The organism is Streptomyces sp. NBC_01549, assembly GCF_026339955.1.
GTDB lineage: Bacteria > Actinomycetota > Actinomycetes > Streptomycetales > Streptomycetaceae > Streptomyces.
Genome location: NZ_JAPEPW010000004.1, coordinates 735,840 through 793,510, shown reverse-complemented (window position 1 = coordinate 793,510; position 57,671 = coordinate 735,840). Strand labels below are relative to the sequence as shown.

Annotated in this window: 51 protein-coding genes and 8 pseudogenes (2 of these 59 cut by a window edge); 32 read left to right on the top strand and 27 right to left on the bottom strand. The window is 70.0% G+C overall.

Annotated elements, in window-relative coordinates:
* From OG819_RS54590 to OG819_RS54555, 8 genes and pseudogenes are all read left to right on the top strand, one after another.
* Positions 1–732 carry the end of a GDSL-type esterase/lipase family protein gene (locus tag OG819_RS54590; RefSeq protein WP_266657373.1) on the top strand. 1,425 nt of this gene lie to the left of the window's left edge, so the window shows 732 of its 2,157 coding nt (coding positions 1,426–2,157); its start codon lies off the left edge, out of view; it ends in the stop codon at positions 730–732.
* A 10-nt stretch (positions 733–742) separates the two neighbouring features.
* On the top strand, positions 743–2,173 hold the full coding sequence (locus OG819_RS54585; protein WP_266657371.1) for an alpha-L-fucosidase: 1,431 nt from the start codon (positions 743–745) through the stop codon (positions 2,171–2,173).
* 5 nt (positions 2,174–2,178) lie between these two features.
* Positions 2,179–3,108, top strand: a complete 930-nt coding sequence (locus OG819_RS54580; RefSeq protein ID WP_266657369.1) for a hypothetical protein — start codon at positions 2,179–2,181, stop codon at positions 3,106–3,108.
* Positions 3,105–4,001, top strand: coding sequence for a beta-glucosidase (locus tag OG819_RS54575; RefSeq protein WP_266657367.1), 897 nt, complete (start codon positions 3,105–3,107; stop codon positions 3,999–4,001). Before OG819_RS54580 ends, OG819_RS54575 begins: the two co-directional genes overlap by 4 nt.
* A 20-nt stretch (positions 4,002–4,021) precedes the next feature.
* Positions 4,022–7,120 carry an alpha-N-acetylglucosaminidase gene (locus tag OG819_RS54570; protein ID WP_266657365.1) on the top strand — a complete coding sequence of 1,033 codons (3,099 nt, stop codon included), beginning with the start codon at positions 4,022–4,024 and terminating at the stop codon, positions 7,118–7,120.
* Between the two features lie 462 nt (positions 7,121–7,582).
* A pseudogene (locus tag OG819_RS54565) lies at positions 7,583–8,123 on the top strand (IS6 family transposase); the annotation flags it as partial.
* A gap of 247 nt (positions 8,124–8,370) precedes the next feature.
* Positions 8,371–9,903 carry a TIGR02677 family protein gene (locus OG819_RS54560; RefSeq protein WP_266635594.1) on the top strand — a complete coding sequence of 511 codons (1,533 nt, stop codon included), beginning with the start codon at positions 8,371–8,373 and terminating at the stop codon, positions 9,901–9,903.
* 73 nt (positions 9,904–9,976) lie between these two features.
* On the top strand, positions 9,977–11,434 hold the full coding sequence (locus OG819_RS54555; RefSeq protein WP_266657363.1) for a TIGR02678 family protein: 1,458 nt from the start codon (positions 9,977–9,979) through the stop codon (positions 11,432–11,434).
* Here OG819_RS54555 and OG819_RS54550 read toward each other — a convergent pair.
* Positions 11,359–12,222, bottom strand: a complete 864-nt coding sequence (locus OG819_RS54550; RefSeq protein ID WP_266657361.1) for a hypothetical protein — start codon at positions 12,220–12,222, stop codon at positions 11,359–11,361. The genes OG819_RS54555 and OG819_RS54550 overlap by 76 nt on opposite strands.
* A complete protein-coding gene (locus OG819_RS54545) occupies positions 12,207–12,437 on the bottom strand; it encodes a hypothetical protein (protein WP_266657360.1) in 231 nt (76 codons plus the stop codon). The genes OG819_RS54550 and OG819_RS54545 overlap by 16 nt, the downstream gene beginning before the upstream one ends.
* A gap of 21 nt (positions 12,438–12,458) precedes the next feature.
* On the opposite strand from OG819_RS54545, the gene OG819_RS54540 reads away from it, so the two are divergent.
* The 3 genes and pseudogenes from OG819_RS54540 to OG819_RS54530 all read left to right on the top strand — a co-directional run.
* The gene (locus OG819_RS54540; protein ID WP_266657359.1) at positions 12,459–15,578 is read left to right on the top strand and encodes an SbcC/MukB-like Walker B domain-containing protein; all 3,120 of its coding nucleotides are present in this window, start codon (positions 12,459–12,461) and stop codon (positions 15,576–15,578) included.
* Positions 15,568–16,860: a TIGR02679 family protein gene (locus OG819_RS54535; RefSeq protein WP_266657358.1), complete on the top strand. Its 1,293-nt coding sequence runs from the start codon at positions 15,568–15,570 to the stop codon at positions 16,858–16,860. The genes OG819_RS54540 and OG819_RS54535 overlap by 11 nt, the downstream gene beginning before the upstream one ends.
* Before the next feature lie 51 nt (positions 16,861–16,911).
* Positions 16,912–17,343: pseudogene (locus OG819_RS54530) on the top strand (SDR family NAD(P)-dependent oxidoreductase); the annotation flags it as partial.
* On the opposite strand, the gene OG819_RS54525 reads toward OG819_RS54530, so the two are convergent.
* Together OG819_RS54525 and OG819_RS54520 are read right to left on the bottom strand one after the other, a co-directional pair.
* Positions 17,343–17,726: an FAD-dependent monooxygenase gene (locus tag OG819_RS54525; protein ID WP_266657356.1), complete on the bottom strand. Its 384-nt coding sequence runs from the start codon at positions 17,724–17,726 to the stop codon at positions 17,343–17,345. The pseudogene OG819_RS54530 and the gene OG819_RS54525 overlap by 1 nt on opposite strands.
* A gap of 55 nt (positions 17,727–17,781) precedes the next feature.
* The gene (locus tag OG819_RS54520; RefSeq protein WP_266635606.1) at positions 17,782–18,747 is read right to left on the bottom strand and encodes a zinc-binding alcohol dehydrogenase family protein; all 966 of its coding nucleotides are present in this window, start codon (positions 18,745–18,747) and stop codon (positions 17,782–17,784) included.
* 99 nt (positions 18,748–18,846) lie between these two features.
* Here OG819_RS54520 and OG819_RS54515 point away from each other — a divergent pair, with 99 nt between their 5' ends.
* Positions 18,847–19,344, top strand: coding sequence for a MarR family winged helix-turn-helix transcriptional regulator (locus tag OG819_RS54515; protein ID WP_266635608.1), 498 nt, complete (start codon positions 18,847–18,849; stop codon positions 19,342–19,344).
* Between the two features lie 11 nt (positions 19,345–19,355).
* On the opposite strand, the gene OG819_RS54510 is transcribed toward OG819_RS54515, so the two are convergent.
* Positions 19,356–20,315, bottom strand: a complete 960-nt coding sequence (locus tag OG819_RS54510) for an NADP-dependent oxidoreductase (RefSeq protein WP_266657354.1) — start codon at positions 20,313–20,315, stop codon at positions 19,356–19,358.
* Positions 20,316–20,466: 151 nt separating this feature from the next.
* On the opposite strand from OG819_RS54510, the gene OG819_RS54505 reads away from it, so the two are divergent.
* From OG819_RS54505 to OG819_RS54475, 7 genes are all read left to right on the top strand, one after another.
* Complete coding sequence (locus OG819_RS54505; RefSeq protein WP_266637285.1) at positions 20,467–21,309, top strand: helix-turn-helix transcriptional regulator; 843 nt, start codon at positions 20,467–20,469, stop codon at positions 21,307–21,309.
* Positions 21,310–22,022: 713 nt separating this feature from the next.
* Positions 22,023–22,784, top strand: coding sequence for an SDR family oxidoreductase (locus OG819_RS54500; RefSeq protein WP_266635612.1), 762 nt, complete (start codon positions 22,023–22,025; stop codon positions 22,782–22,784).
* 22 nt (positions 22,785–22,806) lie between these two features.
* Positions 22,807–23,217 carry a VOC family protein gene (locus OG819_RS54495; protein ID WP_266635614.1) on the top strand — a complete coding sequence of 137 codons (411 nt, stop codon included), beginning with the start codon at positions 22,807–22,809 and terminating at the stop codon, positions 23,215–23,217.
* A gap of 194 nt (positions 23,218–23,411) precedes the next feature.
* Positions 23,412–24,176, top strand: coding sequence for an SDR family NAD(P)-dependent oxidoreductase (locus tag OG819_RS54490; RefSeq protein WP_266635616.1), 765 nt, complete (start codon positions 23,412–23,414; stop codon positions 24,174–24,176).
* A gap of 185 nt (positions 24,177–24,361) precedes the next feature.
* On the top strand, positions 24,362–25,342 hold the full coding sequence (locus OG819_RS54485) for an aldo/keto reductase (RefSeq protein ID WP_266635618.1): 981 nt from the start codon (positions 24,362–24,364) through the stop codon (positions 25,340–25,342).
* Positions 25,343–25,808: 466 nt separating this feature from the next.
* Entirely contained in the window at positions 25,809–26,072 is a 264-nt protein-coding gene (locus OG819_RS54480; RefSeq protein WP_266657352.1) for an antibiotic biosynthesis monooxygenase family protein, read from the top strand.
* Positions 26,073–26,418: 346 nt separating this feature from the next.
* Entirely contained in the window at positions 26,419–27,003 is a 585-nt protein-coding gene (locus tag OG819_RS54475) for a TetR/AcrR family transcriptional regulator (RefSeq protein ID WP_266635622.1), read from the top strand.
* Positions 27,004–27,094: 91 nt separating this feature from the next.
* Here OG819_RS54475 and OG819_RS54470 read toward each other — a convergent pair.
* From OG819_RS54470 to OG819_RS54440, 7 genes and pseudogenes are all read right to left on the bottom strand, one after another.
* Positions 27,095–27,286 (bottom strand): annotated as a pseudogene (locus OG819_RS54470) (IS6 family transposase); the annotation flags it as partial.
* 85 nt (positions 27,287–27,371) lie between these two features.
* Complete coding sequence (locus OG819_RS54465; RefSeq protein ID WP_266635624.1) at positions 27,372–28,013, bottom strand: TetR/AcrR family transcriptional regulator; 642 nt, start codon at positions 28,011–28,013, stop codon at positions 27,372–27,374.
* The gene (locus OG819_RS54460) at positions 28,010–30,016 is read right to left on the bottom strand and encodes a CocE/NonD family hydrolase (RefSeq protein ID WP_266657350.1); all 2,007 of its coding nucleotides are present in this window, start codon (positions 30,014–30,016) and stop codon (positions 28,010–28,012) included. The genes OG819_RS54465 and OG819_RS54460 overlap by 4 nt, the downstream gene beginning before the upstream one ends.
* Positions 30,017–30,260: 244 nt before the next feature.
* Entirely contained in the window at positions 30,261–31,988 is a 1,728-nt protein-coding gene (locus OG819_RS54455; RefSeq protein ID WP_266657348.1) for an ABC transporter ATP-binding protein, read from the bottom strand.
* Positions 31,988–32,881 carry an ABC transporter permease gene (locus OG819_RS54450; protein ID WP_266657346.1) on the bottom strand — a complete coding sequence of 298 codons (894 nt, stop codon included), beginning with the start codon at positions 32,879–32,881 and terminating at the stop codon, positions 31,988–31,990. The genes OG819_RS54455 and OG819_RS54450 overlap by 1 nt, the downstream gene beginning before the upstream one ends.
* On the bottom strand, positions 32,878–33,834 hold the full coding sequence (locus tag OG819_RS54445) for an ABC transporter permease (protein WP_266593461.1): 957 nt from the start codon (positions 33,832–33,834) through the stop codon (positions 32,878–32,880). Before OG819_RS54445 ends, OG819_RS54450 begins: the two co-directional genes overlap by 4 nt.
* 3 nt (positions 33,835–33,837) lie before the next feature.
* Positions 33,838–35,412 carry an ABC transporter substrate-binding protein gene (locus OG819_RS54440; RefSeq protein WP_266635635.1) on the bottom strand — a complete coding sequence of 525 codons (1,575 nt, stop codon included), beginning with the start codon at positions 35,410–35,412 and terminating at the stop codon, positions 33,838–33,840.
* 205 nt (positions 35,413–35,617) lie between these two features.
* Between OG819_RS54440 and OG819_RS54435 the strand changes: the two genes are divergently transcribed.
* The gene (locus OG819_RS54435; RefSeq protein WP_266657344.1) at positions 35,618–35,926 is read left to right on the top strand and encodes a transposase family protein; all 309 of its coding nucleotides are present in this window, start codon (positions 35,618–35,620) and stop codon (positions 35,924–35,926) included.
* A gap of 49 nt (positions 35,927–35,975) precedes the next feature.
* Here the strand turns inward: OG819_RS54435 and OG819_RS54430 are convergent, their stop codons facing one another.
* From OG819_RS54430 to OG819_RS54420, 3 genes are all read right to left on the bottom strand, one after another.
* Positions 35,976–37,454 carry an FGGY-family carbohydrate kinase gene (locus OG819_RS54430; RefSeq protein WP_266657343.1) on the bottom strand — a complete coding sequence of 493 codons (1,479 nt, stop codon included), beginning with the start codon at positions 37,452–37,454 and terminating at the stop codon, positions 35,976–35,978.
* Positions 37,451–37,687 carry a hypothetical protein gene (locus OG819_RS54425; protein ID WP_266657341.1) on the bottom strand — a complete coding sequence of 79 codons (237 nt, stop codon included), beginning with the start codon at positions 37,685–37,687 and terminating at the stop codon, positions 37,451–37,453. The genes OG819_RS54430 and OG819_RS54425 overlap by 4 nt, the downstream gene beginning before the upstream one ends.
* Before the next feature lie 100 nt (positions 37,688–37,787).
* Positions 37,788–38,183, bottom strand: a complete 396-nt coding sequence (locus tag OG819_RS54420) for a hypothetical protein (protein WP_266657340.1) — start codon at positions 38,181–38,183, stop codon at positions 37,788–37,790.
* 147 nt (positions 38,184–38,330) lie between these two features.
* Between OG819_RS54420 and OG819_RS54415 the strand changes: the two are divergent.
* A pseudogene (locus tag OG819_RS54415) lies at positions 38,331–38,618 on the top strand (SWIM zinc finger family protein); the annotation flags it as partial.
* A 108-nt stretch (positions 38,619–38,726) separates the two neighbouring features.
* Complete coding sequence (locus OG819_RS54410; protein WP_266657338.1) at positions 38,727–38,879, top strand: hypothetical protein; 153 nt, start codon at positions 38,727–38,729, stop codon at positions 38,877–38,879.
* 7 nt (positions 38,880–38,886) lie between these two features.
* On the opposite strand, the gene OG819_RS54405 is transcribed toward OG819_RS54410, so the two are convergent.
* Entirely contained in the window at positions 38,887–39,339 is a 453-nt protein-coding gene (locus OG819_RS54405; protein WP_266657337.1) for a hypothetical protein, read from the bottom strand.
* Positions 39,340–39,546: 207 nt separating this feature from the next.
* Between OG819_RS54405 and OG819_RS54400 the strand changes: the two genes are divergently transcribed.
* Positions 39,547–40,446, top strand: coding sequence for a transposase (locus OG819_RS54400; RefSeq protein ID WP_266657335.1), 900 nt, complete (start codon positions 39,547–39,549; stop codon positions 40,444–40,446).
* On the opposite strand, the gene OG819_RS54395 is transcribed toward OG819_RS54400, so the two are convergent.
* The 4 genes and pseudogenes from OG819_RS54395 to OG819_RS54385 form a co-directional block, all read right to left on the bottom strand.
* Positions 40,331–42,733 (bottom strand): Orn/Lys/Arg decarboxylase N-terminal domain-containing protein, encoded by a 2,403-nt coding sequence (locus OG819_RS54395; RefSeq protein WP_266657333.1) that lies wholly within the window; start codon positions 42,731–42,733, stop codon positions 40,331–40,333. The genes OG819_RS54400 and OG819_RS54395 overlap by 116 nt on opposite strands.
* Before the next feature lie 152 nt (positions 42,734–42,885).
* Positions 42,886–43,290, bottom strand: a pseudogene (locus tag OG819_RS54390) (transposase); the annotation flags it as partial.
* Between the two features lie 23 nt (positions 43,291–43,313).
* Positions 43,314–43,457: a hypothetical protein gene (locus tag OG819_RS59450; RefSeq protein WP_353963278.1), complete on the bottom strand. Its 144-nt coding sequence runs from the start codon at positions 43,455–43,457 to the stop codon at positions 43,314–43,316.
* A gap of 706 nt (positions 43,458–44,163) precedes the next feature.
* Positions 44,164–44,484 (bottom strand): annotated as a pseudogene (locus OG819_RS54385) (PAS domain-containing protein); the annotation flags it as partial.
* 395 nt (positions 44,485–44,879) lie between these two features.
* Here OG819_RS54385 and OG819_RS54380 point away from each other — a divergent pair.
* Positions 44,880–45,029 carry a hypothetical protein gene (locus OG819_RS54380; RefSeq protein ID WP_323139481.1) on the top strand — a complete coding sequence of 50 codons (150 nt, stop codon included), beginning with the start codon at positions 44,880–44,882 and terminating at the stop codon, positions 45,027–45,029.
* A gap of 82 nt (positions 45,030–45,111) precedes the next feature.
* On the opposite strand, the pseudogene OG819_RS54375 reads toward OG819_RS54380, so the two are convergent.
* The 4 genes and pseudogenes from OG819_RS54375 to OG819_RS54360 all read right to left on the bottom strand — a co-directional run.
* Positions 45,112–45,480, bottom strand: a pseudogene (locus OG819_RS54375) (transposase); the annotation flags it as partial.
* 39 nt (positions 45,481–45,519) lie between these two features.
* On the bottom strand, positions 45,520–46,146 hold the full coding sequence (locus OG819_RS54370; protein ID WP_266657331.1) for a pentapeptide repeat-containing protein: 627 nt from the start codon (positions 46,144–46,146) through the stop codon (positions 45,520–45,522).
* A 37-nt stretch (positions 46,147–46,183) separates the two neighbouring features.
* Positions 46,184–47,551: an IS701 family transposase gene (locus tag OG819_RS54365; RefSeq protein ID WP_266647750.1), complete on the bottom strand. Its 1,368-nt coding sequence runs from the start codon at positions 47,549–47,551 to the stop codon at positions 46,184–46,186.
* Between the two features lie 705 nt (positions 47,552–48,256).
* A complete protein-coding gene (locus tag OG819_RS54360; protein WP_266657329.1) occupies positions 48,257–49,267 on the bottom strand; it encodes a hypothetical protein in 1,011 nt (336 codons plus the stop codon).
* Between the two features lie 137 nt (positions 49,268–49,404).
* Between OG819_RS54360 and OG819_RS54355 the strand changes: the two are divergent.
* Positions 49,405–49,977, top strand: a pseudogene (locus OG819_RS54355) (transposase); the annotation flags it as partial.
* 235 nt (positions 49,978–50,212) lie between these two features.
* Here OG819_RS54355 and OG819_RS54350 read toward each other — a convergent pair.
* Positions 50,213–50,569: a hypothetical protein gene (locus OG819_RS54350; RefSeq protein WP_323139480.1), complete on the bottom strand. Its 357-nt coding sequence runs from the start codon at positions 50,567–50,569 to the stop codon at positions 50,213–50,215.
* A gap of 225 nt (positions 50,570–50,794) precedes the next feature.
* Between OG819_RS54350 and OG819_RS54345 the strand changes: the two genes are divergently transcribed.
* The 4 genes from OG819_RS54345 (at position 50,795) to OG819_RS54330 (ending at position 53,861) form a co-directional block, all read left to right on the top strand.
* Complete coding sequence (locus tag OG819_RS54345) at positions 50,795–51,256, top strand: DUF6193 family natural product biosynthesis protein (RefSeq protein ID WP_266657327.1); 462 nt, start codon at positions 50,795–50,797, stop codon at positions 51,254–51,256.
* 1,078 nt (positions 51,257–52,334) lie between these two features.
* Complete coding sequence (locus OG819_RS54340; RefSeq protein WP_266657320.1) at positions 52,335–52,634, top strand: DUF1778 domain-containing protein; 300 nt, start codon at positions 52,335–52,337, stop codon at positions 52,632–52,634.
* Positions 52,635–52,782: 148 nt separating this feature from the next.
* Entirely contained in the window at positions 52,783–52,932 is a 150-nt protein-coding gene (locus tag OG819_RS54335) for a hypothetical protein (protein ID WP_266635648.1), read from the top strand.
* A gap of 35 nt (positions 52,933–52,967) precedes the next feature.
* Complete coding sequence (locus OG819_RS54330; RefSeq protein WP_266635650.1) at positions 52,968–53,861, top strand: dihydrodipicolinate synthase family protein; 894 nt, start codon at positions 52,968–52,970, stop codon at positions 53,859–53,861.
* Positions 53,862–54,006: 145 nt separating this feature from the next.
* Here the strand turns inward: OG819_RS54330 and OG819_RS54325 are convergent, their stop codons facing one another.
* Positions 54,007–54,186, bottom strand: a complete 180-nt coding sequence (locus tag OG819_RS54325; RefSeq protein WP_266657318.1) for a hypothetical protein — start codon at positions 54,184–54,186, stop codon at positions 54,007–54,009.
* Between the two features lie 52 nt (positions 54,187–54,238).
* Between OG819_RS54325 and OG819_RS54320 the strand changes: the two genes are divergently transcribed.
* A complete protein-coding gene (locus OG819_RS54320; RefSeq protein WP_266657316.1) occupies positions 54,239–54,415 on the top strand; it encodes a hypothetical protein in 177 nt (58 codons plus the stop codon).
* Between the two features lie 431 nt (positions 54,416–54,846).
* Here OG819_RS54320 and OG819_RS54315 read toward each other — a convergent pair whose 3' ends face one another.
* Positions 54,847–55,404, bottom strand: a complete 558-nt coding sequence (locus OG819_RS54315) for a helix-turn-helix domain-containing protein (RefSeq protein WP_266657314.1) — start codon at positions 55,402–55,404, stop codon at positions 54,847–54,849.
* Between the two features lie 53 nt (positions 55,405–55,457).
* Between OG819_RS54315 and OG819_RS54310 the strand changes: the two genes are divergently transcribed.
* A complete protein-coding gene (locus OG819_RS54310) occupies positions 55,458–56,765 on the top strand; it encodes an alpha/beta fold hydrolase (protein WP_266657312.1) in 1,308 nt (435 codons plus the stop codon).
* A 789-nt stretch (positions 56,766–57,554) separates the two neighbouring features.
* On the top strand, positions 57,555–57,671 hold the 5' portion of the coding sequence (locus OG819_RS54305) for a hypothetical protein (RefSeq protein ID WP_266635662.1). 114 nt of this gene lie beyond the right edge of the window; the window shows 117 of its 231 coding nt (coding positions 1–117); its start codon is at positions 57,555–57,557; its stop codon lies beyond the right edge, outside the window.

Below are 57,671 nucleotides of genomic sequence, written 5' to 3'. Positions count from 1 at the left end.
CTTGCCCCCGGCGGGAGTTCCACCGTCACCTGGCGCGTCACCCCGTCTGTCGGCGCGGCATGGGAGGCGTACGACGTCGGCGTACGCACCTCCTACCGGCAGGGCGGCCGGACGCGCCACGACAGCGACAGCGTGGATGCCGACGTCACCCCCGTCCCGTCCACGGTCCAGCCCCCGTACCGGATGTTCGCCACCACCGACGACGCCCAATACGCCCAGAACGACGCCCAGTTCGCGATCTGGGCGGGCGGCGAGGACCTGTCCGGCTGGAAGGACGAGAAGGCCGCCGTCCATGTGCCGGACGCCGTACCCGCCTCCGGCGCCGTCACCGCACGCGTCGTCTCCCAGACCGGCAGCGGACCCTCCGCCAAGGCCGGGATCGCCGTCGCGAACGACCTGACCGCCCCGGAGAACGGCGGCTACGCGGTGCTGACCATGTCCAAGAACTACGGCGTGGAGTTCATGACCGACAGCGACGGCGACGGCCGGCTCGACACCTGGGCGGGCGGCGGCTCCTCCTACCACCCGGCCTGGCTCAGACTCACCCGCGACGGCACCGCCTACACCGCGTACGCCAGTACCGACGGCACCGCCTGGCAGCAGATCGGGACCGCGACCGTGCCGTCCGCCGGCGGCGGCCTCGACGCCGGGATGGTCGCGAGCGCCGTCAACCTCGACTACCCCGGCCAGACCACCACAGCCGTCTTCGACTCCTTCTCGACCACCGACTGAGAGGCCTCCCGTGAACGTCAGCCGTAGACGCTTCCTGACCACGGCCACTGCTCTGGGCTCAGCAGTGCTCCTGGCCCCACCCGGTGCCGCCCACGCGATCAGCGGCGGCATCCCCGACTACAAGCCCACAAAGGAATCCCTCGACACCCACCCCGTACCGCGCTGGTACAAGGACGCCAAGTTCGGCATCTTCGTCCACTGGGGCGTCTACTCGGTCCCCGCCGGCTCCGCCCGGCAGATGGCCGCCGAGTGGTACCTCTGGTACCAGAGCTTCGACACCGATCCCACCTGGAAGTACCACCGCGACACCTACGGCCAGGACTTCCTCTATGACGACTTCATCCCGCAGTTCACGGCCGAGAACTACGACCCGGATGCCTGGGTGCGGCTGTTCGAGCAGGCGGGTGCCGAGTACTTCACGCTGACCAGCAAGCACCACGACGGATTCGCCCTGTGGCCGAGCAAGGTGACGGACCGTCATGCCGGGAAGTACGGCCCGAAGCGCGACCTGGTCGGCGAGCTGATGACGGCCGCCCGCAGGCGCGGCACCGTGCGGCCCGGCCTCTACTACTCGCTCGGCGAGTTCTTCAATCCCGCGATCGGCCGGCCCATGAAGAACTTCTACACCGGCCAGGAAGTCCCGATGCTCGGCTACAAACCGGTCGACGACTACGTCGGGGACTACGAGCTGAAGCAGCTGTACGAGATCATCGACCGGTACGACCCGGACCTGCTGTGGGCGGACGGCCAGTGGTTCCGGCCGACAGGCGAACCGCCGTGGCGCAGCGAAGAGGCGCTGGCCCGCTTCTACAACCGGGCCAAGGACCGCAGGACGCCCAAGGGTGTCGTGGTCAACGACCGTTTCGACACGCACTACGACTTCGCCACCTACGAGCAGCGCACCAACCCGACCATGGACCCGCAGAAGTGGGAGTGCTGCATCACGATGGGCTACTCCTGGGGCTACAACAAGTTCGAGGTCGAGGAGGACTACAAGACCTCCGAGTTCCTCGTCCATCTGCTTGCCGACGTCACCAGCAAGAACGGCAACCTGCTGCTGAACATCGGGCCGAAGCCGGACGGCACCATCCCGGACGTCATGCAGCGGCGGCTGCGGGACATCGGCGCCTGGCTGGACGTCAACGGGCCCGCGATCTACGGCTCGACGCCGTGGGTGCGGGCCGAGGAAGAGGGCAGCGCCCTCGGCATCCGGTACACCGTCACCCCGGGCAAGTTCAACATCATCGTGCTGGGCGCCCCCAGCGGCACCCTCTCCGTGCCCGCGGACATACCCCTCTCCGCAACCTCGCGGATCCGGCTGCTCGGCCACAACAAGCCGCTGAAATGGACTCGTTCCGACGGCAAGGTCCACATCAGCGTCCCGCAGACGCTGCCCAGCGAACTCGCCAACGCCTTCACCATCGACTGGGAGCGACGGTGAACAGCGTGAGCACCCGTACGGACACCCTCTGCCCCACCCTCACCGTCACCACCGAACCCGCCGAACCGGCCGGCGGCGACGCCGTCACCGCCACCGCCGTCCTCGTCAACGACTGCCCGTTCCCGCTGCGCGGCGCCGTCCTGTACCTGGTGGACCCGGGAGCGACGATCGCCGCACGCACCATCCCGCTCGGTGATCTGCGCCGCGGCGCGAAGGTCACCCGCAGCTGGCGCACGTCGATGCCGGCCGACGTCGCCGGGGACGTCGCGTTCACCGCGCACGTCCTCTTCGACGTGGACGGGCGCAGCGCCGACTGCGCGCGGGCCGCGAAGACCGTCAGCGTGCCCTACGAGCCGAACGGGGTGCGGGACCCGTACAAGACGTTCGCCACCACCGACGACGCCCAGTTCGGCCAGTACGGCAGCCAGCTGGTGATCTGGGCGGGCGGCGGTGACCTGTCCGGCGGCCGTGACGAGAAGGGCGGCATCCTCCTTCCCGGCTCCGCCGCCGCATCGAGCGTGGCGCAGGTCAAGACGGTCAGCCTCACCGGGAGCGACAATCCCACCGCCAAGTACGGGATCGCCGTCGCGAACGACCTGACCGCCCCGGAGAACGGCGGCTACGCGGTGCTCACCATGTCGAAGTCGTACGGCGTGGAGTTCATGACCGACAGTGATGGCGACGGACACCTCGACACCTGGGCCGGCGGCGGAGCTTCCACCCACCCGGCCTGGCTGCGCCTGGTCCGCTCCGGCACCACCTACACCGCGTACTCCACCACCAACGGCCTCGCCTGGACCGAGATCGCCAGCGCGACCGTGCGCTCCGCGAACGGCGCCCTGGACGTCGGCGTGGTGGCGAGCGCCGTGAACCTCAACTACCCCGGCACGACGGTCCGGGCCGTGTTCGACCACTTGACCGTGGAGGAGTCGTGAACGCCTACCGCCCCGAGGAGGACTTCCTCCCGCCGCCCGTCTCGCTCACCGTCACCCCGCCCACACCCGAGCCGGGCAAGGCCGTGACCCTGACGGCCACCCTCACCAACACCACCAGGATCACGCTGCGCGGCACCGTGCTCCATCTCGCCGTCGACGACACCGAGGAACCGGACAGCCTGGGCAGCCTCGCGCCCGGACGGTCGGTGACCCGCGCCTGGCGGACCCGGCTCGCCGACGACGCCGAGGGCCGGATCGTGTTCACCGCGCACGCCCTCTTCGACGTGCACCGCCACGGCTCCGACTGCACCCGCGCCACCTCCTCGATCCTGCTGCCGTACCGCTCACTGCCCGGGGCCTTCGACAACGCGGGGATCGCCTCCGACGCCGCCCTCACCGTCGCCAACATCGACGGATCGAACTCCAGTCTGTCCGCCGAGGCACTGGCGTCGGCGGGACTGACCCCGGGCGCCACTGTCACGTACGGCGGGGTGACCTTCACCTGGCCGGACACCCGGCCCGGAAACAGGGACAACGTCGTCTCCGCCGGCCAGAGCGTGCTGCTGTCCGGCTCCGGCTCCCGGCTGGCCTTCCTCGGCACCAGCACCTGGGGCGAGGGCAGGGGCGACGGCAAGGTCGTCTACGCCGACGGCACCGAACAGGCGTTCTCCATCGCCGTCCCCGACTGGTACGGGACGAACCCCTCCGCCGCGGTGGTGCTGCCCTACCGCCACATCACCACCGGCCGGGACGACACCCCCGTCAGCCTGTTCACCTTCGGCGTCGACCTGACGCCCGGCAAGGAACTGCGCTCTCTGGTCCTGCCCCACGTCAGCGACGGCCTCCAGTCGGGCGTACCCGCCCTGCACATCTTTGCCATGACGATCAACTGAGCTCTGCCGGAAGGACGTTCATGCACGACAACCGAGGCGACCTCGGCATCACAGGTGTCACCCGCAGACGGATCCTCACGGGTGCGGTCGCGCTGGGCGGCGCCGCGCTGCTGGCCCGCCCGCAGGGCGCCCACGCGGCCGTCGGCGCCCTGTTCGACACCGCCCCCGCCGCAGCCGCGCTGAAGCGTCTGCTTCCCGACCACCACCGGCAGATCACCCTGCGGGCCGTCGACGACGACACCGACCGCTTCCGGGTCACCGGCCGGGCCGGGCACATCACGGTGGAGGGCACCAGCCCCGCCGTGCTGCTCGCAGGCCTCCACACCTACTTGCGGCGCACCGCGCACGCCTCCGTCTCCTGGACCGGCGAGCAGCTGAACCTGCCGCGCACCCTCCCCGCGCCCGCCGAGGAGATCACGGGAACGGCCAACGTGCCGCACCGCTTCGCCTTCAACGACACCAACGAGGGCTACACCGGCGCCTACCGCAACTGGGACGCCTGGCAGCACGAGCTGGATGTGCTGGCCGTGCACGGAGTCAACCGGGTCCTCGTCTACATCGGCGGCGACGCGGTGTACTACGACACCTTCCGCCGCTTCGGCTACTCCGACGCCGCGCTGCGCGCCTGGATCCCGACCCCCGCCCACCAGCCCTGGTGGCTGCTGCAGAACATGTCGGGCTTCGGCGGACCGGTCTCCCGGCAGCTCATCGAGAGACGTGCCGCGCTCGCCGAGAAGATCGTCGACCGGATACGTGACCTGGGCATGACGCCGGTCCTGCCTGGCTACTACGGCACCGTCCCGGACGACTTCGTGGCGCAGCACGGCGGGGACGCGGCGGTGGTGGCGCAGGGCACCTGGGGCGCCTTCAAACGCCCCGACTGGCTCGACCCGCGCACCACGGCCTTCGACGACGTGGCCGCCGCTTTCTACCGGGCCCAGACGGAGCGGTTCGGCGCGAGCACGATGTACAAGATGGACCTGCTGCACGAGGGCGGCAACCCCGGTGACGTGCCGGTGGGCGAGGCCGCTAAGGCCGTCGAGGCGGCGCTGCAGAAGGCCCACCCGGGGGCCGTCTGGGCGATCCTCGGCTGGCAGACCAACCCGTCCAAGGCGCTGCTCGACGGCGTCGACAAAAGCCGGATGCTGATCGTGGACGGTCTGTCGGACCGCTACACCACCGTCACCGACCGGGAGAGCGACTGGGGCGGCACCCCGTACGCCTTCGGCAGCATCTGGAACTTCGGCGGCCACACCCCGATCGGCGCCAACGCCCCGGACTGGGTGGAGCAGTACCCGAAGTGGCGTGACAGGGAGGGCAGTTCACTCGCCGGTATCGCGGCGATGCCGGAGGCCGCCGACAACAACGCACCCGCCCTCGCCCTCCTCACCGACCTGGCCTGGACGCCCGGCACCGTCGACCTGGACGACTGGTTCGCCGCGTACGCCCTCTCCCGCTACGGCGGCCCCGACCGGCACGCCGCCGCGGCCTGGCAGACGATCCGCGACACCGCGTACAACATGTCCCGCGCGGACTCCTGGAGCGAGGCACCCGACGGCCTGTTCGGCGCCCGTCCGAGCCTGACGGCGAACAAAGCCGCCGCCTGGGGCCCGGAGAAGGATCGCTACGACACCACGGCCTTCGACGCGGCACTCACCGAACTCCTCGCCATACGCGCGGAGTTGACGGACAGCTCGGCCTACCGGTACGACGTCGTCGACGTGGCGCGGCAGGTCCTGTCCAACCGCAGCCGTATCCTGCTGCCGCAGATCAAGGGCGCGTACGAGGCCGGGGAGAAAGCCCTGTTCGGCAAGCTGACCGAGACCTGGCTTGACTGGATGAACCTCCTCGACGACCTGCTGGCGGCCTCCGGCCCGCACCTGCTCGGGCGGTGGCTCGCCGACGCGCGCGCCTGGGGCGCCGACCGGACCGAGAAGGACCGCCTGGAATACGACGCCCGCTCCCTCCTCACCACCTGGGGTGGCCGCGCCAGCAGCGACGAGGGCCTGCACGACTACGCGAACCGGGAGTGGGCCGGGCTGGTCGGCGGCCTGTACCGCACCCGCTGGAAGACGTACTTCGACACGCTCGCCACTGGAAAGGACCCGGCGACGATCGACTGGTTCGCCCTGGAGGACCGCTGGGCGAACGCGCACGAGACGCACCCGAGCGAGCCCCACGGCTCCCCGTACGCCCTGGCCCGCCGCGTGCGCGACCTGCTCGCTGCCACTGCCCATCAGGCGGCCCTCACCGCGGAAACCGACCGGGGAGCGGTGGCCGAGGACACGCCCGCGACGGTGACGGTCACCTTCACCAACAGGAACGGGTTCGCGGCGGCACGCGGCGTGACCCTCTCCGTCACCGCCCCCGAGGGCATGGCGGTGAAGCCGCTCGACCTGGTGCGCACGACGGCGGTGGCGTCCGGCGAAACGTTCGCCGCTCGCTTCGAGGTCTCTCTGGCAGGTGAGCCGACGGAACTGGTCGGCCAGGTCGTCGCAGCGGCGGCGTACGCGGGCGGCGGGAAGGCGGTCACGCCGGTACGGCTGGTGGCCGCGGCCGGGGTCAGCGACCCGTACCGCACGGTCTCCTACAACGACGCCGTGTTCGGCCAGGCCGGCAACGAGATCGCCGTCGAGGGCGCCGGGGCCGACCTGTGGGGCGGCACCAACGAGTTCGGGGCGGTGTACCGGGCGGGCGCGTACGACGACGGAACCGTGGCCGAGGTCACGGTCACGTCCCAGGACGCGACCGGGGGCTGGGCACGGGCGGGCCTCGTCGTCCGCAACGACCTGGACACTCAGGGGAGCGCGGGCTATGTGAACCTGGCGGTCACGCCGTCCAACGGCTGCGCGCTGAGCTGGGACGCCGACGGTGACGGCCGTTTCGACTCGATCGCGCTGTCGGGCTCCTTCACCGCGCCGGTGCGGCTGCGGCTGACCCGGTCCGGCGCCTCGTACACCGGGGAGGCCAGCACGGACGGCGTCACCTGGACGACGGTGGGCACGGCCACGCCGGGAGGCGCGGCCGCCGCACAGGACGTCGGGGTCTTCATGACCGCGGCCAACGGCTGGAACGGCGCACGGGGCATCGCCACGTTCGACGGATTCACGGTGGCCTGATCTCTGTGACCGCGACGCCGGCAGTCAGCACGCCCAGGCGGAAGCTCGGCCACAAGACGACGGCCCGGCCCTGTCGGACGACACCGGCCTCGGCATGGTCGTCCACAGCCCGCCGCCTGGGACTGCGGCCGCTGGCATAGCACGACCACGCCTCTGACGGCCTCTGCCAAGCGGGGTCTTGCTACCAGTGGTCGCAAGACCCCGTGCCCCACGCTGGTTTAGCCTCGATCCACCGACTGGTGCCTTGTGGGCAAGGCCCGGGGTCAAGGCCCGGCAGGGAGTCACCCCCCTTGGTGAACTGAGCGGTGGACGGCCAGCTCTGGGGTATGGAGGCGTTCGTGGTGACGCCCAGGTCTCGGGCATCGGTGCCGCCCTCGACAGTGAGGTCGGTGACACGCAGCCCCGCCGTAAGGCTTGTCCAACAACAACTCGACCGAGCGCGCCTTGGGGACGCGCAGCCAGGCCTACGCGAACGGACTGCGCCGCCGCCGACCCCGACCCGGGGACAAATGGCACTTGGACGAGGTCTTCATCAAAGTCAACCGGGAGCGGAAGTACCTGTGGCGGGCTGTCGACCAGGACGGCAACGTGCTCGACATCCTGGTGCAGAACCGGCGGGACAAGGCCGCCGCCAGGCGTTTCGTCCGCAGGCTGATGAAGAAGACGCGTGCGGTGCCGAGAGTAGTCGTCACGGACAAGCTCCGCTCCTACGGCGCGGCCCACCGCGAGGTCATGCCCTCTGTGGAGCACCGCTCGCACAAGGGACTGAACAACCGGGCCGAGAACAGCCACCAGCCCACCAGGCAGCGTGAACGCGCGATGAAGGGCTTTCCGCAGCGTCGGCGTGGCCCAGCGGTTCCTGTCCGCGTTCAGCGGCATCTCACCCCACTTCCGACCCCACCGCCACCTGATGACAGCCTTCGACCACCGCGCCGAGATGACCATCCGCTTCGCCATCTGGGACCAGATCACCGGCGCTGCCAACCTGCCCACCACGACTTGACCACAGGGCCGGACCGAGGGCCCACCGCGCCCCGACGCACCATCAGGCAGTCACGTACCCAACAATGTGACAACGCCGCGCGAGCGGCCGCCGCGACGCGAAGAGGTGAGAACCCGGCAGGCTACCACAGGTGGGGTGGGGTCGGAGGGCGTCTTACCGGCACCGGTCGGGGTGCGGCAGAATGGTTGGGATCCGGTGGTGTCCAGCCGGACGTGCAGCAGCCGAAGCAAGGGAAGCCGCCAGATCCGTGAGTGACGAGCCCGACGTCCCGGAGCCCGTTGACGAGGGCGCGTTCGGCATCGACGCGTTCTCCCTCGACGATCGGCTGCGGCTTTTCCACTTCGCCGCCGCCGAGAAGCGCCACGAATACCTGTGGTTGCTGCGCTCCTTCGACCGCGGACGCGCCAACTACCAGGTGCTGCTGCACGCTTCGGATGCGGTGGGACTGCTTGAGCGGCTCGCAGTCGACCATCCCGCCGCGGGCGCCGTCGGCGGGTTGGCCGGTGTTCAGCCGTTGCTCGACGCGCTCGCGGAGTGGCAGGTCCTGGACCGGTCGTACGACGGGACGCGCGCCGCGAACCTGGCCGAGTACCGCAACCGCCACTACGTGTACCAGTTCACCCAGGCCGGATATCGCGCGTACCGGGCTGTGGAGGACGTACTCGGCGCGCGCCTGGAGGACGCCCAGCTCTCCCGCCTCGTCTTCCCCGACATCCTCGGCGACCTGCGCGCGCTGGCCGAGGCCAACGCCGCGGGCGACGGGGAGGAGGTGTACCGCAAGCTCGGCCGTCTCGACTCCGTGCTGAACGAGATGGCGCAGCGCGCCGCCCGTTTCTATCTCATGCTGGGCGACCTGGCGCGCACCAACGACACCCGGCCCGAGGTGTTCCTCGCCCACAAGGACACGCTCCTCGCCCACATGCGGGAGTTCACCGCCGAACTCGGGCGCTATGCCCCGCTGCTCGCCGAGGCAGTCGAGAAGGCCGCGGCCACCGGTGTGGACCGCATGATCGAGTACGCGGCCGAGGCCGACGAGCGGCTCTTCCGCAGCCCCGCCGAGCGCCTGGCGGACTGGCGGCACCGGTGGGAAGGCATCGTCCACTGGTTCGCGGAGCGCGAGCACAGCGAGACCGAGCGGCTGCAGGACGCCACCGTCACCGCGATCCGCTCCGTCCTCGCCCTGCTGCGCCGAGTCACCGAGGCGCGCCGGGGCGGGGTGAGCCGGGAGAGCCAACTGCGCCACCTCGCCCAGTGGTTCACCTCCTGTGAGAGTGACGAGGACGCGCACGCCCTGTTCCAGGCGGTCTTCGGACTCGGCGCGCCCCGCCACATCGCCGTCCCGTACGCCGATCCCGAGCAGATCCCTGGGCGTACGTCCTGGTGGGAGGCCGAACCGGTCGAGCTGGCCCGCACCCTGGTCCAGTCCGGCCGCACCCCCGCCCTGCACGGCCCCGGCCGCATCGAACGCAACGACGCCCAGCGGGCCCGGCTCCGCGCCCAGCAGCTGAAGGAGCAGGCCGAGGGCCGCAGTGCCGCGAACGCCCTCGCGTCGGACGGCGTCTACGGTCGGACGCTCGACGAGCCCGAAACGCGGGCCCTGCTCGCCCTGCTGGACGTGGCGCTCGCCGCCCGTGTCCCCGCCAGCCGCCTGGTCACCGCCGCCTCCGGATCCGCCCACGGGGTACGACTCACCCTCACCCCCGCCGAGGGCTCCACCACCGTCGACACCGTGCGCGGCCGCCTCCACCTCGACGGACTGCGCCTGGAGGTCACCGTATGAAAGACCTCCCCGATGTCCTGGGGCCTGTGGACCTCACGACGGGCAGTACGACCCACGGACAAGGCAGGACCGCATGAGCCGCGTCGCCGAGGGTGTCTCCCCGCTCGAACTCGCCGACTACCAGAAGGCCGTACGGCTCGTACTGCGGCATCCGCTGGTCACGCCCGGGTATCCGGACAAGGCGGCGCTGGCGACCGTGCGCCGCTGGGCCGGGCAGCTGCGCACCGATCTGATGGAGGTGCTCGGCTACCGGCTCGTCACCACCGCCGACACCGCCCGGCTCCAGCGCGCCCAGGACGGCCTGGACGCCACCCGCCCGGCCCTCACCCGCGCGGGACGCCCCTTCGACCGACGCCGCTACGCCTACCTCGTCCTCACCCTCGCGGCCCTGGGCCGCCACGGCGCGCAGGTGGCGCTGGGCGAGCTGGCCGACGCGGTCGCCGCCGACGCCGTACGCATCGACGGACTCGGACTCGACACCGCACGCAAGCCCGACCGGGACGCCTTCGTCGACGCCGTCACCTGGCTCACCGAACGCGGCGCACTCACCCTCGCCGACGGCTCTGCCACCGCCTGGGCCGGCGATCCCGAGCGCGCCGAGGCCCTGTACGACATCGACCGCGAGATCCTCCTCGCCGTCCACCACCCGACCCGCGTCCTGCAGCACCTGAGCTCCGTCACCGCGCTCCTCGACTCCGCCGGCGCGCTGGGCATGTCCGCCGGCCGTGCCGCCCAGCGCCGCGACCAGGCCCGCCGCGCCCGCCGCCTGGTGCTGGAGAACCCGGTCGCGTACTACGCCGACGCCGACACCGAACTCCTGGGCCAGCTGCGGGCCCCCGCCCTCGCCGAGGACCTGGAGCGCCTGACCGGGCTGACGGTGGAGCGGCGGGCCGAGGGCGTGGCGCTCATCGACACCTCCGGCAGACTGTCCGACATCCGCTTCCCCGGCGGCGGCACGGTTGCGCAGGCCGCGCTGCTCCTTGCGGCCCGGATCAGCGCCGCCGTGCAGCGTTCCGGACGGCACGCCCTCGAACTGCTGCCCGCGCCCACCGCCGCCGAACGCCTCGTGGCCCGCGCCCGGCGTATCGACGGCGCCCTCCCTACGCGCTCGGCGATCGCCGAGTTCGCCACGCCCGACGAGCCTGACGCGGGGGCCGCGTACGAGACGCTTGAGCCGTATGACGATCATGATGAGGCGGGAGAGGAGCGAGGAGAGACCCGGTATCCCTTCGTCACCGACTCGTGGCTGCGCGGCAGGCTCAAGGAGATCACTGGTGAGTACGGTGCGGGCTTCGCCGCCGATCTGCGCGGCGACCCGGACCGGCTGCTCGACCAGGCTCTCGCCCTGCTGGCCGCCATGTCGCTGATCGTCCGTGTGGACGGCGGAGTCCTCGTGCTTCCGCTGCTCGCCCGCTACCGCGGGGTCACCGCCCGGGTGAAGACCCGTACGGCAGCTCAACCACCAGCCCATACCGCACCAGCCCAGACCGCCCTGTTCGCCGACGACACCGCCAAGGACCCGACTCCGTGAGCACCCCCGCTCCCACCCCGGCCCCCCGATATGTCCCCACCCGTGCCGGGATCATCAACCTGTGGGACTACCGGGACGAGGAGTTCTCCTTCGCCGGCGGCTGGCTGGTGCTGCGCGGCCCCAACGGATCCGGCAAGACCAAGGCCCTGGAAGTCCTCTTCCCGTTCGTCCTCGACGGCCGCATCGACCCCAAGCGGCTCAACCCGTTCGCCGCCGAGGACCGCACGATGAAGTCCAACCTGCTCTTCCGCGGGCAGGACAGTGCGCTTGGCTACGTCTGGATGGAGTTCACCCACCGGGAGACCGGCGAGGCTGTCACCTGCGGTATCGGGCTGCACGCCCAGCGGCACCGCGACACACCCGCGCGTTGGCACTTCGTCGCCGAAGGCCGCGTCGGAGAGGACTTCTCGCTGCTGACCGACGACGACCGGCCGATGACGAGGAAGCAGCTGGCCGCCGAGCTCGGACGCGAACTGATCGCCTCCACGGCCGACTACCGCGCCGCCGTCGACCAGCGCCTGTTCGGCCTCGGCCGGGAGCGGTACGAGCAACTGCTCACCCTGATCCTCACGTTGCGCCGTCCGCAGCTCGCCAAAAACCTCGACCCGGCCAAACTCTCCGACACCCTCACCGCGGGCCTGCGCCCGCTCGACGACGACCTGATCGCCGAGGCGGCCCGCTCCTTCGACGACATGGAGTCCGTGCAGCGCACCCTGGAGGGTCTGGCCGCCGCCGACGACGCCACCCGCGCCTTCCTCGCGAGCTACTCCACCTATCTGCGGGTCCACGCCCGCACCGCCGCGGACAGGCTCACCGCCCGCCGCGCCGAAACCGCCGAGCGCGCCGCCGCCCTGCGCGCCGCCGCCGCGGACCTGGCGGCGGCCCGTGAACAGCAGGCCACCGCCGAGACGCGCGCGCCGAGTCGGCCGACGCCGCGCTCGCCGCCCAGCGCGCCCGTCTCGACCAGCTGCGCTCCTCCGCCGCCTACCAGGCCATCGAGCAACTGGCCGACCTGGAACGCCTGGTGCGCACCTGTGAGCAGACCGCCCGGCAGGCGAGCGCCGAACGCGAACGCCGCACCGCCGCCACCGGCCGCGCCCGCGCCGAAGCCGAACACGCGGCCCAACTCGCCGGCGAACTCGACGCCGCCGTCTCCCGGGACGCCGCCACCGTCGCCGACCACGCCCACACAGCCGGCCTCGCCTGGACGCCGGCGGACGCCGAGCCCGACCACATCGCCGACCGTTCCGCCGCGCTGGCCGCCGCCCGCCACGAGGGCGTCCGGGTCGTGCGCGGCGCCCAGCAGGCGGCACGCGGTGCCGACCAGACCCGTGACCTCGCCCGGGTCTCGCTCGACCGCGCGCAGGAGGCGGTCGCTGCGGCCGAAACCGCCGAAACCGCTGCCGAGTCGGCCCTCGAATCCGCCCGCGAACAGGCCCGTACGGCGCTCGGTCAGTGGACGGGGGAGCACGGCGCGCTCATGGCCGAAGCGGGTGCCGACCGACTCGCCGAAGCCCTCGAACTCACCGGCGAGACCGAGGCGGTCACACTTGCCGACACCTTCACCGAGGCCACCACTCCCGCCGTGCAGGAGCTGCGCGACACGATGGCCTCCTTGCGCGCTCAGCGCACCGATGTCGAGCGTCGGCACGCCGAGACCAAGGCCGAACGCGACCGGATCGCCGCCGAACACGACGACGCCCCGCCCCCGGCCCGCGGCCGCACTGCCGAGCGAAGCGAGATGGGGGTCCCCCCGGCCGAAGACTGGGGGAGGGCGCCCAGTGACGGCGTGCCGCTGTGGCGACTCGTCGACTTCGACGACGAGCTGACGGATCATCAGCGCGCCTGCCTGGAAGCTGCCCTGGAGGCGTCGGGCCTCCTCGACGCCCTCCTCACCACCGAGGACACCCCCGTGACAGCCGGGCACAGCGAGGGCTACCTCCGCGCCGGTGCCCCGGTGAGTGGACCGAGCCTCGCCGATCTCCTGCGACCCGAGAACCCCGATGGCCTCGGGGACCCCGAAGGCAACGCCGCGATTCCGGCCGCGCGGATCACCGCTGTACTGCGCTCCGTCGCCGTCACCGGCGATCTCGACACCGGGACCCCACAGATCAGTCCAGACGGCCGGTACGCGGCAGGTGTCCTGGTGGGTGCCCACACCAAGGAGCACGCCGAGTACGTCGGCGCCACCGCCCGCGCGCGCCGGCGCGCCGCCCGGATCGCCGCCTGCGAGACGCTGCTGGCCGAACTGGCCGCCCAACTGGACGAGTTGGCGCGCGCACAGGCCCGTGCGGACGCCGCCCTCGACGCGTACGCCGCCGCTCGCGCCGCCCTGCCCCGCACCACCGGCATCACGCAGGCCCTGCGCGAACTCGACAAGGCCGCGGCGAGACTGCGCGCCACCCGCGACGCCGCCGACGCCTCCCAGGCTTCGTACGACGAGTCGGTGGCCACCTGCTCGGTCGCCGAGCGCGCCCTGCGCCGCACCGCGGCCGAGTACACCATCGAGATCGAGCGCGTCGACGCCGTCGAGACCGCCACCCGCGCCTTCGAGACGGCGGTCCGCGAACTCACCGCCCGCCGCCGCGAACACGCCCGCCAGACCGAGGCCGCCCAGGCAGGCGCCGACCGGCTCACCGCCGCCGCCGAGGACGAGGAGGCGGCGCTGGACGCCGAGCGCGCGGCGCGCCGCCGGCACACCGAGGAGGCCGCGGGACTCCAGGCCCTCCAGGAGACCGTCGGGGCCGAGGCGCAGGAGGTGATGCGCCAGGTGCAGGAGGCCGAGGACGGAATCGACGCCCTGGTGAGGGAGGCCGAGGCGGCTCGTGTGGCCCAGCACACCGCGATCGCGGGCACCGCCGCGGCCGAGGCCCGCCGTACGGCCGCGGCCGAGGCCGGGTCGGTCGCCGCGGCGGAGGAGAAGGACACCGCCCGCGGCCTGCGCCCGTACGCCGCCCGTGAACTCCTCGACATCCTGCGCTGTCCGCCGGGCCTGGCCTGGCCCGCCCAGGAGGCCGACTGGGCAGGCGAAGCACTCCCGCCGGCCGTGGTCGCCGTACACGAGGCGATCCTCTCCGCGACCCGCGACCTCACCCCCACCGAAACCAGCCTCAAGCAGTCCGTCACGCGTCTCACCAAGGCCCTGGACGACCTGCAGGCGCAGCTCGCCGCCGCTGGACAGGACTACCGGCCCGAATGGGACGGCTCCGACGGGATCATCGTCGTCCGCGTGGCCGACGAGGAGGGCCCGCTGCCCGTCGCCGCCTTCGCCCAGAAGATCGCGGCACACCGCCGTGACCAGGCCGAACTGCTCTCCGAGTCCGAGCAGCGCATCCTGGAGGACGCCCTGCTCACCCGGCTCGCCCAGCAGATCCACGACCGCACCGTCGACGCCCGTGACCTGATCAGGCGGATGAACACCGACATGCGCAGGCGCACCATGTCATCGGGGACGACGGTCGGTGTGAGCTGGCTGCTCGCCGACCATCTCGACGACGAGCAGCGCGCCGTCTGCGCCCTCCTCGACGCCGACGCCGCCCGCCTCGGCCCCGACGGTCTCGCCCGGGTGCGCACCCACTTCGCCGCGCAGATCCAGACCGCCCGCGCCCGCCACCGCGACCAGCCCTACCGGGAGTTGCTCGCCGAGGTCCTCGACTACCGGCGCTGGCGGCAGTTCGCGTTCCAGCTCGTACGCCCCGACAAGAGCGAGGAGAGGCTCACCCGCGCCCGGCACAGCCGGCTGTCGGGCGGTGAGCAGTCCGTGTCGCTGCACCTGCCGCTGTTCGCCGCCGCGCACGCCATGCTCAACTCCGCCGACCCGCACGCCCCGCGCCTGCTCGCCCTCGACGAGGCCTTCGCGGGCGTGGACGACACCGGGCGCGGCGAACTCATGTCGCTGGCAGCCCAGTTCGACCTCGACCTGTTCATGACCGGCTACGACCTGTGGGCCGCGCACGCCTCCGTGTCCGCTGCCGCCCACTACGACCTCGCGCACACCGCCGTCGACCACACCGTCTCCGCGCTGCTGCTCGTCTGGGACTGCGACCGGCTCCTCGCCGACGACACCGGCGAGCTCACCACCGCCCTCGGCTCGCCCGGCACCCGGCGCGTCCCGACGCCCGAGGAGGCCGCTGTTGTCGACTGAGCCGCGTGAGCACCGTGAGTACGACGAGTTGCGGGGCGAGGGATGGACACGGCTGCTCGCCGCCGCTCGCCGCAGGCTGGAGCGCACCGGCGGCGTGCTCGACGGCGACATCGGGCTCACGGGGCCCAGCGAGGCCGAACGCCGCACCGCCATCGGCATCACCGGCCGCTACCGGCCCGAGACCGTCAAGCGCCTCGCCGTACCCCTGAGCGACCTGGACGCGTATCTGCACGACCGATACGGCACCGGCCTCCTGACAACCCTCGGCCGGCTCCACGGCCCACTGCGTGACCGGCCGGCCGAACGGGCCGACGAGGAAGCGCGCCGCGAACAGGCCCTGAAGTCCGCCCACTCCAGCCCACTCGCAGGGCGGGGATGGTTCGCGGCCTGGCTGGAGCGGATCGCCGCTGACGGCACCCTCACCCGTCTCGTACGCCGCGGGGACGCTCCCCTCCTCGACGCGGCGGTACGCGTCCTGGAAAGGCTCCCCGGCGACCGGGACCGCTTCCCCGGTGACCAGGACCGGCCCCCCGCGCACCCGGCCGGCGCCCTGCCGCTTCCGGTCCTCGCCGAGTGGGCCACCGGCGACACCAAGGCCCTCGTTCCCGGCAGCCCACTCGAACAGCTCGTCCTGCGCGCCATCGCCCAGCGCACCGGTGGCGACATCCCGCGCGTGCGGGCCGGGCGGCGCGCCCTGTGGGAGAGCGCCGGAGCCATCGCCGACGACCTCGCCAGCCAGGTACTCGTCCTCAACATCGGAGCCGAGGGCGACACGGTGGTCTGCGACTGGCTGCGCGACGCCGCCGACTTCGGCATCCCCTTCCGGCTCACCCTCCACCAGCTCGCCACCAACCCCGTCGTGCCCGCGGCCCGCACCATCTTCGTCTGCGAGAACCCGGCCGTACTGCGCGCCGCGGCCGGCGAACTCCAGGACACGAGCGCGGCCCTCGTCTGCACCGAGGGCGTCCCGTCCGCCGCCTGCCACAAACTGCTCGGCGACGCCGTACGCGCGGGAGCCCGGCTGCACTGGCGCGCCGACTTCGACTGGGCCGGCCTGCGCATCACCGCGGGCGCCGCGGCTCGCCACGGCGCCCGCCCCTGGCGGATGAACGTCGCTGACTACACGGCGGCACTCAGCAAGGGCGAGTCCACACCGCTCGCGGGACCGCCCGCGGCCAGCCCCTGGGACCCCGAACTGGCCCGTGTCATGGCGGAGTCGGGCAGCACGGTCATGGAGGAACGCCTCCTGCCCGCACTCCTGTCCGACCTCACCCGCACCTGACCCGGCGAGTCCGGTAGCCGGCTCGATCTGCCCACCGGGGAGTGTCGGCCGGTGTTCACCGACGAGTGGGGACCTGGCGCCGAGGACGATGTCGAGGAAGCGGACGTTCCCGGGCAATGGCTGGTCGCCCACCAGCTGGAGGAGCAGGTGCTGGACCTGTTCGCCTCCGAGCAGCGCGACGACTACCGCAAGATGATCGAGGTCAACCTGCTCGGCGCGATCACGACCACCGAGGTGTTCCTCGAACAGATCAAGGACGGCGGCGGCGACCTGGTCAACATCTCCTCCGTCGCCGGCCCCGTCGCAGGTCCCGGCAGCGGCGTCTACGCGGCCACCAAGTTCGGCATCAACGGATGGTCGGAGTCGCTGCGCAAGGAGCTGCTGCCCGACGTCCGCGTCACCCTCGTCGAGCCCGGCGTCGTCGACACCGAACTGCCCACCCACATCACCCACGAGCAGACCCGCCAGGGCGCCGCACAGCTCTACGGCGTCGCCACGGTGACCGCCGAGGACATCGCCGAGGTCATCACCTTCACCTGCGGGACGAGCAGGGGAATCTGGTACGGCTCCTCCGGCGTCGGATCCGACATCTCCACGGCGACCTGGTCGATGGGCCCGTCGTCGGTGTAGATGCGCTGGACGGGGTATTCGCCCCCGGAGGCGACGATGCGGTCGATCACGCCGAGGTCCTCGAACACCTCTTGGCTGCGGGGCTGGATGCCCTTGCCGCGGGAGCCGACGAACGGCTGCGGCGCCTTGTCGATCAGCAGGAAGGCGACGTTCCTGCGGGCGAGGTCGACGGCCAGGGTCAGCCCCGCCGCACCGGTTCCGCAGATGATCACGTCGGTGTCTGTGGTGTGTGACATAGCTCTGTGTTCCTTCGGTAAGTCCGGTACACGCTGCATGACGGTCTTGCCGGGGTCAGGGCACCAGGACGGTGCGTACGCCCGGGACCTCGGGGGCGTTCCACGCGGTTTCGACGTCGGCGAGCGGTACCGCCTTGGCGGTGACCGTGAGACCTCCGCCCTCGATCTCCTCGACGAGGGAAGGCAGTTCCTCCAGGTACGTCCTGGTCGACACCGCGCCCTGGCCGTTGCCCTGGAGGCGGAAGTTCGCCGAGCGCAGTGCCACTGACGGCAGTTCGATGGTGGGGCCGGCCATGGCGCCGATCTGGATCCAGTTCAGGGCACGGCCGCGGTCGGCGCGGGCCTGCAGCACCGCCATGATCGCATCGCCGGCGGGCTTGCCCCACAGGTAGTCGATGACCAGGTCGACCTCGGCGGCCTCCTTGGCCAGGGCCGCGGCGGTGGCGTCGGCGTCGTCGGTGAGCGCGACGGTCGCGTCGGCGCCGATTCCCGGCAGGGTTGCCAGGCGGGCCTGGTCGCGGCCGGCGCCGACGACCCGGCCGGCGCCGAGGCGCTTGGCGACCTGGACGGCCATCTGGCCGGCGTTGCCGGTGGCGCCGAGGATCAGCACTGACTGGCCGGCCTCGATCGGGACGCGGCGGCGCAGCGCCACCCAGGACGACATGGCCGGGTTCATCGCCGCGGCGATCTTCACCACGTCCGCGCCGTCGGGCAGCGGGATGCTGTGGCGGCTGTCGATGACGGTCCGGGTGGCCATCGGGCCGACGAGTTCGTCGTCGGCGACGAAGTACACCAGCCTGCCGTCCTCGCGCCGGCCGACCCCGTCGACGCCGGGAACCATCGGCAGCTCTCCGGTGCTGGTGTAGTGGTTGCCCGACGCGCCGGTGCGCACTCGGGGGTGCAGGCCCACCGCGAGGACGTCGACGAGTTCCTGGTCCTCGCCGGAGGAAGCGGGCAGGTCGAACGGCTCGTAGCGGGGCGGGTTGTCGAACGAGCTGACAACGGCGGCGTGGATGTCCATGGCTGCTCTCCCCAGACTTGGTACGCGACACAAAGGTTTTAATACGTGACACAAATTAAATTAGTAGGTGCCGCGTACCTTCGCAAGTAGAATCGGAATATGACGTCACCCCAGGACCCCCCGTCCCCGCACGCAACGCCGCCCGCAGGTAAGGACCTTGGGCTGGTCGACGCCCTGGCCCAGCTGTCGTTCCTGGTGCAGAACGGCCTGGCCGAGATCGCGGGGCAGTACGACCTGTCGATCACCCAGACGCGGCTGCTCGGGATACTTCGGGACCGGGAGCCGACCATGAACCAGCTCGGACGACACCTCGGCCTCGACAAGTCCTCGATCACGGGCCTGGTCGACCGTGCGCAGCGCCGAGGTCTGGTCACCCGTACGGTCAGTGCCGTAGACCGCCGCTCGTTCCAGGTGTCGATCACCGACACCGGCCGGCATCTCGTCGAACAGGTCGCCACCCAGTTCGCCGAGCAGATCGAGAGGTCTGTCGCACCGCTGCCCGAAACCGACCGGCGACTGTTGTCACGGATGGCGACCCGGATCGTGACCGCCGACGCCCATGACCGCGGCATCGACCTGCGCACCACACCCCGCTGACCGGAACTCCGTCACACGGAGCTACGCGGCACTGTCACCACGTGCTTGCCCACGACGCCGCCGCGCTCGAACGCCTGGTGCGCCGCGGCGATGTCCGCGAGCGGGTACACACTGTCGATCACCGGGCGCAGCGCGCCCGACGTGACGAGGCCGGCCACATCGCGCAGCACGGGGGTCTCGGGGTTGGCGCTGAAGGTGCGGATGCGGCGGGAACCGTGCACGCTCGACGCGGCGATCGCGGCGAGGGCCGACGGGGAAAGTCCCACGGTGACCATCCGGCCGCCCTTGGCCAACCGGCTTCGGTAGCAGTTCAGTTCCGTGCCGACGGTATCGACGATGACGTCGAACGGCCCGATCTGGTCCGAGGTGGTGGAGCCGTAGTCCAGGACCTCGTCGGCGCCGAGGTCGGTGAGGAGCTCGGCATGGCGGTCGCGGGCCAGCGCGGTCACCTGGCCGCCCATGGCGTGCGCCAACTGCACGGCGGCCGTGCCGACTCCGCCGGCCGCGCCCCGGACCAGGACCCGTTCCCCTCCCTCCAGGCGCACGCTGTCGCGCAGCGCGATCAGCGCCGTAGAACCCGCGACCACCAGGGAGGCCACCTCGACCGACGAGAGGTCCGCCGGGGCGTGCGCGATACGGTCCGCGGCGACCACGACGTACTCGGCCGCCCCGGCGACGGAGTGCCGCCGCCGGGGATGCACCATGCCCCACACCCGGTCTCCTACCCGGTAGCCCGCGACACCGGCGCCGGTCGCGGCGACGGTGCCCGCGAAGTCCAGCCCTACACCGATCGGGAACCGGCGTCCCGACACCATCTTCAACTCCCCCGCGCGGACGATCACATCGTGCCCGTTCACGCTGGACGCCTCGACCGACACCAGTACCTCACCCGTGCCGGGAACGGGACGATCCACGTCGTTGACCCGCAGTACGTCCGCTGCACCGAAACTCGTGATCTGAACGACCTTCATGTCGCTGTCCTTCCGTGACCGGTTGTGGTGGATCCGATGCTGGACCCCGCACGCGGCATCACGGTCGTTCTGCTTTTCCTGGGTCTGGCAGACCCACCCTCGCGGGCCGCGCCGACGGCATACTGGCGCCGTGACCGACTTCTCCCACGCCATGAGCGACGATCCCCGACGCGAACTCGCCGAGTTCCTGCGCACCCGCCGAACTCGGCTGCGCCCGCAGGACGTCGGCCTGGAGCCCGGTCCGCGTCGGCGCGTCGCCGGGCTGCGGCGGGAGGAACTGGCGCTGCTGGCCGGGGTGAGCTCGGACTACTACCAGCGTATGGAGCAGGGACGCGACGTCCGGCCCTCCGAACAGGTTCTGGACGCCCTCGCGCGCGCCCTGAACTTCTCCGTCGAGGAGACCCGCCACCTGCACAGCCTCGCCGCCGCCGCACGCATCCCGGCCCGCCTGCCGCGTTCGTACGAGCCGGAGGAGGTACCGGACACCACGCTGCGGCTGCTGCGCGGCATGACCTCGCCCGCTCTGGTCGTCGGCCGGTTCCTGGACGTGCTGGCCTGGAACCCACTCGGCGGTGCCCTACTGGGGGAATTCACCCGGCAGCCGCAGAGGGAGCGGAACCTGCTGTCACTGTTCCTGCACCCCGAGGCCGACCGGGCGTGCCCGAACCGGGCGGCCACCGTCGCGGAGCTGATCGGCATGCTGCGGACGCAGGTCGCCGCCGATCCGGGTCACCCGCGTGCGGTCGAGCTGGTGGGTGAACTCGCGGTCCGCAGCGACGAGTTCGCGGCACTGTGGGCCCTCCACGACGTTGAGGAACCGACCCGCGGTCAAATGCGCCTCAACCACCCCCAGGTCGGCGAACTGAACCTGGACTGGGACGCCTACCCGATACCGGGCAACCCCGGCCCCGCGCTCATGGTCTGCACCGCCGCCGAAGGCAGCTCCGACGCCGAACGGCTCCAACTGCTCGCCGGCCTGCTGGGCGCTCGCTGACCCACCACGGAATCGACCCCTGCGGGCCAGTTCGAGCTTTGCACAGTGGGCCTCAGCCGTCTGACCCAGCCCAGCGCCACCCCAGCTCCCCCGGAGAACAACCAGCAGCACAAAGGGCAGGGCCCCGACCGCGAGATACCTCACCGTCGGGGCCCTGCCACATCACCGTCCGGGCCACAGCCCGCCGCGTCAACGAGAAGCGGGCCCCGGCCGGTGGCGGGCGCCTGCCCCGTGACGGCGAGTTCTCGGCATGTCTCGCGTGCTGCGTGGCCTTGAGTAGTGTCTCTGGCGTTCCGGCCCGGACGGAATCCGGCAGCTCTGTGTTCTTCGGGTGCAAGGGCCGGCTCCGTGCGCCCCGTCAGCGCCGCGGGCTCTGGCCCCACCGCTGACTGGGGAGCGGTCGTCGTCGTCCTGCTCGTTCGAAGCACGGGCAGGCGGTCGGTGTGGTCTCGACGCCGAGGACCACTCCGGCGGACCCCCTCTTTGCCAGTGCCGGGTACCGCGGTCCCCGGCACTCCGCATTCCCCACCTCTGCGCTGCTCCGCGCGGCTCGCCCTTGCCGGCCGGTTCCTCCCCCACTTGCAACCGGAACCAGTTCCGCTTAGGCTGCAACCGGAACGGATTCCGGATATGAAGCTACCGCGCTCCGAGCCGTTCAGCGAGCGGCCTTACCCGGCCGAACAGAACGAGCAGGGAAGGCAGGCAACAGAGCAATGGACCAGACTTTCGAAGGCGCCACGGCGCTGGTCACTGGCGGTGGAACCGGTATCGGCCGGGCCTCGGCACTCGCCCTGGCCGCGGCCGGCTGCACCGTGACGGTCGCCGGGCGCACGGTGTCCACGCTGGAAGAGACCGTTGGGATGATTACTGACGCGGGCGGTGCGGCCCGCATTGTGCAGTGCGACGTCGCTTACGAGCGGTCGGTCGCGCACGCGGTCGAGGTGGCGGTCGGTGACTCCGGGCGGCTGGATTTCGGTGTCAACAGTGCGGGGATCAGCGGCGGGGACGATCTTCGCAAGTTGGCCGACTACTCCGTCAAGGCGTTCGACCACCTGATCGCTGTCGATCTGCGGGGGACGTTCCTGTCGATGAAGTACCAGCTGCGCCAGATGCAGACCCAGGGCTTCGGTTCCATCGTCAACGTCGGCTCGGGGGCGAGTGTCGTCGGAGTGCCGGGTTTCGCCGGGTACACCGCGGCCAAGCACGGAATCATCGGACTGACCCGGACGGCCGCCCTGGATTACGGGCCGGACGGGATCCGGGTCAATGCCCTGGTCGTCGGCCTGGTCAACACACCGCTGATCGCCGAGGGGCGTTCGCCGGAGGTGATGGCGGCCCGGGTGGCCGCGCACCCGATCGGCAGGATCGCCGAACCCGAGGAGATCGCCGACGCCGTCCTGTGGCTGTGCTCCGACAAGTCCAGCTTCGTCACCGGCGCGGCCGTCCCGGTCGACGGCGGCTACACGGCCCGCTGACCCATGAAGGGAACACTAGGTGATGTCCACAGTCTCCTTCGATCACACCGGGCTGTCGGTCGGTGACCTGCACCGGCAATGCCGCTTCTACATCGAGGCATTCGGATTCCGCGAGATGCACCGGACCGAGATCCCCGACGCCGGTATCCGAATAGCGCTTCTCAGTGGCCCCGGCGGTGCCGCGGTCGAATTCACCGAGCGCGCGGGCTCGGTACCGCAGCACTTTGCCGATCCCAATGAGGGGGCGGGTGTCCAGGGCTACTTCCACTGGGCCCTCACGGTGGACGACCTAGAGGGGGCCGTCGCCGCCGCGGTCGGTCACGGTGCCCGCGTCGTCTCGCGGCCGGCCCTGGCCCGGCGGCCCGGGGTCCGCTTCGCCTATGTCGCCGACCCCGAGGGAAACCTGATCGAGCTGTTGCAGTACACCCACTGACCTGGCGCCACCCCGCGAGCGCTCGCCCGCGTATCGGCGATCAAGGCAAGGACCGGGACAACACCGCGCCCAGGCCGCCCGGCACGGCGCGGCTCAACCGCGGCAGGACCGCGAAGGTCCGTCGGTCGCACAACCACTACGACTACGACCCGCTGACCGCCGAGTCCGCGGGCAGGACACATGGAGGAATGACAATGGCTGGACGACTGCAGGGCACGGTGGCGCTGGTGACCGGCGCGAGCAGCGGTATCGGCGCGGCAACCGCGCGCGCCCTCGCCGCGGAGGGGGCGGCGGTAGCCGTTCTCGGGCGGCGGCGGGATCGGCTGGAGGAGCTTGCGGGCAAGCTCCGGGCCGAGGGCGGGACCGCTTACGTGGTCCAGGCCGACATCACCGAGCAGCAGCAGGCCGCGGCGGCGGTGGAGAGCGTGGTGTCTGAACTGGGCCGCCTTGACACGGTCGTCAACAACGCCGGCACCATGGGCGTCGGCCCGGTCGTGGACTCCCCGCTCGAGGAGTGGGAGCGGATGGTCGAGATCAACGTGCAAGGTCTGCTGTATGTGACGCATGCGGCGGTGCCGCATCTGCTGCGGGCCGCGGAGGACTCCCCGCGCAAGGTGGCGGACCTGGTCAACATCAGCTCGACCGCGGGCCGGGTGGCCCGGCCCGGCACGGCCGTCTACAACCTGACCAAGTTCGGCGTCAACGGCTTCACCGAGGCCCTGCGCCAGGAGGTCATGCAGAAGCGGGTGCGGGTGAGCGTGGTCGAGCCCGGCACCGTGGACACCGAGCTCAGCTCGCACCTGCGTGACGGGGTGCGCCAGGCGATCGAGCGTCAGGTCGAGGGCATGGAGCTGCTGCGTCCCGAGGACATCGCCGACGCGGTCTCCTACATCGTCACCCGGGACCGCCGGGTCGCCGTCAACGAGATCCTCGTACGCGCCACCGACCAGACCTGGTAACAGCACGGACGAACGGCGGGATGAGCGCTTCCCCCAGCGCCTTTCCCGCGCAGCCCCCGGTCCGGCGCCGGACCGGGGGATCCGTGGCATACCGACCGTGTCGCAGCCACACAGCTGACGCGACACCAGAACAGTGAGACCGGCGGCATTCCCATCGCCGGGGACATGCGGAGAGTGACGTCATCATGAAATACGTGAAGCTCGGCCGTACCGGCCTGGACGTTTCCCCCATCTGCCTGGGCTGTATGACCTTCGGCGAGCCGGAACGCGGCTACCCGTCGTGGAGCATGCCCGAGGACGGGAGCCGGTCGATCCTCAAGCAGGCGATCGACGCGGGCATCAACTTCTTCGATACCGCCAACGTCTACTCGGACGGCTCCAGCGAGGAGATCCTCGGGCGCGCCGTCAGGGACTTCGCCAGGCGCGACGAGGTCGTCATCGCGACCAAGGTCCGCGGTGTGATGCGCCCTGGGCCGAACGGCAGCGGACTGTCCCGCAAAGCGATCTTCACCGAGGTCGACGCCAGCCTCACCCGGCTCGGCACCGACTACATCGACCTCTACCAGATCCACCGCCTGGACCACGAGGTGCCGATGGAGGAGACCCTCGAGACCCTGCACGACGTGGTGAAGTCCGGCAAGGTCCGCTACATCGGCGCCTCCTCCATGCACGCCTGGGAGTTCAGCAAGGCCCTGCACCTGCAGAAGACGAACGGGTGGGCGCGCTTCGTGTCCATGCAGGACCACTACAACCTGCTGAACCGCGAGGAAGAGCGCGAAATGCTGCCCCTCTGCGCCGACCAGGGCATCGGTGTCATCCCGTGGAGCCCGCTGGCTCGCGGGCGCCTCACCCGCGACTGGGACACCGTGACCGACCGCTCATCCGCCGACCCCATCGGCAACAGCCTGTACGACGCCACCGAGGCCGCCGACAAGGCCGTGGTGGAGAAGGTCGCGTCGATCGCCGCCGCACGGGGCGTCTCCCGCGCCCAGGTCGCCCTCGCGTGGCTGCTGCGCAACCCGGTGATCTCGGCTCCGATCGTGGGTGCCGGCAAGCCGGGCCACCTCGATGACGCACTGGCGGCGCTGGACCTCGACCTGACCGACGCAGAGGTGGCCGACCTCGAGGCACCTTACGTTCCGCACCCGGTCGTCGGGATCTCCTGACCGGCGTGGCTCCAGCGCCCGCTCGCGTACTCCTCGCAACGCGTTCGCCCGAGGTCGTCGGGGTGCCTGGCACCCCGACGACGTACACGCAACGATCTCCTCTTCAGGAACAAGGACCTGCTCCTTGCCCTGGGGGGAGGCTCACAGCTGCAAGATCGTCCTGCCCGTCACCGCTCTCGCCACGCAGTTCCTCACCGACTACCACGGGATCTGACCCACCGAACAGTGGTACACCGGACAGTGGAAGGGGTTCCGCGACGTGGATGGTCCAGGCACGACGCGCGCGGAACCCCGCCCTTTCGTGACTGCCTGCCTGCCGGGCCTTGGCTGCCGGGCAAGGGGCGTGCAGCCTGCGTGCATTCACCTCACACATGAGTGGCCGCCACCGCCGAGCCGCAGGAGCCGGCGCAGGCCCTTCCCGTCATCGTCAGGAGTGATCGCGACATGGTGTTGGGAATCGCGGGCCATGGAGATTCGTCCCGGGAGCGAGGACGACTTCGCGACGGCATACGCAACGGCGCGCAGGGCCGTGCTGACACATCCGGGAGTGCACGAGATCCGCATGGTCCGCGGCGTCGAGTCGCCGAGTCGATTCATGTTGCTCGTCGAGTGGGAGGACGTGCGGACCCACGAGACCTTTCGCAGGACCGACCAGTTCCAGACCTGGCGCTCGATGCTCGCCCCGTATTTCGCCGCTCCCTCGCAGGGAGCGCACTATTGCGCTGTCTGACCGTCAGCCCCGGGTGTGGGCGGCGTCCATGACGCGCACTCGGGTCGGCCGCGATGGGCGCGCTCTCGTGCAAGCACTCCCGGCGGAGGACAGTTGAGCAGGCCAGCGACTGAACGCCCCGAAGCAACTGCTGCACCGGTACCTCTTCGACGCCGGGCTCGCCCCGCAGGGCATCGGGCAGGCCGTGCGGCAGTGGGCGAGCCGCCACCTGCCCGCCCGGTGCGCGAGGCGGCGGTGCTCGGCCGCGTGGCGGCGACTGGCTATCATGTTGCAATATCCGGAACCGGTTCCGAATGTTTCTCGTAGCTGACTGCGGTTGCAAGCCGCCATGCGAAAGGAGTCTGCATTGACCGACAACGGCGGGGACACGGCCCGCTCCCGCAGGCCGCTGCGCGCTGACGCGCAGCGCAACGAGGACAAGCTGCTGGAGGCGGCAGCGGCTGCCTTCGCCCGCGAGGGTGTGGGGGCCTCGGTCAAGGACATCGCTCGGGCGGCCGGTGTCGGCGTCGGCACGCTCTACCGCCGGTTCCCGTCCAAGGAACTGCTGATCGCGGCCATCTATCGACACGAGGTGCAGCGCCTGTGCGAGGCGGCTCCGCACCTCGCAGCCACGCAGCCCCCCCTGGACGCGCTGCGGACATGGATGGAGCGCTTCATCGACTTCATGGCCGCCAAGGAGGGGATGGCCGACGTCCTGCGCGTGGTGCTGACCGACGACAGCGAGAAGCTGCACACCCGGGCCCTGCTCGCCGACGCCATCGAGTACCTGCTCAACCGCGGAAGCGAGCCGGCAATGGCGCGGCCGGAAATCGAAGCCCAGGACGTGCTGATGGCGCTCGGTGGGATCAGCCTCATGGCCGCCAACGAGGACCAGCGCGACCTGGCCGCCCGCCTCATCGACCTGCTTCTGCACGGCATCCTGACAAACTGACGCCCCATGAACGGATTCGGCAGTCCACTCGCAGCCTCACACATGCAGTGGGTGCCAGCGGCGGTTCTCCAGGAATGACAGGGCGGCGGCGGCGCACTGTCTCGTAGGAGACGATGACGCCGCGCTGGAGCATCAGCTCCTCGACCTCGCGGAAGCCGAGCGGGAACCGGAAGTACAGCCACACGCAGTGGGAGATCACCTCGACCGGGTACCGGTGCCCCTGTACGACGGCGACGCGCTCCCCACGGACGACCCCTCCCAGCGTGATCAACCAGAAGATCATCCCACCCGGTCAGTCAACGTGACAGCGCCCGCGAGGGTCCTCCTGTTCGGTGCCGGGCACCATTGTGCGGGGCCCGGCGACCGTCTCACGAGCGCCGTCGGAGTTCCGTTTCGATCAGGCGGTTGAGGTGACGACGCGCGTCCTCGGTGCTCAGCGGGGGTGCCTGCCGTAGCCGTTGCAGGGCGAGGCCGTCGGCGAGGGCGGCGAAGCGGACCGTGAAACCGCCCAGGTCGTCGGAGCTGAACTCCCCGTCGGCGACGCCTCGTTCGGCCAGTTCGCGGATCTGGGCGTGCCAGGCCTCGTAGCGCTCGGCCTGGCCGCGGGCGAAGGCCTGGTCCGGGTCCTGGTCGCCCGCGTTCCAGTAGTCGAACCACATCCGCCAGTGCCGGTCGGTGTCCTCGGTGAACAGCGCGTCGACGAGCAGCCGCAGCGCCTCGGCCGCGCCGGCCGCCTGCGCGGCGGCCTCGCTGAGCGCCGCGTAGTACCGCTCGATGTGCAGCACCATCGCCTCGGAGAGGATCTCCTGCACGCTCCCGAAGTGGTACGTGACCGTGCCGACGGACACCCCGGCCGCGGCGGCGACGTCACGCACCCCCACCGACGCGTAGCCGCGCTCGGCGATCAGCGGCACGGCGGCCTCCACGATGAGGCGGCGGCGCACCTCGGTGGGCTGGCGGGTGCGGTCGGCGGCGGCGACGGCACGGCGAGGGGTCCTGGCTGCCTTCATACCGACGTCCTCGGGGTGGTGCGGTGCCATGCGCGCTTGGCCACTGTCTCTCCGTTCGCTCGTGCCTCGATGCGGCTGTCCATGATGAAGTCCGCGGCCGTGGCGCGCAGCTCGGTCCGCGTCACGATCTCCGCGTCCCCATCCTCCCCGCGCGTCAGCCGGATCGTCCATTCGGAGACCGCGGACGCGGAGAGCGGATCGTCGCGGCGGATGCGGTAGGTCTCCCGGGCGCTCTCCTCGTAGCGCAGTCCGTCGGCATACGTCCGCGATCCCCCGTAGTTGGGGTCGACCTCCAGGGTCCACTCCCCCGTGGCCACGTCGTGCGTGACCAGCCGCTCGGGCCGCGGTTCGGCGGGCAGGTCGTAGGTCACCGGGAGCGGGGGTGCCTGCTCGGGTTCCTCGAAACGGATCGGCGGCTCGTCCCCCGGCTCCCGCACGGGAAGCGACAGCGAGCTCCGCGCCGGTACGACGCTCAGTTCGCCGCGTTCGCCGTGCGGCCACACCCACGGCCAGTAGGCGTCGGAGACGGCGACGCGGATGCGGTGGCCGGGCGGGAAGGCGTACCCGATGCCGCTGAGTTCGAACGCGACGTCCTCGTACGTCCCCGGCATCCACTCCACGGCCCGATCCCGCCCGTGCCGGGAGAGCAGGTTCAGCACGCCCCGGGTGACCAGGGTGGACGAGCCGTCGGGGGCGACATCGCAGAGGCGGGCGACGACGTTGGCGCGCGGGGTCGCGCTGTCGAGCCGGAGCCGGACGCGCGGGCGACCGAGAATCTCGACGCGCTCCGTGAGCGGCGCCGAGTCGAAGCACACCGACCTGCCGTCCTCCTCCCGCTGGTCGGGCGGCAGGTCGCTCGCGTTGCCGAAGGGGAAGAAGCGGCCCGCGTCGAGGCCGGTGTGCTGGGGCGACCGTACGAGAACGGGGTCCTCGCCCGTCCCGAGGGGCCGCTCGTCCCAAGTGGCCGACGGGGAGGGCCAGTCGGCATCACCGACCCAGCGTCCCGGCATGACGTCGTACGAAGTGGCGGGCGGGACCGGGTCGTTGATCCAGGCGCGGAGCAGCGGCTCCCGCATGACGCCCGTGTCGATGCCCTTCAGGTGCTGGTCCCACCAGCGCAGGGTCTCCTGGAGGAAGCCGATCGCGGGGCCCGGGGGCAGCCCGCGGTCCGGGTACTGGTGCGACCAGGGGCCGATCAGTCCCCGTACGCGGTCGCCCGGCAGATGCTCCACCAGTCGCAGCACGGTGTCGCGGTACGGGTCGTGCCACCCGCCGACCGCGAGGACGGCCGCGTCGATGGCGTCGTAGTCCTCGCAGACGCTGCCGTGCCGCCAGTAGTCGTCGCGCTGCTGGTGGGCGAGCCAGGTGTGCAGGAAGGGTTCGAGGGCCTCGAGCCGCTCGCGCCACATGGGGAGCAGGCGGTCATGGCCGACGTTCGCCGGGTCCGGCGGGCGGGAGGCGAACGCGAGCATGGTGCCGGCCCAGGCGAGCATGTCGATGCCGAGCAGGGCGCCGCCCGTGTAGTGCACGTCGTTGTCGTAGCGGTCGTCCGTCGAGCAGACGGTGACGATCGCCTTCAGCGGCTCGGGTGCGAGGGCGGCGATCTGCAGGGAGTTGAAACCGCCCCACGAGATGCCGAACATGCCCACCTTGCCGGTGCACCAGGGCTGCGCGGCGAGCCAGTTGACGACGTCGACCCCGTCGGCGAGCTCCTGTACGTCGTACTCGTCGCCGGGCACGCCCTCGCTGTCGCCGTGGCCGCGGATGTCGACGCGGACGGAGGCGTAGCCGTGCCCGGCGTACCAGGGGTGGCGCTGGGCGTCCCGGGGCGCGGTCCAGTCGCTCTTGCGGTACGGGAGGTATTCGAGGAGCGCGGGGACGGGGTCGGATTCCGCGTCGGCCGGACGCCAGACGCGGGCGTGCAGGCGGGTGTTCCCGTCCCGGGTGGGGATCCAGACGTCCTCACGGACGACCTGGCGCTCGAACTGCTCGCGGTACTTCACCAGGATCCTCCGAAGGTGCCACGACCTTCAGGCCGGATCGGGTAGCGTGTCCGCCATGCGTCGCGAGAACCAAGCGCGCATGACGTGCTGAGCGAGAGCCAAGCCAGCACAGCAGCATCCTCCAAAACTTCATACATCCGGGCTGGTTCCAACCCGGCTGGTGTTGATCGCGTAAGACTCGGTCGTTCGCTGAGCGACCAAGCAGCGTGAGCCAGGAATCCCCTTGCTTTGGCTAGGGGAGGGTTCAAGAAACTCCTTCCGCCACAGGGGCGTTGAGGGGGCGCCAGCGTCGGACGCGGTGGCCGTCGCCGTGATCGGTCCAGACGTCGTCCCCGTCCGCCGCGTCGGCCCAGTCGAGGGTGTCCTCGACGTAGGGCTGTGCGTCGGGGTCGGGTTCGAGGGCGGCGGCCATCAGTTGGCGGGTGTAGGGGTGCCGGGGGTCGGCGAACACGGCTTCCGTCGGGCCCTCCTCCACGACGACGCCGTGGCGCAGGACGACGACCCGGTCCGCGATGCCCCGTACGACGGCCAGATCGTGACTGATGAACAGACAGGCCAGTTCGCGTTCCCGGCGGAGGTCGTCAAGGAGCCGCAGGACGTCGGCCTGCACAGACACATCCAGGGCGGTGGTGATCTCGTCGGCGATGAGGACGTCCGGCTCGCCCGCCAGCGCTCTGGCGATGCCGATGCGCTGCCGTTGGCCGCCGGACAGCTGCGCGGGCAGGCGGTCGGCGAGGGCCGGGTCGAGCCGTACATCGGCGATGAGGCGGCGGCCCCGCTCGGCCGCCTCCATGCGGTCGGCCGCCGTTCCGAAGAAGCGCAGGGGGTGCCGGACCGCATCGCCCACGGAGCGACGGGGGTTCAGCGAGGTGTCCGCGTTCTGGAAGACGAGCTGCACCCGGCGCCGCAGGGACAGCGGCCGTTGCCGCGCCGGCCGGTCCAGGTCGCCCGCCTCGTGTCGCATCGTGCCGCCGGACGGTGTGCGCAGGCCCGCCAACGTCCAGGCGAGCGTGGACTTGCCGCTGCCCGACTCGCCGACGAGGGCGAGGACCTCGCCGCGCCGGACGTCGAAGGAGACTCCGTGCACGGCCCGGGTGCTGCCGTAGTCGATGGTGACGTCCTGGGCGGACAGGGCGACGGGGGCGTCGGCAGGCACCTCGGCCTTGGGCCTGACCTCCCGCTCCCCCGACTCGCCCACGACCGCGAGCCCGGCGTCGTCGAGGCGCGGCACGCTCGCCAACAGGTATCGGGTGTAGAGGTCTTGGGGCTGCGCGAAGAGCCGCCTGGTGGGCGCCGATTCCACCACCCGCCCTGACCGCAGGACGGATACCTCGTCGGCCATGTGCGCGACGACCCCGAGGTCGTGGCTCACCAGGACGGCGGCGAGCCCGAGTTCGTCGCGCAGGGCGGCGATCAGGTCGAGGACACCGCGCTGGGTGACGACGTCCAGGCCGGTCGTCGGCTCGTCGAGGACCAGTACCTTGGGGCGGGCCGCGACGGCCATGGCTATGGCGACGCGCTGCTGCTGACCGCCGGACAGCTCGTGCGGGTAGCGGCGGGCCAGTTCGGCGGGGCGCGGCAGCCGGACCTGTTCGAGCAGCTCCACCACCGGTACGTCACCGCCGGCCTCCGCTATCTGCCGCCCGATCCGCATGGACGGCGTCAGCGCGTGCCCCGCGTTCTGGGCGACCATGGCGACGGTGCCGCCACGCAGTCGACGCAACTCCCCTGCGGGCAGGGCGAACACGTCCTGTCCGTCGACGAGCACCGAACCCCGGGTGATCCGGGACCCGTGCCGCAGATGCCCGAGGAGGGTCGCGGCGACGGTCGACTTCCCGCTGCCGGACTCGCCCACGAGAGCGTGAGTCCGCCCCTCGGCGACGTCCAGCGACACCTCGTGCACGACGGGCACGTCACGGCCGCCCGAACGGTAGGCCACGGACAGCGAGTTCACGGACACGATCGAGGTCATCAGGAGCCCTCCCTGATCCGGTCGACGCCCCACGCCTTGGACAGGCCGTCGGCGGCGAGGTTGAGCCCGACCACGAGCGTGGCCAGGGCGATGATCGGCGCGAGGCTCGCCATCGGGACGACGGTGATGGCGGTGCGGTTCTCGGCGACCATCAGTCCCCAGTCGGGGGTGGGCGGATCTGCGCCGAAGCCGAGGAAGGAGAGGGAGCTGATGAGCAGCACGACCCATGACGCCCGCATCGCGAACTCCACGCACACGACGTCCGAAATGTTCGGAAGGACTTCGCGCCGCAGGATCGACCAGGTGCCCTCGCCCCTGGCCCGGGCCGCGGTGACGTAGTCGGCGGGCACCACGGCGAGTGCCGCGCCCCGTACGACCCGTACGACCTGGGGCACGTACACCACCGCGATCGCGAGGACGATGACCGCCGGGCCGGTGCCCAGCGCCGTGACGACGACGAGCAGGGCCAGGATCGACGGCACCGCGAGGACCGCGTCCAGCACCCGGCCCAGCACGTCGTCGAACCAGCCGCCGCGCAGCGCCGCCGCACAGCCCACGACCGTGCCGAGGGCGACGGTCACCACGGTCGCGGCGACGGACACGCCGAGCGCGTACCGGCCGCCGTACAGCACCCGGGCGAGGACGTCGCGCCCGTACTGGTCCGTGCCCGCCCAGTGGTTCCAGCCGGGACCGAGCAGAGCGTGCGAGGAGTCGTTGGCGATGGGGTCGTAGGAGGTCAGGAGCGGCGCGAGCAGGGCGATGAGGATATGGACGGCGACGATCGCGAGGCCGATCACGGCCGCGCGCGAGGAACGCACGGTGCGCCAGGCGCGCGCGGCGGGCGCCGGAGCGGTCGCGGGCGGGGCCGCCGGGGCGGTGTCGAGCGTGGTCATCGGGTCCTCCCGCGCGTACGGAGCTTGGGGTTGAGGGCCATGGCGCCGAGGTCGGCGGCAAGGTTGCAGACGACGTACACGACGGCGCTGATGAGGGCGATGGCCTGGATGACGGGCAGGTCGCGGTTCTGCACGGAGGAGAGCATCAGCTTGCCGATGCCCGGGTAGTTGAAGACGTTCTCGACGACGGCGACCCCGCCGGCCAGCCAGGCCACGTTCAGCGCGATGACGTGCAGGGTCGGCAGCATCGCGCTGGGCAGGGCGTGCCGGGTGACGACCCGCCAGGTCGACAGGCCCTTGAGGCGGGCGGTGGTGACGTACTCGCTCGCCATCACGTCGATGACGGAGGTCCGGGCCATCCGCACGATGTACGCGGCCATCACCACGGCGAGGGCGAGAGCGGGCAGCCAGACGGCGGGCAGGAGTTGGCCGACGCTCGCGTCAGGGCCGTAGAGCACGACCGCGGGGAACCACGGCAGCGCGACGGAGAAGCAGAGCACCAGCACCGTGGCGACCACGAACTCGGGGACGCTCATGCCGACGAGGCTGACGGTCGAGATGAGGTGGTCGGGCCAGCGGTCGCGGTACAGGCCCGCGAGGATGCCGAGCACGATCGAACCGGTGACCGCGAACAGGACGGTGATCAGGGCGATCAGCGCGGAGTTCCCGAGGTACATGGAGACTTCGCCGCCGACCGCCTTCCCGGAGACCAGGGAGGTGCCGAAGTCGCCGTGCAGGGCGCCGCGCACCCAGTCGGCGTACCGCTCCCAGGCGGGCCGGTCGAGCCTCAGCTTCCCGCGCAGGGCGGCAACGGCGTCCGGGGTGGCGTCCTTGCCGAGGACCTGGGTGGCCACGTCGCCGGGCAGGGCCTGGACGGCGAGGAAGACGAGGACGGAGGAGAGGAAGAGGGTACCGAGGGCGGCGGCCACCCTGCGGGCTATGAAGGAGACCACTGCTCAGGCTCCCTTCAGGCCGATGCCGAGGTAGTCGAACTCGAAGCCGTGCTCGGCGTATCCACGCACCTTCCGTGACAGGCCGACGAGCCGGTCGGCGAACATCGGGGTCATCGCCCCGCCCTTCTCGACGACGAAGGTCTGTGCCTCGCCGTACAGTTCGCGCCGCCGCCGGTCGTCCGTCTCCCGTCGCGCCCGGTCGAGCAGGGCGTCGAAGTCCTTGTCGGACCAGGCGGTCTCGTTGTACGAGGAGCCACCGCGGAAGACCTGCGTGAAGAGCTGGTCGACGGGTCTGCCGGTGTACCAGTAGGTCGCCATGAGCGGCTTCTTCATCCAGATCTGGGTGTAGTACGAGTCCGCCGCGGCCGTCTTGACCTTGATCCGGATGCCCGCGCGTTTGGCCGAGTCCTGGTAGGCGAGCGCCATCGGCGTGAAGATCGGGTCGTAGGAGGAGGTGTAGAGGTCCATCGCGAGGCCCTCGTGCCCGGCCTGCTTCAGCAGGTACCTGGCCTTCTCCGGGTCGTGCGCGGGGTGCGCGGCGATGTACGCGGGGTCGCTGGGCGGCACGGGGTTGTCCCAGCCGGCGGTGCCCGCGCCCTGGAGGGCGACCTTCACCACGTGCTCGGGGTCGTAGGCGAGCTTCATCGCCTGCCGCACCCGTACGTCCGTGAAGGGCTTCTCCGTGGTGAGCATGGGGAGCACGTACCACTGGGCGTTCTTCACGCGGGCGACGGTGGCCCGGCTGGAGGCGGCGACCACCCGGGCGGTCGCGAAGTCCAGATTGGTCTGGGAGAGCAGATCGACCTGTCCCGCCAGCAGGGCGTTCGAGCGGGCGGACATGTCGGCGACGGAGTAGAAGGCGATCGCGTCGAGGACGGGGCGGCCCTGCCAGTGGTCCGTGTACGCGGTGACACGGCCGGGTCCCGCCGGGGCGAAGGACTCCAGCTTGAAGGGTCCCGTGCCGATGCCCGTCCGCCCGATGGAACGGGCGCTTCCGTCGGGGACGACATAGCAGTTGTAGTGCGTGAGCAGGCTCGGGAACTCCGCGTTGGGGGTCTTCAGCGGCACGACGAGGGTGTGCTCGTCGGGGGTGCGCAGTGTCTTGAGGTCGATCAGCGGGGCGAGGACGGCGGCCTGGGGCGAGGCGGTCGCCTTGTCCAGGATGTGGCGCAGGGTGTAGGCGGCGTCGGCGGCGGTGAGCCGCCGGCCGTCGTGGAAGGTGACGCCCTCGCGGATGCGGAAGGTCCAGGTGCGGGCCTGGGCGTCGGGCTCCCAGGACTCGGCGAGGTCGGGGGCGAGGTCGCCGTTCGCGTCGACACGGACGAGCCGGTTGTAGAGGGCGCCGAGGTATTCGTACGCGGAGAGGGCGCTGGCCGGATCGAGCGTCTCGGCCTCGGAGGCGGGCGGCCGGGCGATACGGAGGGTGCCGCCGCGGTCGGGGGCGCCCTTCTTCGCCGCCGCGGGCAGCACGGGTGCGGCGGCGGCACCCGTACAGCCGGTGAGCAGCCAGGACGCACCGAGTGCCGCGGCACCCGCGGCGAGGACCGATCGCCGTCCCGGGTGGTGGATGTCGGACATGGACCGACCGTCCTTCTCGCTATTCGTTCAGCGGAACGATTGAGTGAAGTGCGTGAACGATAACGAGGAGATGGTTCCGCGCCAACCCTTGGAACCTGGAAATTAACCTCGGAAACCCACTCGTTACGGGGTGGGTGAGGATGTCGAGTCTGCAGACTCGTGTTCCGTCGCAGTAAAGGTTGAGCGTTCATCGCCCATCCCTTCCGTGCTGGAGCAACTGGGCTCCACGACTGATTCCCTCAGCTCAAGCGATGTCGCTGACCTGCGGCATTTCCTGATCCTGGTCGCCGATCCCCACGATGTGCGGGGACTGCGCTATCCGGCCCTCGCGTTGCTGTGCGCGGCCGTCTCGGCGGTGCTGACCGGAGCGCGCCCGCTCATCGCGATCAGCGAGTGGATCACGGATGCCCCGCAGCATGCGCTGGGTGTCCTTGGCTTCGCGGCCGATCCACTCACCGGTCTGCGACCGGTGCAGCACGCCGCAACGGTGCGCCGCCTGCAACACCTCCAGTAACCGTTCTACCTGGGATGTTGCACCGACCCATTGACCTCACCGCTGCTTTTCACTGGATGTCGGCGAGATCGTGCACGATGTCCGCCGTGGCGGGGTAGAGCGCGGTGTACGACGCGTACAGGCGGTCGTACACCTCACGTGTGTCGGTCTGGGGCCGCACGGTCGTCTCGGCCACTGCCCAGTCCGTGTCGGGCGGTACGAGTCCGAGCCCGACCGCGGAGAGGAGGGCGTCGCCGTAGCAGGCTCCGATGGTCTGTGCCGGTACCTGTTGTTCCCGGCCGGTGACGTCGCTGACGATCTGGGTCCACAGTCCGCCCCTCGTGCCGCCCCCGACCGCGACGATGCGCCGGACCGGGTCGTCGGGGTCTTCCAGGAAGTCGAGGATCTGGCGGACGCCGAATGCGATGCCCTCGTAGGCGGCCCGGAACAGGTGGCCGCGCGTGTGCCGCAGCGTAAGGCCCGCCACCACGCCTCTGGCATGCGGGTCGAAGATCGGGGTCCGCTCACCGGCGAAGTACGGGAGCATCAGCAGGCCGTCCGAACCGGCCGGCACGGCCTCCGCCTCGGCGACCAGGGTGTCGAAGGACTCTCCTCCGGTGACGTCCTGGAGCCACTGTGTCAGGGATCCCGAGGTGGACATACCTGCCGCGATGGTTCGTCGGCCCGGCTCCACTCCTGCGGTGGTCCACAGTTTGGGGTGCGCCCGGTAGGTGCCGAGGACCTGGACGAAGAACAGTGTGGAGCCGTACATGAGCATGAGATCGCCGGGATGCCGTACGCCGGCGGAATGGGCCTCGGCCCAGGCGTCGACGGTCCCGGCGGAGACAGGTGTGCCGACCGGGATCTTCGTGGCCTGCGACGCCGCGGCGGTCACTGTTCCGACGACCTCGTGGGGGTGGACGAGTTGGGGCATCTCCAGGTGGCCTGCGATGTCCGGGAGCCAGTCCTGCGCCCAGGACCCGGCATGGATGTCGTACAGCGGGTCGCATTGGCTGGCCGTGTGGTGGTCGAGTACGTAGGCCCCGGTGAGCTTGGCGGCCAGGTAGGAGTTGGAGTTGTACCACCTCGTTCCGCGCGCCCATTCCTGTGGCTCGTTGCGCTGCATCCACAGCATCTTCGGGCCGACGGCCTGGGTACTGAGTGCCTTGCCGCAGCGTTCGAGAACGGTGTCGGCGCCGAGCCGCTCGGTGAGGTCGTGGATCTCCCGCTCGGCCCGGCCGTCGATGCCGTAGAGGATGGCCGGCCGCACGGGCTCCACGTCGCTGTCGCAGACCAGGAGGCAGGGGCCGACGCCGCTGACGCAGAGTCCGGCGAGGGTGTGGGGGCCGATCCGGTCCATCAGTTCACGGGCCACCGCGGTGAAGTCGTCCCACCAGACGGCGGCGGCGTCCACTTCCGCCCAGGACGGTCTGGGCAGCGACATGGAGTGGTGGCGTACGGCTGTCGCCATCACGGATCCGTCCAGGGTGGTGAGTACGCCCTTGGTGCTGGCGGTGCCCGTGTCGATGCCCAGTACGACTTCGCTCATGGCAGTGTGTCCGTTCCGTTGTCGATGCGGTGGGAGGAATCCTGCGAGGACAGGATGCGGGCGTAGACCGACGGGCGCTCGTAACGCGGGACGAAACCGTTCAGGTCTTCGCCGCGTGTGGTGAACTGACGGAGTGTTCCGTCGGGCGCGTGTACTTCGTGGGCGATGAACACCTGGTGCCGAGCCAGTCGGTGTCGGAGCGCCTCCAGGTTCTCGACCGAGGAGAAGACCACGTGGGCGAGACCATCAAAAGCGACGCGAAGCCTCTGGTGGAGACGGTCTTCTTGGTCGAAAACCCATCTACCAGGGCTTCACCCGTCCGTTGTCCAGCTGTCACAAGTTGTCCTCGGCTGCCAGAGCGCGGGCCACCTCGTCGGAGAACGGCTTGCGGCGCCGGCCGCGAGGGGCGCGGCCGTAGGGCAGGGCAATGATGAAGCCGCGGTCCAGGCCGAGACGCTCGTACTCGCCGGTCTCAAGCGCGGTCCGCGGTATCTGGCGGGCACCGGTGAAGACCTCGGCCGCCGTTCCCGGAGTGACTTGGCGTGGTCCCTGCGGGCCACGGGGTGCGCCGCGCTGAAGGACGAGCATGGGGAGCCCGTGGGAGGCGCGGTGGCGCTGATCAGCGATGAACGCCACCAAGTGATCGCGCGTCAGCAGCTGCGGAGTGTGTCCACCGTCGGGTGCTCGTCCTTCGAAGAACGCGCTCAGTTCCACGCAGCCGCTGGTCATCCGCCGCAGAGGAGCGGCGCTTCGGGGCGAGGCGGCGGTAAGGCGCAGGTCGAGGCATCTCCGAGTATGGGCAGTTGTCTCGGCGGCGTTCGGCAACCGTCTGCAGGCCCTGACGGTGATTGACGAGGGGCCGGACGCACCCTCGCGCTGGAGACCTCCGGCGGTGCCACCCCGGCCGGAGAGGTGGCCAACCCCCGGTTCTTCAGCGGGTTCGTGACCGCACCGGCCGCCGCGGCGACGGCGCTGCTCGCGGTCGCCGACGTGGCCGCCGCCCGCTACTACCGGCCGAGCGCCAATGCCTCGCTCGACCCGGTGGTGACGGCCGACGGCGACCGGCTGCGGCTTGAGTCCTTCTCCGGCTGCTGCGGTGTCTACGCCCGGCTCGACGTCCTCGCGCCCGGCCTGGACGGTGACGACGTCGGGCACGGCACCACGCAGGCGCTTCCTTCCAGTTTGGACGTGCAGACTGTCAAAGTCGCACCCCCGGTTTTGTACACATACGACCCATGACGTACCTCCGGGGGGTGCTGGTTCACTGAAGACATGACCCGCAAAGCTGACGGCAACGAGCAGAGCCCGCAGTTCGAACTCCGCTGCGGCGAGCTGTACTTAGTCATTCATCGGGTGCCCGCGTGGCTCGTGACGCTGGTGACCACAGCCACCGGAACGGGGGTCGCGTGGTGGACGAGCCGTTGAACGTGCGTCAGAACGGGGGCGTCGTGGCCCCGAAGTTCTCGCGGGTCTTGAGCTTGTGGCAGCTCTTACACAGCGGCTGCACGTACTCGTCCATGTCCTCGCCACCGAGGGCGGCCGGCTGTGGCCAGAGCGGCCCAAGCGATGCCCTCACCGTCCTGGTGGGGGCCTCGCGCGAGCCAGCGAACACCGTCGAGCCGTCGGGGGTGAACGCCAGCGAGCTCAGGTAGCCGGTCAGGCCGGCGGCCACCTTCGTCAGGTGCTTGCCGTCGTCGGTGGTCACGTAGATCGTGTCCTTGCCGGCGATGACCGCGTGGCCCGGGGTGTGCGGGTTCTGCGCGATCGCGCCGCAGGTCCAACTGTTACGGCGGATATGGGTGCAGCAGTACTGGTACGACGCGGCGGACCGGTTGCGGTGGCGGGGGCCGAAGTCCACCACCGACCGGTTGAGCCGGCGCACCATGCCCCGCAGGGCGGACCTGCCTCCGCAGTCGCCGGACGGCCAGACCCCGCCACGGCCTGTGCCCCGTGGGCCAGTCTGGAAATCGTCTCCCCCTGTGACGGCGAGGCCTGTTACGGCCAGAAACTCACCTCGCCCGGCCAAAAGTCCTGGATCGGCTACCGCGATCACCGGACCGGGACATGCGGGGCGACCGGGCCGGACGTCATCGTGCAGGTCGTCACCCAGCCCGCCCCGGAGCAGGACATCGCGGTGCTCGACGACATTCACCAGGGCCTGGTCCGACAGGGGTTCAACGATCTGGAGCACTTCGTGGACGGCGGATATGTCACGCCTGAGTCCATCGACCGATCGGCTCGCACCCATGGCCTCACCCTGACCGGGCCGGTCCGCCCCGATCCCCGGGCGCGTGAACATCCCGGCTTCACGAAGGCGGATTTCACCCCGGACTGGGAGGCCCGCACACCCACCTGTCCTCCAGGGGTGACGAGTCATCCCTGGAAACCCACGCTCGGCGACGGGCACGAGCGGCTGTCCGTCATGTTCCCCAGGCCTGCCTGCCGGGCCTGCGAGGACCGACTGGAGCGCACCGGCAACGCCGCCCGCCGGGGCCGCCATATCCTCCTCCTGCCTCAGCCGCTACAGGAGATCCAGACCCAGGTCCGCCGCGAGCAGGAGACTTCCGAGTGGCAGGAGCACTACGCCATCCGCGCCGGTTGCGAGGCGACGGTCTCAGAAACCGTCCAGGCCCACGGCCTGCGGCACTGCCATTACCACGGCATCGCGAAAACCCACGTCCAGCACGTGTTCACCGCCGCAGGAACGAACATCATCCGCCTCAGCGGATGCCTTCCTCCTGGCACCACCCCACCCCACCCCACCGCGCCCAGTCAGAACCGCCAGCCACTTTCGGCGCCTCTGCCGGGACTTGGCCATCTGAAGATCACCAACAGCATCCCGATTACGGGACAGAGCCGTCACGTTGACAGCCCTGTCAGGACCGCTCATGGGTTTCCTTCGGATGGCTGCGTTGGGCCGGTGCCACGGTGCGGCGTTCCTGTGCGTCGGCGCTTGTTTCCTCTCTGGCTGTCGGTCGCAGGCATTCGATGAGGTAGTCGCCGGTGTCGGGGTCGAGGGTTACGCCGTGGGTTTCGCTGCGGAATCCGGGAAAGCGGCGGTCGAAGGATTCGAGGGCGGTGAGGTAGCGCAGCAGCGGGCCGTCCGGGGCGCCGACGCTCTCGCCGGGCATGAGGACGGGGATGCCGGGCGGGGTGACGGTGATCATGGCGGCGGCCACCTGGCCCGGCGCCTCGGTCAACCGTACGCGATGGGTACCACCGCGGATCAGGCGCTGATAGCACAGCTGCGGTGGAGTGACCGGTTCCGGCAGCTGCTGGAAAGCAGTGTCCAGCAGGTCGACGAGGCGGACAGAGCGAAGATGGTTGTGCATGTCCTGGCACAGCTCGCGCAGGGTTTGGCCGGCGTATCGCCTGGGGTGCTCGGCGACCAGGGCAGGCAGGACCCGGTCAAGGGGGGCGTCCTCGTCGTAGAGGGCCTTGAAGTCCATCAGGGCGTCGAGGAGGGTGCCCCATTTGCCCTTGGTGATGCCCATGGAGAACAGGACGAGCGTCGTATAGCTGTCGGTCTTTTCCACGACGATGTGGCGGGTGGCCAGGTACGCGGTGAGCACTCGTGCCGGGATGCCCCACTCGCCGGTCTCGCCGGTCGCGTCGATGCCCGGGCAGGTCAGGGTGACTTTGATCGGGTCGAGCATGCAGTAGCCGTCGGTCAGCCCCGGGAAGCCGTGCCAGGCAGCGCCGGGTTCCAGGTGCCAGCAGGTCGGTTCGGTGCGCAGCAGGTCGGCCGGGGTCTCGTCGAACGGCAGTCGGGTTCCGGTGCTTGGGTCGGTAACCGTCTCGGGTTGCCACACGCCGAAGAACCACGGCGGCCGGTCGCCGGCCTCCTCGATACGGCGCCGGATGCGGACCATCTCCTGGCGGAAGCGGACCGCCTCGGTCACGGCCTCGTCGATCAGCCAGCGGCCCTGCGGCCCGTCCATCATCGCTGTTGCCACGTCCAGTGAGGCGATCATCGGATAGAGCGGGGAGGTGGTGCCGTGCATCATCAGCGCCTCGTTGAACCGGTCGTGTTCGACGGGCGCCCTTGGGGCGGGCTTGACGTGGACCATGGCGCTCTGCGAGAGCGCGGCCAGCAGTTTGTGGGTGGACTGGGTTGCGAAAACCGTCGGCCGGTTCGGGCCGGGGAAGGTGTCCTCGTCCACCGACATGCCGTACCGGCCCGCGTAGAGCGGGTGGAAGCGGGCGTACGCGAACCATGCCTCGTCGAAGTGCAGCCGGGGCGTACTCGTGGCGAACGCCTGTGCCGCCACCGGGGCGTCGTAACACAGGCCGTCGTACGTGGAGTTGGTGAAGACGGCGTACTGAGGGCGCGGCGACACGGCACCCCGGGTCAGCGGGTTCGCGGCGATCCGCGCCGCGACGGAGTCCGCCGCGAGCTCCGCCGGGGACAGCGGCCCCGCTAAGCCGTAGCCGTTGCGGGTGGGGATCAGGTAGACCGGGCGGGCGCCGGAGACGACCAGTCCGTGCAGCACCGACTTGTGGCAGTTGCGGTCCACCAGCGCGATCTCGTCGCGGGTGACGCTGAAGTGGCCGACCACGCGGTTGCAGGTGGAATCCCCGTGCAGGACGAAGTAGGTGAGGCCGGCGCCGAAGACCCGGGCGGCGTTGCGCTCCGCCTCGCCGATCGGGCCGGTGTGTTCGAACAGCGAGCCGAGCTCCCCGACGGAGATCGACAGGTCGCTGCGCAACAGCCGTTCCCCGAAGTAGTCGTGGAAGGCCCGGCCCGCGGGCGACTTCAGCAAGGCGACGCCGCCGGAGTGGGCCGGGGTGTGCCAGGAGTACTCATGCGCGTCGTCGAAGCGGCGCAGCGCCCGGAAGAAGGGCGGCAGGACGGCATCTTGGTAGGTGCGCGCGGCGGTGGTGATCCGGCCCGCGATGAACCCGGGAGTGTCCTCCAGCGGCCACACATAGCCCACGACCGACTCCGACACCCATAGCGGCAGGTCCCGTACGCCGTCGTCGGTCATGACCAAGAAGACCGGAAGGTCCTGGAACCGCCGACCGATGGAGCGCAGCACCGCGGCGCCCCCGGGCTCGCCCTCCGCGCCCCCTTGGCCCGGTAGTTCCCAGGCGACCAGTGCCGCGGTCAGCCCCGCCTCCGTCCGCAGCACCGCCTCGGCGTCCGCGACGCCTACCGCCCATCGGACGTCGAATCCCCGCTTCTCGATCGCCTCACCGATGCGCGCCAACTGCTCGGCACCGGCACCATCATCCTGTGGACGTTCCCGTACCGCGACCAAGACCCTGCTGTCCGCCATGAGACCCCTCCCGGCGGCCCACGCCGCTCCCGGCTCAGTTTCCGAGCCGACCGACTGAGCGCGCAGCCTCACAGCCGCAAACCACCCGCAGGACGGAACAAGTGAGCTTGAGCTTTACCCTCCGGCCCTGGATCGCTCCTGTGAACACACTCGCACCGCAGCAGCCTGCCCTCCACGAGCTGGTCCAGCAGTGCGGCGGTGAGCTGCTCGATGGCCTGGGGGCCGCTGCGGCGTACGAGTTTGACCAGCGCCGTCGGGTGCGGCACCGGGGAGGTCAGCGGGATCCGGCAGAACCGCCGCCAGCTCAGCGAGTCCGCCACCTCACGGCACAGCGTCTCGTAGCCGAGCTGGTAGCGGTGCTTGAGGTACAGCAGCCGCAAGACCGTTTCGACCGGAACCGACGGCCGCCCCAGGCGTTCGGTGATCACCGGCCGCCACGGTGCGATGAATTGCTCGTCATCCAAGTAGGCATCTATCCGGGCCAGTTCAGCGGGCAGCTGCCGCGCCTGCTCCGGCAGTACCTCCCACCACGTTTCCTGTGGCCCGGACACACGCAAAGTAGCTAGGTACCCCCACCAGTTCAGCAGCGGAAGTCGCTTGATGGCAGAAGAGACCTGATCTTCTCGAAGTCGAACTTCTTGCCGTCCTTGCGCGCGCACAGCAACGGCACATGGCCGGCGCTTGCGCCGGTGACCCGTCCGTCGCCCGGGTCGATATGCAGCATGGTGCAGCTGGCGAATCGTGTGCGGCTTGCCGGTGCGGATCGCCTCGGGCAAGGCGCTTGGATGGTCCAGCGGCAGGCCGTGCAGGACGTCGACCTCCCACATGGCTATCCCGGCATCGGTGGAGACGCGCAGGCGGCCTTCGTCGACGAGTGCGAGCAGGGCGCCGCTGGCGCCGAAGGTTGCGGCGAGCCGGGTCAGGGCGATCTGCCGCAGCTCCTGCTCCGTGGCTGCGGTGATCAAGGCAGAGGAGAAGTCGGCGATGTCTTTGGCGCGCTGTCGCTCGGCAGTCAGTGCGGCCTGCGCCTTCTCCTTGCGCTTCTCCTGCTTGGTGTCGTCGCGGAGTATTCCGAAGATCCGCTCGGGGCCGCCGTAACCCAACTGGATCCGGCCGGTCTGGGCGGCCAGTTGGTGCCAGCCCTCGTGCTGGGGGAGGTACCGCACCCTCACCCAAGGGGACTGCTGGGCGGATGCCGAGCGCAGGAGCTGCCGCAAGGCCTCCCGGTCGTCAGGGTGCACTGCCGATATCACTCTGGAAAGCGACACAGTGAGGTCGGGAAAGAGCGTGACCAGGGCGGGTGCGCCGCCGAGCCACTCCAGCTGTTGATCACCGGGTGAGTACATCCACAGGCCGAGGTGGGCGGCCGTGGTGGCCAGCCGGAACGGGATCAGCAGGCTGGCCAGGTCGTTTCGCGCGTCCAGTGCGTGCACCCAGACCAGCTGCTCGTCACTTGCGGGATCCTTCACTTGCCGCGCCTCGATCAAGGAGGCAACGGGTACTCCGCCTCGCCCGGGGAAGTCCAGCACCCGCATCGCGACCGCCTTCGTCTTGGCGGCGTGGGCCACGAGGCTCTCGGCCGACATCCGCTGGCTTGCGGGCCACAGATCACCGAAGTCACGTCCCAGGCACTGCTCCGCAGACCTGCCCAGCGCCGTGGCCATCGCAGCGTTGAGGCTGCGGATAGCGCCGTCCAGCGTCAGAAAAGCCGCCGGGTCAGCCCCTCGAAGGAGTTCGTCCGAGGCGTCCATCTGCGACTCCTGGCAAATACCAAAACATCCTCTTCAGCCATTTTCGCGCATTTTGCCGTGATGTCTCGGTGGAGGGCGTGTCTGACCGCCTGCGTCGAGTGACAACGGCAGGGAACCCCCTGGAAACGGGAGACGGCCGCGAAGAGGGGGCGACGGAGCTCGGTTGCGGTACAGCAGCGGAGTACAGCAACCCCAGCAATGGCCCACGGCCTGTAGCGTCCCTTGGAGACTTCGACGCGACCGCCGTGGCCGACGTCGACCGATCCAAATAGAGCTACGGAAAGGCCAGCAGGCACTCACGGCCCGGTCGCCGCAAGGGTGCCCCACACCCGTCCACCACCACGGCCACCCCGGCAGGGCAGTGGACGTTTCTGACGAGTCACGCCCAGGTGTTCTTGGCCATCGCCGTCGACCCGACCGCCCGGCTGCGCGGCATCACCGCGACCTGCCGGATCACCGAGCGCACCGCGCAGGCCATCGTGGCCGACCTCGAACAGGCCGGTTACCTCAGCCGGGAACGCATCGGGATTGACCAGCCCGGATAGCCCACAGCGAGGATGCGACACAGATTCTGACAGGGGACCGTATCGGGGGGTGCCTCGATGTCCTTCGTCAAGGCTGAGTGGGTTATGCGGGAGCGGTTTCGGGGGTTCGGGGTTCGTAGAAGGTGCCGTCGCGGAGCATCGCGAACAGCACGCTGATGCGGTGACGGGCGAGGCGGAGGACGGCCTGTGTGTGGGTCTTGCCCCGGGCCCGGCATGTGTCGTAGTAGGTGCGGGAGGCAGGAGCGTGCAGGACGGCGAACGCGGAGAGGAACATCGCGCGTTTGAGTTGGCGGTTTCCGCCTCGGGGTGCGTGTTCGCCGTGGATCGAGGTCCCCGACGACTTCGTCGTCGGGGCGAGGCCGGCGTAGGAGGCGAGGTGAGCGGCGGTGGGGAAGGTGGTTGCGTCGCCGACGGCGACCAGCAAGGTGGCGGCGGTCCTGACCGCGACTCCCGTCCGCTGCCGCAACACACGGGCAGAGGCCGAGCGTTCTCATCCTTCCGCGTCCGGCGCTCCGGCTGACGGCGAAGAGATGCGGGATGGTACTGACGTCGGGAGATCTGCTTCCGGACGACGAACGCTGGTCAAGTCAGCGCCGTCCAGACGGGCGGCTTCCAGGCTTGCCTGGGTCAGGTCCGCCCCGGTCAGGTCCGCGTTGGTCAGATCCGCTTCCTGTAAGTCGGCCTCGTAGAGGTAAGCATTTCGCAGATCTGCGTTTATCAGGACGGTAGATTTCAGCACGGCTGAATCGAGCCGAGCGTTGGACAGCTTCGCCTTGATCATGTTTGCGTCATTCAGGACCGCCCCGCCCAGATTCACCTCGGCCAGGTTGGCACCCTTCAGACTCCCCTGTCTCAGCGAGGCGAGGCGGAGGTTCGCACCGGACAGATTCGCGCCCTCCAAGTTACAGTTGGACAGAACCGCTTCGCCGAGGTTCGCCTCGGTCAGGTCGACTCCTCGCAGATCGGCGTTTGCCAGATGGACGCCTCTGAGGTTGATGGTGCTGTCACCGTCCTGGGAAGGGTTGCGATGACCGAGCACGGAGAGTGCAGCCTGAACGTCGGGGGCCTTCTCAGCCGACATTTTCTTGGTGGCGTGCGTGCGAATGTACCCGGACAACCACGGCAGCTGTAGTTCGTGACTCGTGAGGTTCCTGTCATGCGATGGCCACTGCTGTGACGTTGTTCCAGCGGCGGTGGCAGGCCGTCGCGCGATGCTGGTGTCGGCGACGCCAGTTCGACCAGCGCAGGGCGTGTGCCGGATCGGTGTCCTGGCGGGGCCTTGGCAGGGCGAAGACCCGCAATAGCGCGAGGAGTTCGCGCGGGCTGACGGGCACCATGGCCAACTCGTCGTCGGAGTTGGCGGGGTGGGCGCGTTGCCGCTCGTGGAGGGCGCCGACGGCCAGAAGTGCGTAGGCGATCATTGACATGAGGCTCCAGCGGTGCCAGGACGTCCAGCAGGTGACCTGGCCGGTGTCGAGGTGGGCCAGGCCCTTGGCTCCCTGGAAGTCCTCCTCGACCCGCCACCTGCGGCAGACCGCGCTGACCAGCACCGATATCGGCTGCGGGTCGGGGTGCCAGGTCCGGTAGAAGGAAAGGGTGCCGGTGCGGCGGTGGCGTCGGACCAGGACCTGGCTGTGCCCGGCGGCCTGTCCGGGCGGCGCATCGTCGGGGTTCACGTCGATCATCGCCCAGTCGTAGAGCCGCTCGGCCTTGGTGCCATGGCCGGTCCTCAGCCGCATCCAGGCCCGCTTCGGCACCCGCTCCAGCAGCGCGGTGACCTTCTTCTTCCCGGCGCCCGGGGTGGTGACCCGGTGGCTGGTGGGTACCGCGATCGCGTAGCCGTAGCCCAGCGCACGGATCCGCGCACGCAACTCCCGTCCACCGTAGACCTCGTCGGCGGCCACCCACGCGGTGTGCACCCCCGAGGCGTGGGCGTCCTCCAGCATGTCGCCGGCCAGTTGCGGCTTGGTGGCGAACACCCTCTCGTCGGGCACCCCGACCAGCTCACGGCGCTCGTCGTCCGCCGCCCATGCCTCGCCCAGGTACAGCCGACGGTCGACCAGCGCGTGCCCCTCGGCACTCACGTAGGAGAGGTGTACCGCGACCTGGCACAGCCCGATCCCGCCCAGCGCCCCGGAGTACTGCCGGGCCGCGCCGACCGCGTCGAGGGACGACTTCTCATCGCCCGTCTCGTCCACCACCAACATCACCTCCCTCTCGCCGAGTTGCTCCACCGTCCAGGCCGCGACCGACCGGCGGACTGCCTCGGTGTCGAAGCGGGCCCTCGACAAGAAGTGCTGCAGGACATGCGGACCGCTGTGGCCGATCGCCTCGGCCAACGACCAGCAGTTCGCCGATTCCTTGACCATCAGCAGCCCAGAGACCATGTTCCGGCAGGTCAGCCGGGTCTCCCGGCGCGGGAAGCAGCTCGCGAACCGGCCCATCAACCCCTCGAACAACCCGTCCCACCCGGCGTGTACTACCGTGGCCTGCGCGGCCACCGCTTCTTGATTCTTCGTCACACAAGATCACGATGCCGGTGGCCGTACCCCTGCCGCAGGCACCCCACCCACCACGCTGGCCAGCGGCGATGCCTCACGCCTCACGAACTACAGCTGCCGTGACAACGCATCGATCACCGCGGGTTGCTGCCGTGGAGAGTCTTCCATGATGCCTTGCAGGGAAAAGATGGCGCCTCTGCGTATATTCGCTGAATTGTCGCTGAGCCTCTCCAATGCCTTGTCTAACCGATCCGCGATCTGTCCCTGCTTCGAAATTGCCAGTTCTTCGGACACTTGGGTCACGGATACCCAGGTGAAAACCAATGCGGCGACTGCTGCCAGCCCGGGGAGCATCGTCGCGACGAGGGCCGCCCGGTCGCCCGATCCTCCCACTTCCGCGGGCAGACTGACCGCTCCTCGGTCGGCTCCAGGGCCGACGCCGGCACCGGTTCGCTGCGGCGCCCCACGGCGGTGTCCTGGGCGACGTGCTCCCAGCGGAGCTCCGGCGCCTTGCGCGGTTCGTTGTCCCACCCGTGCTCTGCGCTCTGCGATCCGCCGAAGCTGACGGCCTCGTGCCCCCGCACGCGGTATGCCTCTGGTCATGGTGCTATTTGAACCGATGGTGACCGGTGGGCGTAAGTGTGACGGCTGGGTTCAGCGGGCTCACATCGTGACGCCGGATCAGCGCGCACGACCACGCGCACCGTTCAAGTTCGAAGACCAGCGTTACGGCAAGGGGCGCGGAAAGGTCTTGAGTGCTCTGGCAAGGCCTGTGGCATCGGTGCCGATCTTGCGGTACGCGGAGGACAGCAGCCGTTTCATGCCTTGTTCGGTGATGCGCAGGTTCTTCGCGGCTACCGCGACCGGGTGGCCCTGGGCCACCATTTCGGCAGCTTTTCGTTCATGAGCGGTGAGCGTGTCTGTCTGCGCGTAGCGCAGTGGCAGTGGCCGCAGTCCGGCTGCGGTGAGTTCTTCCCTGGCCTGGGTGGCCAGCGCCTCGGCACCGCTGTGGACGGCACCTTCCAAGCCGCGGTAGAGCTGGTCGGCGGCCTCCTGGAGCCGGCCGTTCCGGCGCAGTGCGGCACCGTGGCTGACCAGCGCACGGGCCAGCTCGTACGCGGCGGGTGAACGCTCCAGGTATTCGACGGCCGCAGCGTGCAGGTCAAGCCCCTCAGGTCCGCCGGTCACTTCGGCCTCGGTGTGGAACGCCTGGCCGACGGCGGATGCCACACCGAAGTCCCGTGCCCGTTTGACGGCGTCCCGGGCGTGGGAGGCTGCTCGTTCGGGGTGGGTAGGGGCGAGAGCGAAGGCCAGGTTCTGCTGCCAGGGGCACCATGCGGGGTTGCGCCAGGCGCGTGACTCCAGCCGGTCTCCAACCCGGGACAGCAGGCTCGCCGCCTCCTGATGTCGCCCCTCCGCCAGGAGCAGTTCGGCGTACACCGTACGGGGGTCCGGGTAGACAACGGCGTTCGGGACCATCTCGCCATAGTGGTAGGTGTCGGCGAGGCGGCGTGCATCGTCTGTCCGTCCACGGGCCAGCAGGGTCTGGATGAGGATGCCGATGGCGAACCACTGGGCGGGAACCGCCCCTTCCACCTTGTCGGCGATGTGCAGGCCTTCCCGGGCCAGCTCCTCCGCGTCGGCCAGGCAGCCCCGGCGGTAGCGGATGTAGCCGAAGAGAGTGTGGCCCAGAGCGAGGTGGGAGCCGCGCCAGACTGCCCACAGGAGGAACTCCACTGTGCGATGTCGCCGCGATGCCCTCACTCGTCTATGCACAACACGGCCGCGGAGGCCATCCGTGTGACCGGGCTCCAGGGCCCTGGCCCACACCGACCGAATGGCAGAGGGCCGCATCGGTGGCCGCGAACGAGGCGCCCAGGCCCAGCCGGCTGGACCCCTACAAGCCCTATCTGGAACGACGGTTAGTCGAAGGCTGCACGAGCGTCATCCAGCTGCACCGTGAACTGCTTGCCGAGAACGCCCCCGTCACCTACCAGATGGTCCGCGCCCACATCGCCAGCCTGCGCGCCTCTCCGCCCCAAGCACCGCCACTACCACCGACGGTGCGGCAGGTGACGGGCTGGCTCACCCGTCATCCCACGGCCCTGAGCGAGGAGAATCGCGCCGGTCTCAAGGACGTTCTGGCCCGCTGCCCCGAACTGGACACCGCAGCCGGACACGTCCGCGAATTCGGCGAGATCCTCACCGACCGCCGCGGCGCCATGCTCCTCACCTGGATCGACGCTGTCGACGCCAGCCAACTACCCGGCCTCACCGGCTTCGCACTCCACTTGCTTCGAGACATCGACGCCGTCACCGCCGGACTCACCCTCGCATGGAGCTCTGGCGGCACCGAGGGCGCCGTGAACCGCATCAAGAAGATCAAGAGGCAGCTCTATGGGCGTGCCGGATTCAAACTGCTCCGCAAGATGATCCTGCTTCAGTGACGCTCCGCGACCGCTCCCCAAGATCTGTGCCAAAACCCAGAACTCACCGACATTCAGAGGCATGACAGACCCTCCGAAGTAGCCACGAACACCACCAGCCTACGAAAACGAGTTGCTCCCGGCACGGGGAGCGGCTCCCTGGTCGGGTTCCCTCCCGGTCTGGCGGACGCCGATACAGCGAGGCCGGGAGAGACACCGAGTTTGGCGGACTGCGGACAAAGCCGCCCTTCCAGCGTTACGGAGGCCAGGACTCTTGAGGAAATCGCCATTCGCCGGAACGTGCTTCGCCGAAGAGCCGGGCCAGGCTGTGCACTTGGTAGTGCTCAGGTCCCATGGGTATGAGCAATCCGACGTCGACCAGACTCTCCAGCAGGTCGCCTGCCTCCGGGATGCCCCGGCTGAGGAGACTCGCTGATTCCAGAAGAGATACGAATGGGAGGGTGGCGGAGCTCAGCAGGCAGAAAGCTCGGGCTTGTTCCGCATCCAGCTGGCCGTAGCTGAGCTCGAAGACGGGCCCCACGGCCAGGTCGCCAGCCTGCAACTCATCCAGTCGACGCCGCTCGTCGGCCAGCTTGACGGCGAGGACGGACACGGCGCGCCGCCAGCCGTGACGCCGAGCCGCTCAGGCTTCGTTGACACGCGCTCAAGGTTCGATGACACAGGACATCTGACTCGGCGGCCGCGCTCGCCGTCAGCGCTGTCCCGTCTCGGCCGATCTGGTCCCTATCTCAGGTGAACGGGGCCGATCCGCAGGCCGACCCAGGTGAACTGGTTCGGGCAAAAGGGCAGTCGGCGCACGGGACGGCAGAATGGGCGCATGGGATGGATAGATGCGCCGAGTGCTTCCGATGACGCCGAGCCTGGTCAGGATGATGTCGTGGAGGCTGCGTGGCAGCGACTGCTCCAAAAGGAGTACATGGACATCAGACTGGTGGGAGCAGCGTATGGTGAGCCGCTTCTCCGGCAGCTCCATCCCTCAAGCAGCCACCGGGACCTGCACTTCAGCAGGTGTACTGGCGCCTGGTCGTGGGATGTTCCGTTCATCATGCACCTTCCTGGCGGGCGCTACCTCGCCGCTGGGCCGTCCCGTTCCCAGATCGTCGAGGAGGCGGACACCGCCGAGGAAGCCGTTGCTCTGGTCGTCGGTGGTCTGCCGCCAGGCTGCGGCCCAGCGGTCGTCGGGGGCCGGGAGGAACTCGACCGGCTCGACACGGCCCCGGCGGACCAGATCCCTGGAGACGATGAGCGGCGTTCTTACCCATCGGACCAGATCGGCTGAGAATTCGAATGTCCGCCTGTCTCAATCGATCTGGTCGCCGCAGCTCACAGCTCTGGCTTCGGACCAGATCTTTTGAGACGGGACAACGGGCGGCCCGGACACCGTCGTCGCCACATGGGTGGAGTCGACCGGCTGCGGCGCCCGGTTCGAGACGCTCACCGCCGACGGCCAGCTCCACGTCGACGGCCGGCCCCCGATCGTCGAACCGCGGTTCGAGGGCGAGGACGCCCCGGACTGCAACCCGATCTGCGGGTGCCCGCGCGTGCCGTCGGCGCCGTGCTACCCGTGCGGAGGCTGCCGGGCCTGCGGGCAGTGCCGGCACTGCCGCGGACACCGTTGATGCTCACCGAGGGTGTCCTGTGACAGGGCACGTTGAGCGCGTGACAACGAAGTCTGAGCGGCTCTGGTCGAGCGCCTGCGCGCTGGCTCTCTCCAGTTGCCGTTGGGGTGTGCTCAGCGCTTCCTGGAAGAGCGGGTGGAACCGCCCGCTCTTCCAGGAGGAGCGCACCATGGCGCAACCCATAAGTCGGCCAACGATCAGCGCTGAACAGTTCAGCCGAGTGTGTGACGAGATTGGGAGCACGGCGGCGCCCGAGAAGGACGCTCAGTCCATCCGGGACTGTGGTCTGCGCATCGTGCAGACCCTGGGCCTGGCCCTCTCCACGGATGACCTGAGCGGGCTCCTCGCCGAACTCATGGCCCCTAGCGTGGCCCCACCCCCAAAGAGCCCTCAGTACACCCGAGAGGCCATCCTGGACATGCCTGACGCACAGCCGGGAGAAGATGAAGGCCCGGTCAGGTAGACCCGGCCGCCACGCCTGACTACATCCGCGGCTGGCCGGAGGACTCCTGGCCCCCACCGCTCAATCTTCGGTGGCACGGACTCGCGGCCGTCGAGATTCGATGGCACGCGCTCAAGATCCGATGGCACAGGACACACGCGAGAGGGCGAGCCCCAGTCACCCTCAGATCTAGAATCGCAAACATGTTCGATTACCTGCCGCCCGAGCGCGGTGAAGGACTGGGTGGCTGGTGAGGGTCTGGCTCAACCCGTGGTACCGGCGATACCGTCGGTACCATGTCGCAGCCCAAAGCCATGAACCTACGTTTTCCCGAGCCGGCCCAGCGCGCCGCAATCGAGGCCGCTGCACGGCAGGAGGGCGTCAGCTTGCAGGAGTACATCCTGTCTGCTGCCTACACCCGTGCCACTGCCGTAGAGGCGCGATTCCTCGACGCCTTCAGGGAGTCGATGTCCCGCAGCAGCGAGACGTTTGCCGAGGGGGCCGGCACTGCCGATCCCAGCGGGGAGCTGCGCGCCGCGGAGCTGGCTGCGCGGCGCGGTCTTGAGGAGCAGCAGCAGCGGGGTCACGCCGCGTGACGCAGCACGAACCGCTCCACCCTCTTGATGTGACCTTCCTGCTGCACGCATCGAAGTCCCGCACCGGCCCGACGGGCTGAACGTATGGGTCGAACTCGATGTTGACGGACGGGCCGCGGTCGCGGCCCTGGCACAGCGGGGCTGGGCGGTGCGGCCAGGTCACCTCTTCGCGCCGGATCCGGCCGCTCACCAGGGCGCGATCCGGGTCACCGCCTCCACCATCACCGAGCCGCAGGCCGAGGCCTTCGCCGCCGAACTCGCCGCGGTCGTCGCGGAACTGCGCTCGGCGGCCAACTGACCATCACGAATCTCCCACCCACTCAAGGAGCCATCATGTTCCGCGGCCTGAGCGCCTTCCCCCTCACGCCCACCAGCGAGCAGGGCATCGACGAAGCGGCGTACGCAGCGCTCGTCGCCCGCCTCGCCGCCGCCGGCGTGGACTCCATCGGCGCGCTCGGCTCCACCGGCGGCTACGCCTACCTCACCCGAGAGCAGCGCGCCCATGCCGCGAAGATCGCGGTTGAGGCCGCCGACGGAGTGCCCGTCATCATCGGTATCGGCGCGCTGCGTACCTCGCACGTGCAGGAGCTGGCCGAGGACGCTCAGAAGGCGGGCGCCTCCGGAGTGCTGCTCGCCCCGATGACGTACCAGCCGCTCACCGAGGAAGAGGTGTTCGGCCTGTACGAGGACGTCACGCGTGAGCTTTCCGTGCCGCTGTGCGTGTACGACAACCCTCGCACGACGCACGTGCACTTCACCGACGAACTGCACGGCCGCATCGCGCAGTTGCCGAACGTCGGCTCGATAAAGATCCCCGGCGTGCCCGACGACCCGCAAGAGGCCGAGCTCCGTATCGACGCGCTGCGCGCGCTGATCCCCGACACTGTCACCATCGGGGTGAGCGGCGACTGGACGGCTGCGCGCGGCCTGAACGCCGGGTGCGACGCCTGGTACTCGGTCATCGGCGGCACCTTCCCTCGGACCGCCCTCGCCCTCACCCGTGCTGCCCAGGCCGGCCACGCCGGCCCAGCGGCGGACCTGTCCGAAGGACTCGAATCGCTGTGGGCCCTGTTCCGCCGCCACGGCAGCCTGCGCGTCATGTCCGCCGCCGCCTCCCACCTCGGCCTGACGGGAGAACCGAACCTGCCGCGTCCTTTGCGGGGGCTGGACGAGACCGCCCGCCGGGAGGTCGTCGCCGTGCTGGACGCCCTCGTGCTCACCTCCTGAGCACGAACACCATGAGCCGGCAGCACACAGCAGGCACGCCGAGGACGCGGCAAGCCCCGCCTTCGCCTGGAAAGGGCAGCAACGGCCTGGCGCGCTATGTCGTCGCCGCGGCGGAGCCGTGGTCGCCGTCGTTCTGCTCGTCACCTCATCCGGTGGCTCCGGGACGCTCGCCGGGGTGCTGGGTGCCTGCATCACCGCCCCGCACCTGCTCGGCCCCTTCGTCGCGCGGCCACTGGACCTCGCCCGGGGCGGCCGGAAGGTCATCGCGGCGGCCTGCCTGCTGCACGCCACCGCGCTGGCCACGGGAGCACTGGCCTACGGGCACGCGCCTGCCGTACTGACCGCGCTGCTGCTGGCCGGCCGGCGCCTGCGGGCCTTTGCTGACCGGCGGTATCAGCAGCCGACTGCCCGCCATCGTCGGACCGCGACTGCGCACGCAGCGCGAGGCCCAGGGCTGGGACGTGGCCACCTACGGCATCGGCGGCACCGTCGGCCCGTCCCTGGTGGCCGCCCTGTCGGGTTGGGTCTCGCCCACTGCGGCGGCTCTCGCCTGACGTGCTGGTGTGGCGGCTGCGGCGCATAGCCGATCTGCCCGCCGACGCCACCACGATGCCCGACCACACCCCCTCTGCGGCCAAGGGCAGCGGGCGTGCTGTCTCGTCTGCCCCGGGCCGAGACGACCGGCCCCGCAAGGCGCGGTGATGCAGCGCATACGCCCGGTGCCCCTCTGCCATGGACAGGCAGAGGGGCACCCGATGAGGCAGGCCGGTCAGTGGGCAGCCTGGGCCTTGATGAGCGCCTTCTCCAGGTTGGCGTACCAGGTGGACTAAGTTCGTTGAGACGGCTGGTCACCGAGTGGGCCACTGGCTCCCGGCGTGTCCCCTCTCTGTCGATCTGGCCCTGTCTCAAGTGATCTGGTTCACCGCGAGCGATGGTGTCCCTCCTTGGTCGGCGGGTGGGGTGAGCTGCTGAACGGCGGTGTCGGCTACCGCGGGTCTTGCTGTTCGGCCTGTTCGGCCTGTTCGGCGGGGAACAGGATGGGGCTGAGGAGGTAGCGGGTGCGTTCCCGCGAGGGTTCGTTGGCGAGGAGGGGCGCGACGGCGACTTGCATCGCGCCGATCAATGCTACGAGCTCGTCCTTGCTGAGCCAGATCGCGTGCTGCCGATAGCCGACGAGGTCGTCCACGGGATCGCTGCCTTCGCGCTCCAGGTAAGCGCCGAACTCCGCAATCAGGGCGGCCATGGCGGCAGCGAATGCCCGCTCGTGGTGCTGCGGGGTGAGTGCGCGCGCGGTTTCCGTGTCGATGCCCGCGCGTTCCTGCCGTAGTCGGTAGAGGCGTTCGACGGCGCCCCGCACTCGCCGTTCGTCGGCGATGTCGAGGATGCCGCCCGCGGCGAGAAGGTCGACGTGCCGGTAGACGGTCGCCTTGGACACGTCCGGGATCAGAGCGCACAACTGGCCGGTGGTCAGGGCCCGCCCGCCGCGCAGTGCGTGGACCACGCGGAGGCGGACAGGATGCGCCAGGAGTTCCAAGGTGTCCATCACCCCACTTTCTCACGCATGCTACCTTTCTCAAATCTAAGAAAGGCGAGGGGATGCTGACTGCGGAGGAAACCGCCGTGTTGGTGGTCGAGTGGGCACGCGATGGCCGTTTCAGGGAGATCGCCGCGCTGTTCGCCCCGCCGTTGCATGCTGCGCTGAGCGCCCAGACCCTCCAGGCGGCCTGGCTCGCCGAAACCGCGGGAACCGGTCCGGTCACGGACCTCGGCGAACCGTCCAGCGAGAGCCTGCGGCCGGACCTGATCCGTGTCAGCGTTCCCGTGGTCTGCGAACGGGGGCAGTTCACCGCCGTCATGTCGGTCGACTCCACCGGCCTGCTGAACGGGCTGCGCCTCGCACCCCCTGCCGGCGAAGCATGGGAAGCGCCCACCTATGCGGATCCGGACGCCTTCGAGGAGCACGACGTCACGGTCGGAGCCGGTGCTCTCGCAGTGGCCGGCACCGTCACCGTCCCGCTCGGTGACGGCCCATGGCCCGGGGTCGTGCTGCTCAGCGGGGGAGGTCCCTTCGACCGGGACGCCACCAACGGGCCCAACAAGCCCCTGAAGGACCTCGCCTGGGGTCTGGCCAGCCGTGGCGTGGCGGTGCTGCGCTACGACAAGGTGACCTTCACACACGCGGCGGAGGTGGCTGCCGCGGACGACTTCACGATGACACGCGAGTACGTCCCCTATGCCGTCGCCGCCGTGCGTCTGCTCCAGGAGGAGCCGTGCGTCGATTCCAGCCGGGTGTTCGTCGCCGGGCACAGCATGGGGGGCAAGGTCGCCCCGCGGGTCGCCGAGACCGAGCCGTCCGTCGCGGGCGTCGTGATCCTGGCAGGTGACGCCGAGCCCATGCACCGGGCGGCCGTCCGGGTCGTGGGCCACCTCGCCGCCCTCAACCCCGGCCCGCACTCCGAGGCGGTCCTTGCGGAGATCACCCGGCAGGCCGCGACCGTCGAGACCGCCCTGTCGCCCCGTACGCCCCGAGAGGACCTGCCCTTCGGCCTTCCTGCCTCGTACTGGCTGGACCTGCGCTCCTACGACCCGGTTGCCACCGCCGCCCGCCTGGACAAGCCGCTGCTGATCCTCCAGGGCGGCCGCGACTATCAGGTCACCGTCGAGCACGACTTGCCCCTCTGGCGAGAGGGACTGACCGGGCGTCCGGACGTCACTATCCAGATCCACGAAACCGACGACCACCTCTTCTTCCCAGGGACCGGACCGTCGACGCCCGCCGGGTACACGGCACCCCAGCACGTCGACGCGGCGGTCATCACGGACGTCGCCGCATGGCTGGACTGCCAGCTTCAGCGCGAACCCTACAAGCAGGCGGAAACGCCACAGGCGAACCAGATCACCTGAGACGGATACAGGTATCCGCTCTCCCGGACCAGATCAGATCACGTGAGATTTTCAATGCCTCCGCGTCTCACTTGATCTGGTCGATCCAGGTCAGAGCCGGTCTCGGAGACCAGGTCCTTTGCGACGGGACACGGCGGCTGCCTGCGTCGACGGGATGCGTTGAGACGGGACGTTCCCCGAGGGAACGCGCCGTCTGTTCCCTGGCGGAACGCCGCCCTGTTCCCTCGGGAAACAGCGTGACGTGCTTGCGCCCCAGCGTGTTCACCTCATACGGCTAAGGGCTGTCCCGTAATCCCCGGTGGATCAGCGCGCGGCGTCAGATGCGGTGCATCGCAAGGCGGAGGGTCGTCCTCATACCGGGCGTATTCGGGCGATCCAACAACGCGGCGAGGTGCCGCAGCTGTCGTCGTCCGCCCGCCGGGGATTACGGGACAGCCCTTAGGTTCGCTGCCAAACGCCTCGATTGGATGACGGCGAACTGGTGAATCGTCAGAATGATCCGCACCTATGCGTCCGTATGCGTCGACAAGAGAGTCCCAACTCGACGGGCGACTTCAGCCGTTCCCTCGCCTGGGGCGGGCCTCCTCTCCCGGGCTCAAGGAAGGGAGGACTGCGATCGAATCTCGCCAACCCTGGGTGCTGCGCCAGGTCCGGCTTCGTCGCTCCGCCCCCGGCGACGTAAGGTCAACTTCCCTACGACTGGCAAGTTTCGGCAAGTTCCTCGCTTCACGGCACAGCCGCGGGCAAGCTCTGGCACAGAGATCGCTACCGGCATCCGAGGAGGACATCATGGCCTTGCGTAAGCTCGGTAAGGACCCGGAGAGTCCCAGTGGCGGCTCCCCCACCATCTACCTCGACGAGGAGAAGGACAGCTACCTCGTGCAGGGGCTGAGGGTGGAGGACATC

Coding starts and splice junctions, on each gene's coding strand:
- OG819_RS54570 (WP_266657365.1), top strand. CDS start 4,022: ATGCACGACAACCGAGGCGACCTCGGCATCACAGGTGTCACCCGCAGA.
- OG819_RS54555 (WP_266657363.1), top strand. CDS start 9,977: ATGAGCCGCGTCGCCGAGGGTGTCTCCCCGCTCGAACTCGCCGACTAC.
- OG819_RS54525 (WP_266657356.1), bottom strand. CDS start 17,726: ATGTCACACACCACAGACACCGACGTGATCATCTGCGGAACCGGTGCG.
- OG819_RS54520 (WP_266635606.1), bottom strand. CDS start 18,747: ATGGACATCCACGCCGCCGTTGTCAGCTCGTTCGACAACCCGCCCCGC.
- OG819_RS54515 (WP_266635608.1), top strand. CDS start 18,847: ATGACGTCACCCCAGGACCCCCCGTCCCCGCACGCAACGCCGCCCGCA.
- OG819_RS54510 (WP_266657354.1), bottom strand. CDS start 20,315: ATGAAGGTCGTTCAGATCACGAGTTTCGGTGCAGCGGACGTACTGCGG.
- OG819_RS54505 (WP_266637285.1), top strand. CDS start 20,467: ATGAGCGACGATCCCCGACGCGAACTCGCCGAGTTCCTGCGCACCCGC.
- OG819_RS54500 (WP_266635612.1), top strand. CDS start 22,023: ATGGACCAGACTTTCGAAGGCGCCACGGCGCTGGTCACTGGCGGTGGA.
- OG819_RS54495 (WP_266635614.1), top strand. CDS start 22,807: ATGTCCACAGTCTCCTTCGATCACACCGGGCTGTCGGTCGGTGACCTG.
- OG819_RS54490 (WP_266635616.1), top strand. CDS start 23,412: ATGGCTGGACGACTGCAGGGCACGGTGGCGCTGGTGACCGGCGCGAGC.
- OG819_RS54485 (WP_266635618.1), top strand. CDS start 24,362: ATGAAATACGTGAAGCTCGGCCGTACCGGCCTGGACGTTTCCCCCATC.
- OG819_RS54480 (WP_266657352.1), top strand. CDS start 25,809: ATGGAGATTCGTCCCGGGAGCGAGGACGACTTCGCGACGGCATACGCA.
- OG819_RS54465 (WP_266635624.1), bottom strand. CDS start 28,013: ATGAAGGCAGCCAGGACCCCTCGCCGTGCCGTCGCCGCCGCCGACCGC.
- OG819_RS54455 (WP_266657348.1), bottom strand. CDS start 31,988: ATGACCTCGATCGTGTCCGTGAACTCGCTGTCCGTGGCCTACCGTTCG.
- OG819_RS54450 (WP_266657346.1), bottom strand. CDS start 32,881: ATGACCACGCTCGACACCGCCCCGGCGGCCCCGCCCGCGACCGCTCCG.
- OG819_RS54440 (WP_266635635.1), bottom strand. CDS start 35,412: ATGTCCGACATCCACCACCCGGGACGGCGATCGGTCCTCGCCGCGGGT.
- OG819_RS54430 (WP_266657343.1), bottom strand. CDS start 37,454: ATGAGCGAAGTCGTACTGGGCATCGACACGGGCACCGCCAGCACCAAG.
- OG819_RS54420 (WP_266657340.1), bottom strand. CDS start 38,183: ATGACCAGCGGCTGCGTGGAACTGAGCGCGTTCTTCGAAGGACGAGCA.
- OG819_RS54410 (WP_266657338.1), top strand. CDS start 38,727: ATGACCCGCAAAGCTGACGGCAACGAGCAGAGCCCGCAGTTCGAACTC.
- OG819_RS54405 (WP_266657337.1), bottom strand. CDS start 39,339: ATGGTGCGCCGGCTCAACCGGTCGGTGGTGGACTTCGGCCCCCGCCAC.
- OG819_RS54395 (WP_266657333.1), bottom strand. CDS start 42,733: ATGGCGGACAGCAGGGTCTTGGTCGCGGTACGGGAACGTCCACAGGAT.
- OG819_RS59450 (WP_353963278.1), bottom strand. CDS start 43,457: ATGCTGCATATCGACCCGGGCGACGGACGGGTCACCGGCGCAAGCGCC.
- OG819_RS54345 (WP_266657327.1), top strand. CDS start 50,795: ATGGGATGGATAGATGCGCCGAGTGCTTCCGATGACGCCGAGCCTGGT.
- OG819_RS54340 (WP_266657320.1), top strand. CDS start 52,335: ATGTCGCAGCCCAAAGCCATGAACCTACGTTTTCCCGAGCCGGCCCAG.
- OG819_RS54330 (WP_266635650.1), top strand. CDS start 52,968: ATGTTCCGCGGCCTGAGCGCCTTCCCCCTCACGCCCACCAGCGAGCAG.
- OG819_RS54315 (WP_266657314.1), bottom strand. CDS start 55,404: ATGGACACCTTGGAACTCCTGGCGCATCCTGTCCGCCTCCGCGTGGTC.
- OG819_RS54310 (WP_266657312.1), top strand. CDS start 55,458: ATGCTGACTGCGGAGGAAACCGCCGTGTTGGTGGTCGAGTGGGCACGC.